The following is a 57,671-nucleotide window of genomic DNA, read 5'->3' as shown; positions in this document are numbered from 1 at the left end:
TATCTTCAATCAATGCCTTGCCTAAAGGCGTTTATAATTCCAGCTGAAACCTGCATCTTCAAGAGGAACGGGTATAAAGCCGATTGTCATAATGAATTTTTCATAAGTCCTTAATAGTTGAATCCAATTTTATAATAGGGTCTTATCCCATTTGTCTTAATTTAGTGATCAAAATTCAATGCGGATAAATTTTCCAGTTCAAGGCGCGTGATTGAGCAATTGGGAGTATTGAGATTGAGCGCAACGCAGAAAATGTAGATTAAGACCATTTGAAGATGGGCAATTAATGACTACAATTGGTATTATGTATTTAGACACGCTTTTTTAGAAAGATGAGCGGCTATTGATTCCCATTCAATTAAAACGCTAAACTAACTGCTATACTCAAACAAAACACCTATTCATCAGCAAGGGTAAGTAAAGCTATTATGGTTACAGATACTGACGGTTACATTCAAATTATTGAGTACCTTACTGAACACCTTAGTTTATTTGAAAACTCAACAGCGCCAGCACAAGCTAGCGAAACCGTAATGTCAGCAATTGAAGTAGAACTGTGTGAACAAATAATAAGCGTTTGCAGCCAAAATGAAGACCTAACGTTTAATCAACGTAATGCCATTATTCGTGAAGTTGATGCCATTGTATATGATTTAGAAGAGATCCTTTCTGGCGTTATCAATAATCCGGTTAATCCCGCCCAACTAGCCTTTATTCGTGAATTTGCCGGTTTAATCAAAAATCTCTTTGATAATGTTATTCATAAAGATTAGCTTCTTTTTAACATAGTTATTTCTCTCTCTTGTGTTGTAAATACCGCGTTACCTCCCCCGATAAACTCTATTACACATTACAACTGGTGGAGATGCTTCAATTTCGATAGAATCCCTACATATTTATGGGAAATTGAGTCGATTATGAAAGCACAAGTAAAATGGTTAGGCGAAGAGTTATTCATGGGCACCTCAGAAAGTGGTCACACCCTGGTTTTAGATGCAAATGGTGGCAACTTAGCACCAAGCCCTATGGAAGCTGTGCTAATTTCTCTGGGAGGATGTTCTTCAGTAGATGTGGTTAGTATATTAAAAAAAGCGCGACAAAATGTTATCGGTTGTCATGTCGAAATTGATGGTACTCGTGTTGATAGCGTGCCAGCATTGTTTGAAAAAATTCACCTTCATTTTGTTATCACTGGCACTGATGTTGCTGCTAAGCACGTTGAGCGCGCAGTAAGCTTATCTGCAGACAAATATTGTTCAGTCGCCTTAATGTTAAATGCCAAAGTGAACATTACTCACGATTTTGAAATTGTTGCTCAGTAACGTTATTTAACTTGATGCACACTAACAATAAAATCCCCCTGTATGGCTTTAATAATTTAACGAAAAGTTTAAGCTTTTCGTTATACAGGGTGCATTACATACCTTTAGACATACCTTTAGACTTATCTTTAGACATACTTTCTAGCCAAACTATTGCAAGCTACAACGCTTACATCAATGAAACTTATAGCAGTAAGCGCCTTGAAGTGCTGCTTACTAAAGTTTGTCACGCTATCGGTGGTAATGTACTTAATATCGCAAGCCAAGATTACACTCCTCAAGGAGCGAGTGTGACCTTAATGATTTCAGAAGAAGCAAAGCCAGAATCTTTAGTGGCTCATCTAGATAAAAGCCACTTATGTATTCACACCTACCCTGAAGAAACGCCTCAAGATGGCATCGCCATTTTTAGAGTCGATATTGAATTATCGACCTGTGGTGTTATTTCTCCCTTAAAAGTCTTAGATTATGTCATTGAGGCTTTCTCGGCGGATGTTATCGATATAGATTATCGCATTCGCGGCATGACTCGCGATCAACGTGGTAAAAAATACTTTAGTGATAATGACATTACTCAGATTAGTGATCATTTAACTAAAGCGACCCTTGACAAATATCGGGTTAAAAACATCGTTATGGCAACGCATAACTTGTTTCATTGTAAGTTGGCAAGACAGACTATTGATTTGAAGCAGCATGTATTCAATGTTGGCTCTTGCATCGATAGGCATCAACTATCAGCTATTGATGAACAAAAAACAAAAGTGCGCTTAACTACTGAGTTAAATGAACTATTTATCGGTAAATAACGAGTCAATTTCAATCGAACAATATGACGAACTCAACGAGAGCTAAGTAGCAATTAAAGGACTTGTGGAATAGCGTTAGGGAAGCTTCAATTGTCGGGGGAAATGATAATAAAGAAAATGTTCTGTAAGGTTGAAATTTTTTAACTCTTTTATCAGATACTTCCGTTTAGACAATAAAAAGCACTTAGATACGCTAGTTATCTAAGTGTTTAGCTCCTCATCTTACCGAATAGCATTTGCTAATTAACTCGGTAAAAAATCGATTGCCCAAATAGTCACCACGGTGCCCACACTTTCCGTACTAAACTTAATAGCACGTAAAATACTGGTAAGCTGTAGCTCTAACTTGGCGTTATTTAATTCACTTGATTTAATCGTTACTTTATTTACTTTTCCAGATGGTAAAATTTCTATCTCAAACAATACCTTACCCTTTAAAAAAGGGTCTTTACGTAGCGCGCGATTATACCGGGCATAAAGCCGAGACTTGTTCGCCTCTAGTGTTCGTCTTAATGCTACTTCAGAGCGTTGTCCTGACTTTTGCGCTGCCAATGACTCGGCAACTGCGGTATCAGTGCTCGCTAGTACTTCCTCTGCAGATAATCGTACTTGTTGAGTGTTTCTAGTACTCAACTCATCACTTGCCACGGTTTGAGTGGTATTAGCTGCAGATAATGTTGAACTCTGCGTGTTAGCGGCACTGGCCAATAACTTACGTTGAACTTTTACCTCAGCTGCGTTCGTTTTATTTAATTTTGTGGTGCTCGCTGGCTTTACCTCAAAGGCTTCACGCATCGCAAAAAGTTCATCTTTCATAGCTGCTAAACCCGACGATTGTGCTTTTTGTTTTGCCGCTTGTCTTTTGGTCTTTGGTGGCTCAACTTTTTTCTCTGGTTTGTCTTTTAGTTCTTCTGGTTTTTTCTCTTCTATCGGCTTTTCCTTTGGTTTATCCGGTATCGGTAATTTTTTTTCTTTCAGCATAATTTTTGCTAGCTGTACCGGTACCTTTTCTTTTATTTCCCGTGATACTTCAACTTGTTCAATAAACGGCACTACCACCGCTATAAGTAAATAAAGCCCAATCAGACTTTGTAGAATACGCGAGAATTTTTTATCCTGAGTCGTATCCTGAAATACGTTACTTAAATCATCACTTTTCTTAGCTGATAAATTCGATGCTAAAGTGGCTGATGTCATCATTAGCCCCCTTTTATCTTACTTTTAGCTACCTGCTTAACAGCTAACGACATATTACGATAATCACTGTCAGCGCAAGCTGCCATGATCTGTTTTAACACTTGATAAGGTACGCTAGCATCGCCAATAATAGTAACCGCTCGGCCATTTTTCGTTTCATTGTCAGTTAATATAGGGCGCTTAGTCGACAGATAACTTAATTCAGTTTTTATTGCCTTGATAAGGCCCAAATTAAGCGCGTCACTTACCTCGGTTATGGCATTTGTTTGCTGCCAAATGACGCGTTCTTGTATCATTATACTCAGTGGTAACACGGTAATTAATACATTTTCGGCCGGCATTTCTTCTGCAATAGAGACTGGGAGGTTTATTTCTTTAGTATTTTGCAGTACCCGCACTTCAGACTGATTAACAATAAGAAAGAAGACCAAAATAGTGAAGATATCCATTAACGAGACAAGGTTCAATTTAGAGCCAGCACTAAAGCGCTTATGATGTTTTGCTAGGCGTTTTGCTTTAAAAGACTGTTTCATGGCTTTCCTCCTAAGGGAGTCTCAGCTTTAACCGTTATAACTTCTGGCGCATCACCTAAAGAGATCTGTGGGAAAAGTTCTGCATCGACTAAGTTAGCCGCTACTACCGCTTTAAAAGATCGTACCGTGTCCATCGTTGACACTATCGTTTGATAATCAATATCTGGCGCTAGTAACAACACAATGTCACTTTTGTCCTGTTTATTTTGCTGAAAAGTTAATTTCAAATCTTGTAAATAAATCGACAGATTAGCAAACTGATAGCCTTTCGGTGTTTTATCAAATTTCTTCAACAAAATGCCCGCTGGATAATTCAAATCAAAGCCGGTTTGGCTTATCACTAACTCTAATACTTTAGGCTCATCATTAGGATCATTGGCAGCTTGTGCAGCAACAGGTAGCTGTAAGTTTAAAATGCGCACCTGAGAAAAGACCAAACTTAACAGTAATACCGGCACTAACACTATCATCAAGTTCATAAATGAAGTGATGTCGAGTTCGGCTTCGGGTGGATTAATGCGACGACGACGTCTCATTTTCTTAGCCTCTGTGTTCGTCAGACGACGGACCAAAAGAAAGCGAGTTTAGTAATTTGATGCCGGCCATTTCTAATGAGTCAGCTATAGCCGCGGTTTTACCCATTAAACTTGTGTGAAGTAATATGAGAGGAATAGCGGTGATCAAACCAAAAGCAGTGGTATTCATTGCCACTGAAATACTTGAAGACAGCAAGTTCGCTTTTTCAGCAGGATCGGCATTAGCAACCGCAGAGAAAGCCGCGATTAAGCCCATGATAGTACCAAGCAAACCTAGTAGTGTCGCAATGTTAGCTAAAACGGCTAAAAATGGCGTACGTTTTTCAAGACGTAACATATACTCCATCATGGTTTCTTCCATCGCATATTCGACATCTTCTCTGCGTTTTACTGACGATAAACGTGCGATGCCTGATTGTAAGACATCAAGTACTGGCGCTGAATTTTCATTTGCATATTTACTAATCGTCTCAATATCACCCTTTTTTAGTGAATCTTTTAGCAGGGCAAACGCTTTACGGTTGGTTCTTAATGCTGAACTTAAATAAATCCAACGTTCTATACTAATCGCTAAACCGACTACTAATACTAAGGCGATAGGGTAAATAAATGTTCCACCCGTTTGTAAAAATGTGATGATGCTGTCAAAAATACCCATGTTGCTTTCCTTTTATATTTTTATAATTTTTTGCGGTTAGTTTGGTTTTGTTTAATAATTTATTATTCTGTATTCTTTTCATCACTCTTATTATTTATCGTGCCTGTGCAGCACATGGCTAAATGACGTCATCCTCGTGGTGTATTAATCGAGGAACCAGTTTCTAAAGAGTGATGGAACAGGACAATATGCGTCTTGCATTGTCTACTAAGTAGCCTCCATGCTACGTTCCGATCAGAGACTTCGAAGATGACGTTTACAGGAAACTCCTGAGTTAACTTCATCAGCATGCTATTTAGTGTCCACTTTAGGTTTCACAGCTAATTGTTTATTAGCAAAAAAGCGTACTTGCTCTTTAAAGACCTTAGGATTAATCGGTTTAAAATGAGGTAATTTTATTGTTCGCGTTTTACCTTTCACTTCAATGACCTGATCAACACCTTGCCATGGCATGATATAAATAACATTCGGTTGCTCTTGCGAGCCTTTTACCTGGCTTTGAATAATTAGTGGTTCGACCTTGTTACTTTTAATATTACTGGTTTTATTCTGATTTATTAACGCAATAGTTTCAGTAGCCTTTACCGTTTGCGTCAGCAAAATAAGCGTAGTCAAAGTGAATGTTATATGTTGTAAAATCTTATCCATGTTCAGGCTCCTCAGCCTTATTGGTCGACTCTTGCTTCTCATCAACCATTTCTTCATCATCTGAGGGCAGCTCAACTGACGGCTTGATTATTGGTGGTTCGGTTTTTTCAACAATGGGCACGGTAAGTCCTGCACGTTTTATTTTTATTTCTAACCCAGCCTGCCAACGTTTAACTTCTTCATCATCACTGTTTAGCAAAAGATATGAACGATAATAGCCATGAGCATCCAATAAACGGCCTCGATAAAGCTCTAATAAAATAGCCATGCTGGCCTGAGCATCAGTAAAGTCAGGCCAAATAGCTAGCGCAGCTAAATAGCTGTGCTCAGCTTCATCAAATTTTCCTTGTAAACGATAGACTTGTCCCTGTAGGTGGTGAGCATACAAATTAAGCTTATTAGCGGCAATGGCCTTATTAAGTAACCCTTGCGCTTGAATAAGCTTGCCTTGCTGTTTGACAATGATCGCTTTATTGACATAACTGCCCGATAATTGCGGCTGAGCAAGGATCACTTGATCAAATAATAATTGCGCTTGCGGCCATTTTTTATCGTTCATTAAGCTAATTGCTTGTTGGTAATCTTTAAGCACCTTGGCAGGCACAGTTACGGGTGCATCAGCTTGTTGCTGTAAATACAGATTGATTGCGGGGATTTTCTTGCGTTGAGCTATCCCTTTTTCAGCTTCGCCTGCTTTCATTATGCTTTCTTGAGCAATGCTTTCATGAGTAACAAGCGGCGTTGTTAGTGCATTTTCTTGGCTTTTATCCTCTGTCGGCTTTGAACTACAAGCACCTAGCCATAATGACAACGTTATCGCTATAACAATTGTTTTAGTTGCTTGAAAAACGTGGTGGTCACCAGTAGCGTTAGTAAATTGCTTGAATAGCATGACTTGTCCGCTCCTGTTTATTATATTGCGCGGGATCTAATTCAGCCAAAGCGCTAAAGCTTTGCTCAACCCAATCGTCAAATACATCTTGCCAAGCTCGCTGCGCATTGTTGGTATGTATTTCGATAGCCTTGTCTTCAAAAGGGATAGCGATATCTTCCAGTAATAGCTCATATTCTTCTAATGCCAGTTCATCAAGATCATTAGGTCGCTCTGAAGACATAATGTCACTGGCCAATAGACCATACATGGTAGCTAAATTAAACGATGCTTGTGGTACAAATTCAGCCATTTGATACGACAACACTTTTTGATAATATTCAATCGCAGCCTTCATCGCTGCTTGTTTACGTTTCAAACTTTTATTGAGCGGTAATTTAAGCTTGGTCCAAGTAAAGGTTTGTTGATGTGCTTTTCCTAAACCTAATGCAGCATATGACGCTAAGTACTCTGTTCTTGCAGTAATACTACTCGCTGAATTTCTTAGCTTTATATCATGATATTTGACAATCTTGCGATACCAGAAATACTGCTTATTGGTATCCTTTTTCTGTTGATAAAACTCACTAAGTTTTAAGCGTACTTCCTGCGCAACGACAAAAGGCTTAGGGTATTTATGAGCATAAGTTCGGTAAGTGGCTAAGGCTTTGTCTGTATTACCCGCTTTTTGATAATATTCAGCAGCGGTATATTGTGCCTCTCGTTTTAATTCGTCAGAAAAGCCAACCGATTCAGGTCCATTAATCATAGTTAACAATTGCGCCGCGGCCAATTGCCACTGCTGGGTATGCTCATAAGCCTTGGCTAACTTTGCCGAAATTGATCGGCTATATTCGTGACTTGGATAGCGTTTTTTAAAATCAGATAAGACTTCAATACCCTGTCGCCATTTCTTCTGCGCCAGCAAAATATTACCGGCATCAAACTCCGCATTTAACCTATAGGAAGATTCAGGTACGACTCTACCCACGCGCAGATAATCTTGAACCGCTAACAATGGTTGTTCTTTTACTAAATCTTGCGCTTGAAAGTAGATACATGATGCCAATAACTCACGCATTTCTTTGCGCTTCTTCACTTGTATTTTATTGCTGTTAATTCCGTTGGTATTGGCTACATAGGCTAATGCTAATTGATAAGCCGCTTCTGCCTGAACATAATGCTTTTGTTGGTACAGACTATTCGCCTGTAATTGGCTGGCAATTTGTACTTGTTTCAAAGCGAGCTTATTTAATTTGGTTAACTTAATGGGCACATACGCTTTCTTTACTGAAGCCAGTGTCGATGCTTGAGAGTCACTAGGGATAACTAAATGACTTTGTAAAATGAAGTCACTGTAATAATTAACTGCTTGATGGTCTTTAGCACTATAGGCATATTGCGTAGCTTGTGTTGCTAACGTTAATACGCGACTATCTTTTGGATAACTCGCGACAAAGAGTTGATCTAATTGATTACGCGTTAATAACAGCACTTTTTGTTCATGATTCAAGCCGACTGTATGCAAAGAATCTGTCGCTTTCACTTTACCCACTTTTAGCATTGCTCGCGTAGTTAATGTTGCTGCATAAGCCGCTTCAAGGCGTAGCTTATCAAAAGGTTGATTCCTAACCGCCATACCACTCGCTGATGTTTGATTAAACGTTAATGGTGTTGATGCTTGGTTAGATGCACTACTCGCTGCGCTAGTAACGATGAGTTCTCTTTTATAGGCTATAAGCTGGTAAGCACTTAACGCCTGCTGATATTGCTCTGCCTCAAAATTAGCATCGGCAAAAAGAAGTTCATCTGCTAACAAGCTTTTACTTAATGTAGGTTTGTTTTTCTGGTAATTCGCTTGTGGAAGTTTCGCCAGTTCTAAATAGGTTGCCAGTGCAAGACTGGTATCTACAAAAGCTTTGCGTCGTTTATCTTTAGCGGTTAAGCGTTGCGCGTTAGCATAAAGTCGGCGGCTATGTTGATAACTAAAGCGTAACAAATTAGGCAATATTTCATCATTAATTTCATGCTGAGTTAAGCTTTCATTGCCTTTAGCTGCATGTGCCTTTTGCCAGAAAGTACTGTTGAAGCCGAATTTTTTAACATAGTTTTGCTTTAATGTTCGACTTGCGCTGTATTTCCCTTGTTGCTCAAGTAACGCCAACAAAGCCAATGAATATCGCGCCGCCCAAATGGTATTTGGCGCTATGGTTATATAGGCTTCATAGGCTAACTCGGCATCATATTTAAGCTCATTACTGATTAAGAAGTCAGCCAAATTCTTAAATAAAACATGACGATAAAGGTTTAAGTTAGTTAGCCCTTGTTGCTGTTTTGTTAGCGCAACCAATGATGCAGATTGTTGTTGCTGGCTCAATGAAATACTTAATACCCTTTGTACATCAGCCACTAAACTCGCGTAACGAGGGTCGAGCTTATCAAAGCTAAAGTCATCTTGATAACCTTGTATATTTTCTTGGTCGACTAAGTAATCAAGTAACGAGATAAATTCGATATCCGCTTGTGCTAAACGATTAAGCTTAAACAGTACCCAAGCTGACATATAGCGACTATTGACATAATAACTCTCATTATTAACGGCTGTACTTGCTGTATTAGTTACCGAGGAATATGCTTGCAGTGCCGCAGAATATTCCTGAAAATTATAATAAATATCACCGCGTCTAAAGTGTAATTCGGCGCTATATTGACTGTGCGGATATTTAGCGAGTAAAGCCTCCATTTGTCGTAAGCTTTCTTTAGACTTTCCTTGCAAATCAAGAGCCTTAGCCAATTGATATTGCATCCATTCATTATCGCTGCGCCCAGGGAATCGTGTAATTAAATCTTGATAAGATAATATCAAGGCATTCAGGGCTTCCTCGGATTTTTGCAAACCTTGAGCATCAGTTAATGCTTCATCATCGATTAACTCATAAGCTTGCGTATTCATTTGAACCACGCGGTATTCTATTTGTGCCCTCACTTCTAGATCAGGCTCTAAGGTAAGTATTTTTTGGTATAATTGTGCTAGTTTACTAGCCCTTTGAGAACGGCTTAAGGTAATACTATCAATTTCAATACTTGCTTGTTCATTGGCCAAGTCAGCTAAGGTCTTTCGCGTTGAATGCCCATTTTGTTCAGTACTTTGACAACCGACTAATACTATTGAAAAGACAGTAATGAGGGCTAACTTTAACCAATAGGATGCAATGCATAAATCTTGCTTAATTTTTTGATTAACCATTTTAAATAACATTAATGAGCACCCGCTATAGCCGATACTTTTTCAGGAACAGCTAACTTAGCTGATGGCGCTAATTTATTAGATAATCTTTTATCTTCTCTCGCCATCCGTTCTAAGACTTTCGCCATACCTTGACGAGTACTTAGCAAGTGTTCAGCTAAAACAGCGCCCTGCTCATCAATATAAAGCCTCACTTTTTCTCTTATTTTTACGCTCAGCTGTTCACGTAATTGAGACAATTGCGTTAATAGCAACTTAACCTGTTGCACACTTTGATCATGCTTTTTAATACTGAGTTCGAGAGAGTCTTGAGTATTTGAAATTTTTACAACCTGTTGTTGCTGAGTAATAACGCCAGCAATGGCATGATCTAATTGCTGTAATTGTTTTTTATGCTGCCAAGCGCGCTGAGGATACTGCTCTGCTAGTTGCCATGATAATACACCTTTCACTCTTCCTAACCGTTGTTTGTATTCTTCCGTGTTTTTCTTATCACCAATATTAGTCAATGCGTTATTGCTACTTGCTATCCGATCAAGCCATTGACTCTCTTCTGCATTCGCAAATGCTGAACCTTGCTTATTCGCTAATTGTTGGCCAAGTAATTCAGCCAAACGGTCTCGTTCATCTTTAAGCTGTGCAAACACGTCTTGTTTCGCACGTGTTTCTTGCGCTGCAATAATATTTTTCTTTCGTTGTTGATTAAGCGTAATAATTTCAGCTAACCAAACTGTTTTATCGCTTAAAGCTTGTAATTGCTCGGTTTGCTCATCAATAGAGCTTAGCCCTTGGTATAAACTAGCCAATTCTGCGTCATATAATGCTTGCTGTAACCAAACGGACTGAGGAAGATAATCGCGTGTTTGCCCTGGAGTATGATGGCTCTGTTGAGTTAATTGATGTTCCGAACTTAACTGCTTCGATGGTGAAAAATCAAGTAGGTTGCTGCTGTAGTCAAAGGCTGTAGAGAATTGAGCGAGATCTTGCTGACGCTGTAGAAAGAAACTTTCCACGGTTTGATAAGCGCTAACACCTTGGGCAAGTGATAGCTGCTCGCTCACTTGCTGAGCCATTAACTCAGTAGACTGCCAACTAAGCTGAGAATAGGGATACTTTTTATAAAGTAAGTTTAATAAATTAAAGGCAATTTCGTATTGATCGACCTGCTGGCTAGCAAAGGCGAATAAAAATAGCGCTGACTCAGCGTAGGGACTTTGCTCAGGAAACACTTTTAACTCACTAAAAGCTAAGTCATAACGCTCTTGGCTGATGTATATTTGTGCCAGTAGCAACTGCGCATAATCTTGAATCGCTTGCCCTTGCAATACGGCCATTTCTTTTTCATCACTTCGGGAAGAAAAGCTAGCCTCATCCAAAAATAAACGCTTCCAAAAGTTATCTTGCTCTTGATGCCATGTTGTTATTTTAATGGTTGTTAATGCGGTAATAGCTAAATCATACTCTGACAATTCAATTAGCCTTAATGCCTCATTTAACTGAATATACGGAGAACTTGCATTAGCTTGTGCTGCCGGTTTAGCTATTAATACACTGCTGTTATCAGGCCAATAAGCCAGTTGATTGAGCACATGGTATTCTTGGTAATAAGTCGATGAAACAGACTCAATTCTTGCTAAGGTATCCCTTGCTTGGCTAGTGTCTCCGTGCGAGAGATATTGATTGCTTAATGAAAGTAAAGCGATGAGTCGTAACTCACCCGCTTTCGCTGATTGCTCGCTACGCTTGCCAGACTGTTTTTCAGTCGTTAGTAGACTATCAAAATTAACTAATGTTGTTTTCGCTTGTTGTAATAAACCCACCGAAAGTTGTAAACCCGCTTCGAATAGCGCGGAACGACTATCTAGGGTAGTTAATTTCGCCTTACTTTGCTCTACTTGAGATAGTGCCTGACTCTGATCATCTTGAAAGTAAAAATACAGTGCTTGGCGGTAATGCTTATCTTGTAGATCTGTTTTGATAACGACTTTACTTTCATCACTTTGACCGATTTTTTCACTTTCATCATTGAGGTCATTTTGGCTATAGGCTGGGGTTACTTGACTGGATAAGAGCAGCAGCAACAATGTAACCAATACAGTAAAGTTTTCTTTAATGCGCATAGTAAATTATAAAACCCACTCTTCAACAACAACTTGGCTTCTATACGTTTTAGTATTATCAACGACTTTAAGTTCAATCATCAACGCTTCATCATCTTTTTCAAACTGGTACTCAGCAGCTCTTTTTACCATGCGCCCCTCTGAGTCAACACCGGTAAAGATTGCGGTTAATTGATACTGCCCTATTTTCAAATTACCCAAATAAAGCTTTTGAATGCCCCCCTGCTCTAATGCTTCACGTTGTCGTTTGGTATATAAAAATCCGGCAACGTCTTTATCGTTAATTTTTACTTCAACACTATCAATGGCAAAAAATTGGCCCGTATCGACAGAAACAAACAGTGCAACTTGAGTACTCGCAGGAAACAGTAAATCTTCCTCCAAGATAAATAGCTCTCGATTAAGTTGCAGTACTTGTGATTTTAATTGTTCAAGTTGCTGTGCTAAGTCACTACTAGAGCCTACGGCTTGCTTTTCTTCAGCAAATACATTGCTACTAAACGCCAAGGAAAACGCCATTGTGATGATTATTTTAAACACGTTACATAATTTCATATACATTCAATACCTAAGGGGAACCTTAAAATGTCCTTAAAAACCTTTAAAAATAAAGGCTATAAAAAATCCTAATAACATTCGCTGAAAAACCATAAAGAGGCTCTGTGCCTATAACTTCGCCAGCAGTGGGATCTCTAAAATTCTTATAATCGAATTTAATATAATCCCATTGCAATGAAGCTTCAGAGCGTAAATCACCAAAAGAATACTTTTGCGGCACTAGATAGGTCAAACCTAAGCCAAAGGTAAGATCTTCAAATTCACTCAGCTCTTTATCTCTGGCCAAATAATTCTGTGCATCACGATAAGCAAAAAGATCACTATAAAAACTTGCTTGGCTTTGTTGGTAATGTCTTACTTTCAGTTCGATTTCAAAAACTTCCGCTATGGGGTGCCGATAAGAAAACTCAACATCTGTGGCATCTATTTGCCAGCTATCACTAAAATAGCGGTAATGAACAAAAAGTGCGGCTCTATAGGGAAGGTAATAACTGGCTGAAATTTTACTCGCAAAAGAATTACGCGTATTAGGGTAAACCTCACTTTGATAACCAACACCTGAGGGCTGAGTATTATCAACATAACGGACACTGCGATAAGGGTTATTTAAATACCCTTCATCGGCAACCGCTTCAAAGTTTACGTTCATTGATAAGTTGCGCGTTAATATTTGACTGATGCCAGCTCTTAAACGATATTGCTGACTTTGCTCAGCAAAAAACTCATCGCCATTACGTTTTATTTCATTATCGCTATAAGCAAGCCCTAAGCTTAAGTTGGTTAAATCACCAAAGGTATCTTGTGAAATATTGAGGTTTACTGATTTAGCTAAATAGTCACTTTCATCACTTTGCCTAACGCTGATATCCATCAAGGTTTTTTCATGCAAATACTCAAGGCCTAACTGTGCTTCTTTACGCTTTTCAGTATAAGGACTTGCCGTACTCATAACATCGACAGAGGCCGACGATATGCTATCGACATAGTAATAAGCCGAAACAGCCAATGTTTCACTGGTCTTTTTACGCAGTAATATTGCCGGACCATCGATTTTCATGCCGCCGCCATCGTAGCTATGATAAAGCACATCAACACGGTCAGCTTGTAAAACAGCCGCTAGCGTTTGTTTACTTGTGATGCCCATAACCAGTAAGCTGACAATAAAGCACAGTAATACCGAACGCATACTAATTACACCCACAACCGCCTCCACCAGTACCTTCAGCACCTCTTGAAGATTCTCTTGCTTCATACACATGAGCAATGTGCATATTGGCAATAGGATGGCGATTATTGCTCATAATAGGATCCGCTAAGTTTTGTCGCTCATAAGGTTTGACCCAAGGTTCAATGTTAATACTTGCACAGCCCGCTACACTGAATACGCTGCAGCAAAGTAAAGTGCGGAGTAATGTGAGTTTTATCATCTTGCACATCATTTATTCTCTGATCAGCTTTTTAATCGCTTTTGCATATTTTTTTTCATAACCGGGTTTGTAGCCTTTAAAAGCATATCTAACCAAACCATCTCTATCGACAATGATAGTCGTTGGCATAGCTTCAACTTGGTACATTGCCGAGATAGTATTACTGGCATCAAAAAGTATCGGGAAGCTTAGGTTCAAGTCAGCTAAGAAATCTCGTCCGGCTTGATTTTCTTGTTCAACATTAACACCCCAAACAGAAACGCCTAAATCTTGGTATTTGTCATAAAATTTTTGTAACACAGGCATTTCTGTACGGCATGGTCCACACCAAGAAGCCCAGAAATTGATGACTATTATTTTACCACGCTGCTCGGTTAACTTAAGGTTAGCGCCTGCCATACTTTTTAAGGTAAAGTCTGGCGCTGGCTGTCCTATTTCTAAGGCGTTAACACTAGTGGCGATAAACAAAAAACTCACCAGTAAACTTTTCGTTAGCAGCGTTTTAATTTGAGGTTTCATCTTAGAGAATGTAATCATTAAACTTATCCTTAAAAGTTAATTAACGGCCTTTACTTAACTAAATGGCACTAGAAGTAAAAAGCAAAGCCCGTGGTGAAATTCAAATTATGACTGGTCTTACTTTCACCGGTAATAGTCGTATCAAAAATATAGTCACTCATACCAATATCCCAAGTGAGCCAATCAGTTAGAAATACCCGATAATTAGCACCAAGGTTAACGGTGAATTTTTCATCGCCGGCAAACTCCGTTGTACCACCACCTAATTCAATAGAAAAAACACTGTTAAGCGCAAAGTCTCTACCAAGGAAAACTTCACCTGGCATTAAATTGTAACCAATACTCAAACCATAATAACTTAGCTTTCTTTGTTCATCAGTGAGTAACGGCGGTACGTTAACGAGCTTTTCAAAACTCGTTTGACCCGCCTCTGATTGTCCATAACGTGCTTTAGCATAGAAGAATTCAGTGATATGATAAGCGAAGTGAGCACTTACCCAAGCGTTAGTTTCAAAATCTTCAATCGACATAACGCCTACTTGCACGCCCAGCTCAAAATTCTCATTATCGAGGATATCTTCCAGTACCGTTCGTCTTTCAACATCGACATCAACATTACTATTAATGACAGAAGCATCACTTGTTGAGTCTTCACTGAACAGAACAAGCCCTACAGACTCATTAGCTTTTGTTGGTGCAACCAAAAAAACACTTACCAGTAAACCTAATAGTGTTACTAAAAGAATACGCTGAAACCTAATTTCCATACTTTAATCTCTTCATTGTCATCTCTATCCGTTAAGACTAACGAATACTTGTATTCTGCTCGTAATAAGAAGTTTCGCGCTAAGTGATATTTCAAGCCAAAGGCTGCACTCATTAAGGTATCTTGACGCTTTTCACTATCCGCTAAGACACTATGCGGCTTAGTTTTAATAACCCCCCCGCCAATACCAATGTAAGGGGAAATAAATAATTCGGGCATTGGCTGACTAATCAACATAGCTTCATATAAATCGCTATCTGAAATAGTGCCTAATGCTTTACCTACCGAAACCTCACCACTAAAGACTGAGGTAAAAAGATAGGCGAATTGAGCATTATAAAAGTGTGCACCAGCAAAGTCGCCATACATAACGCCAGCTTCATAATGTCTGTCTTGAAAATCACGCCATGATATTTCAGCACTGGTTAGCTTTTCACCTTGCTGTGTCGTTAAGCCCAATAACTCATCTTGATGAAGCCAACCGGTATTGTTACGTTTGTCAGTAACTTTAAGCCAACTCGTGCGTTTTACTTGTACCGTTAAATACTCCCCTTTTTCAACCACATGCAAAACTGGATAACCAACACCCGGACCTGAATGCAACTCAACAAAGGCAACCTCAATTAATAAGGCGTTTGTATCGACCTCTTCAGCCAACACTTTACCGCAGAAAAAGCAGACAAGTAGGCACAATAACGTTTGAGCTATTTGCGATAAAGAGCGATTTTTAGGTTTATTTAAATATAAGAAGGTCATTTATTCACTTAATCTTGGCTATAAAAAGGCGTGTTATAATACTGACCGCCGATATCAAGCCACTCACTAAGTAGCTTTAACTCATGGCCAGACAACATCCCCTCATGCCTTCCTTCGAGAAATAACTGAAAAAAACGACGACTTTGCAGTGCACCATTAGTTGATAAAATAGCGGGAATAGTAACATTGGTTAGTACCGGAATAGGATTCCCCTGTGTATCAAGAATTAACTCTCCTTGCGCATCAACCTCAAATACAATATTGCCATTATCATCGAGTACTTCAATTAACTTATCAACCACTATGCCTTCAATGACTTCTTGTTCTGAATCGTTAAATAATAATTCACGGTAAGCCGTTAAATGATCCACCTCATCGACAGAAACACTATCACTGAGATCTAACTGACCTGCAGGAACTTGTGCTAAGTTATCGCTATCAAGCGGACCGTGACAACTTGAGCAGGTATTATCACTGAGTAATTCTGCTGTTTGTTCATCAAAGACTTGTCGAGTTAGCTGCCATAAAGGTTGGATGTTATCGACATAGTTAATTTGTAATCGACAGTAGGCGTTCCAATTAGTAAAACAGTCAGCTCCTGCTGGCGCTTGTGTTAATAATTCTTGATAACTGTAGTTTATTTCAGGGTTTAGCGTAGAAACATCAGGATTACTCCACTTATCAAGATAATGAATATCTGCTGAAAGTTGAGCTAAACCATTAAGCATTTCATCGGCTTCAGCCATAGTTTGTGCTAGCAAAGGAATAATGTCTGGGGTGGCATTGGTAAAAGCAACACCGCCGGGATTAGCGCCAGCATTAATGCTAGCAGGTTGAGCCTCGAGTCTACCGTGTGGTAATTCACTTTGTTGGCTATGACAGCCATGACACTCTAACGTTTCCCCTGCATTAACACTTATCCATTGCCTGTGTCTGCCACCAATGCGCTGTCCATTAGCATCAAGAATACTGATAGCAAGTGGTACATTAGCTGGAATTTTCACCTTAACTGAACCGTCTGGCTGAATGGGTGTATAACCAACGATTTCTCGCATCAGTTGATTTCGACTTCGGCCAAAATCAGTATTACTTATCTGTTTAACTTCTCTTGGCGGTAGCGGCACGCCGCGAACAATACGTAAAAATCGTGCAGGCAAATCTTCCGCTTTAGTTAATGAGGGGTCTTTTAACGTAAGAATACCTTGCGGATTGCTCGGTTGTATTGATGAATCAACACCATCCATATCATAAACACTGCGAATATGAATCGCAGCTGCTTGCTCATTAGCTAATTCAGCGATTAGCCCAGCGCCAAAAGATTTATCAGCAATAAAAGCTGCAGGGTTATCGGTTGCTTGCATAACAATAGCTTCACTGAGCATATTCCCCTCAGTCGTTTTAGCAACAATTTGCTGAGTATTCGTTTTGCTATTATAAAGCCACAACTCATACCAAGGGGATGCTAATTCAAGTCCTTCTTGTGCTAACTGGTCTTTTGATAATTGCCCACAAGCTTTTATTTCACCCTCAACGATAACTCGACATAAATCCCAACTTAATAGGTAACGCTCGCTACTATCAGGCAAAGGATATAAATGGCTTAATCTGCCAGCCGTATTAATTTCCTCAGAGAAGTTAAAGTTATAGAGGCTATCGGTAAATAGATCTTTTTGTGCCGCTGATTGTACAGAGATGGCTGATGTTTCATTAGTCAACGCTTGTTGGTTATCGATAAATTGTTCAATATTTATCAATACCGGTCTTTTTTGATAAAGCTCATCATCTGTTGAAGCCAGTAACATCAGAATTTCGCCATTAGGCATTTGTTGAGGTTTAACGAATTCAATATCGTAGTTTTCATCATCCAACGTCAATTGATGTGAATGCCAGCCATAAATCAATTGATTATCAGTACCGTCTGGATTCATGCGGTATAAATTAATTTTATTAATGCCGCCCATATTATCCCAACGACTATATAAAATTCGACCATCTTGTAAAACTAAAGGATAGAAGTCGTGACTCATATTAAAACTAACTTGCTTAATATCGCTACCATCAGCTTGCATGATATGAATATTAAAGGCTGAATCTTGCCCTGTTTCATTCATTGCAGTGTATTGCGGCTTACCTTCATCTAATAATATAGCCCGAGATAAACGCTGTCGTGTTGAAGCAAAAATAATGCGACCATCGGGCAAAAAAGACGCCATAAGGTCATCGCCCTGCTCAGCAACTATCTCGCTGCTTATTATGGGTTGAAAGCTTTTATCACTTAGTTGATAGCGCCAGATATTCCACTTAGGTTGTTCATTTTCATCGGCATCAGCTATTTCTGGTGCTCTAATGGACACCAAAAATGACTGCCCGTCTGCCGATACGCTTAAATCCCGAATATCAATAGCTTGGCTTACGCCTTGTTCATCCGCAAATAAATCGGCAGTAAGTATGGTACTAGGAGAGTCAGCAAAAGCATTGTTTTTTACAATAAGTCGAGCACCTGCATTAAACTCGGCAGGATTACGCGCAGAAAATTCGACTGGAGTAGTATTGTCCTCAATCGCTTGATTGATACTGCGCTCAATATAAACAACAGGGTATTCGACTAAGACGGGATCGATTTGTTCATCTGTACTTATTGCCTGTTCATTACACCCAGTAAGTAAAAAAATAGCCAACGTGCAACCGAAAACCCATGACATAGGATTCATTGCAATATACCTAATAAACAGTTAATAAATAACAACATAACATTTAACTTCTTAATGATGAAATCTTCCTAGTCCCTTGATCTGTCTCATATTTGAGACACTACTAACAATAAATTTATTTGCTCGTTTAAACATCATTATATACACTGTTACACAATACTAACAATGTCGTTACTATATATCAAAGCAACAAAGTTGCAAACACCGCATCTTCAAGGAGGCTGTATGGAGATGTCACTCCCTAGCTATAAGACGAGTAATAATTGCCTGAACATTGGTACTATCAAATCATTTATTAACAATATCCTCACTTGTGTCTTAACTTTATTTTTAACTATTTCCTTAAATGTTAATGCTGCTAGCTTAGAACAAGCGAAACGACTTCATGACCGTATCACCGGTGTTCCCCCCTCAGTGATAACTCTTATCGAAATGAGTGATTTAATCGACCAAGGTAAAATTACCGAAGCGGCTTATGTTGCCATGCAATCACCTGAATTTTATACAACTACGTTAAAGGTCTTTGCTAGCCCTTGGACCAATAAAGACCAAGACATTTTTTTCCCGCTAAATGATTACAGCGCTACCATCATTGGTGCTGTTCGCGATGATCTAGACTTTAGAAAAATATTACAGGACGATATCACCTATGTAGGGAAAAGTGACCTTAACTTAACGCCCTATAGCAAAGTGAATAACACTCATTACGAGGAGTTAGAAAGTAACTTTATCAACTTAGCCGACGGTTTAGTGCAAGTTAGCCAATCAAGTTTGAATGGTTTGCCTAGTGAAGCAACTGCTGGGGTATTAACATCAAGAGCGGCAGCTAAAGCTTTCTTTTATTTAGGCACCAATAGAGCGATGTTGCGTTTTACTTTGATGAATCATCTATGTACCGATTTAGAACCACTAAAAGACAATACACTGCCACCCGATAGGATTCGCCAAGATGTAAGCCGTAGCCCAGGAGGTGATAGCCGCTTATTTATTAATAATTGCTCAGGTTGTCACACAGGAATGGACCCTTTAGCACAAGCGTTTGCCTATTATGATTACCAGTTTGATACAGAAACTGATCCGCAAGCAGATAACGGCGAGATAAGTTACAACCAGTCATCTGATATCGATAGCACTACAGGCACACGGGTAAAATCTAAATATCATAACAATGCCACCAGTTTTCCTTTTGGCTTCGTCACTAAAAATGACGATTGGCAAAATTACTGGCGTGAAGGCATTAATCAAAAACTGGGTTGGGATGCGACGCTTGCAGGTAAAGGTAGTGGTATGAAGTCCTTAGGGCAAGAGTTAGCCAACAGTGAGGCTTTTGCTCAATGCCAAGTACAAAAGGTCTTTAAGGCTGTTTGCTTACGGGATGCTGAAAATTCGGCAGATTTAACACAAATACAATCATCAACAACCTCCTTTCAACAACATTCATATCAACTTAAGCAAGTATTTGCTGAAGTTGGTGCCTATTGCATGGGAGAGTAATGATGTATTTCCCTTCACTTTTTAGCGTATTTAAAAATCTATCTGTCGTTAGCGTACTTTTACTAGTCAATGCTTGTGGAGACTCTACCGTTGAAGAACAGCCGCCTTTAACTCAAGATAACAGTAACGTTGAATATACGGGGCCGGCACCGGCAACCGAAGATATTCAAAAGTATAAAACCTCACTTTGGGATAACATTTCTGCGACCGACCGTTGCGGCTCATGTCATACCGAAGGTAATCAAGCACCCTATTTTGCCAGTAGAGAAAACGTTAACGATGCCTATGCAGCAACCAACCCTTTAGTTAGCTTAAGTAAGCCAGAAGAGTCACGACTGGTACAAAAAGTTGCAGGGGGACATAACTGTTGGCTCGACAGCGATTCAGCTTGTGGCGAAACAATGCAACAATGGGTCAAACTTTGGGCTGATGACCGAGTAAGCACAGCTAATGCCATTGTATTAAAGGCGCCGGTTATTAAGGAGCCTGGAACCAGTAAAAACTTCCCTAGTGAAAATACGTTATTCAGTACTCATGTCTACCCTATTGTCAGCCAATATTGCGCAGGCTGTCATAATGAAGCATCAAGCACAGCTCAATCACCCTTTTTTGCCAGTGATAATATTGATAAAGCCTATGAAGCAGCTAGACAAGTCATTAACTTAGAAGAGCCAAATAAATCACGCTTAGTCATTCGCTTACGCAATGAATTTCATAATTGCTGGAGCGATTGCCAAGCAAATAGCACTGAGATGGAAGCTGGTATTCAAGCACTAAGTGATGAGATTACTGTTGACGTTATATCAGCTGAGATGGTGGTATCGAAATCGCTATTATTAACTGACGGCCTTGTTGCCTCAAGTGGTGGTCGATTTGAATCTGACATTATTGCTTTATACCAATTTAAAACTGGCAATGGTAATACTGCTTACGATACATCAGGTATTTCCCCTGCGGCGAACTTAACACTTACGGGCAACGTAGAATGGCTTGGTAGTTGGGGGTTGTCTTTTACTAACGGTAAGGCACAAGCAAGTACTGCAAACAGCAAGAAAATACATGATTTGATCACATCCACCAATGAATTCGCCATTGAAGCTTGGATCACGCCAAATAATGTCGTGCAAGAAGGTCCCGCTAGAATAATCAGCTACTCTGCTGGCGATAATGATAGAAACTTTACTCTAGGCCAAAGCCAATATAATTATGACTTTATGCTGCAAACTGCGAGTAGTAGCAGTAATGGCGAGCCAGCGTTCAGTACGCCAGATGATGATGAAGTATTACAAGCAACATTACAGCATGTAGTGCTGACCTATTCAGCTACAGAGGGTCGCCGTATTTATGTAAATGGCAAGCTAGTAGATATGTTGGATGAAGCGATATCACCACTGGCATCATGGGATGATAGTTTTGCGTTAATACTGGGTAGAGAAGCGTCAAATAACCACGTATGGCAAGGGAATATACGTTTACTTGCCATTTATAATCGTACGTTATCGCAAGAACAAATATCACAAAATTATGATGTTGGTGTTGGTGAAAAGTTCTTCTTATTATTTTCAATAAGTGAATTAGTCGATTTAGCAAATACTTATGTTCTATTTGAAGTAAGCCAGTATGATAATTACAGCTATCTATTCACCAACCCAAGTTTGGTTAATCTTGATGGTAAGACCTTACCAAAAAGCACCATACTGAATAAAATGCGTATCGGCGTTAATGGTAAAGAGAGTGCTCAAGGTCAAGCCTATGCTAATCTCAGTCGAAGTTTTACCAGTGACGATTCGATTACAGAGCCTCTATCTCTTTCGCCTTTAGGAACGATTATAGCGCTAGAAAAAGGCGCCAGTAATGATGAGTTTTTCTTAACCTTTGAGCAGCTAGGTGAGCATAACAATGTAGTTTTACCAGCAACCTTTATCTCACCTGATGCCACTTTCATTGATAATGACAGTGCAAAAATAGGTCTGCGTAATTTTGCACAAATTCATGCCAGCATGAGTGTTTTAACGGGTGTAAGTAAAGAGTCTACTAAGGTGGCGACTACCTACCAGCTTGTTAGGCAGCAATTACCCACATTAACCAATATAGAAACCTTTATTTCTGCACAGCAAATGGGCATCACACAATTAGCTATAGCTTACTGTGATACTGCCCTTGAAAACGAGAACTTGCGCATTACTTGGTTTCCCAATGTCAATTTCAGCAATACACCTGACATTTCGTTAGATGTAACAGGCAGAGCAAACTTGCTTAATCCGTTATTAGATCAGTTAATGCCTTCAACACTGAGCACTCAACCTGATAAGGCAGCGGTTTATTCTGAACTCGATAAGCTTATTAGCAGACTCGCAGTTTGCGGTAGTAGCTGTGACATTAATAGAACTAAAAATATTGCTAAGGCAAGCTGCGCTGCAGTATTAGGCAGTGCAGTCATGCTTGTTCAATAATCTTCAGGTAATAAGTACTCAGCAAGTGTTTTGCTTCACTGAGTACGAGATAGTGACTGAAAAGCAGATAAGTTATAGAGCATAGGAAATCACATGAGAAAAACTAAACACTTACATCCAGATAGTCCTTTATTATTTGGCGATCACAAAGCGCCAATGACCCGTCGCGACTTTATTTCTGCTGGCCTTAAAACAGGTGGTCATGCGGTTGCTGGATTATCACTCTATAGTCTCTTAGCAAATCCAAACAAAGCTAACGCAGCGCTTTCAAGTGATATGGAAGCGTTAAGAGACAGTTGCGGCATCAGTGCACAAGGTGCGGGTAAAATACCTTTTATCAGTTTTGATTTAGCAGGTGGTGCCAATATTTCTGGATCAAATGTTTTAGTGGGTGGCCTAGGTGGTCAGCAGGATTTTCTCTCGACAGCAGGTTACAGCAAACTCGGTATACCGGGAGATATGGCACCCAACATTGCTAATCCTGACACTATGCAATCAGACTTTATTAATACCGACCTAGGACTCGCTTTTCATTCAGATTCCGCTTTTTTACGAGGCATATTAGAAAAAGTATCACCTGAAACAGCTGCCAATATAAATGGCGCGGTAATTCCAAGCCGTTCTGACAATGATACCTCTAACAACCCACATAACCCTATGTATGCCATTGCCGCTGCAGGTGCAAACGGCTCTTTAATGCCACTTATTGGTTCTCGTAATACCGACTCTGGCGGAAACTCAATGGCTCCAGCAAGTTTTATTGATTTAAGCTTACGACCCACTAAAATCGATCGCCCTAGTGATGTTACTGGTTTAGTCGATGTAGGCGATTTATTTGAAATTTTCAGTAAAGATGATGCTGTAGCTGTGATGGAAAGCATACAACGTGTTAGCGCTCAAAAAATGACACAGGTGAATAGCCAGGTTACCCGCGATGATGTTATTAAAGATATGGTTAATTGCGGTTATGTTAAAAGTGCCGATCTTACCGATCGCTTTGGTGACCCATCGACGTTAGATCCTAGTTCCGATGTAGATATTGTTGGTGATGGAGCCATATTTACCAATGATGAGTATAATAATGAAAACGAATTTCAAAAAACTGCTTCTATTATGAAATTAGTTGTCAATGGCTTCTCTGGTGCCGGCACTATTACAATGGGTGGTTTTGATTATCATACAGGTGACCGAAGTACTGGCGAATTACGTGATTTACGTGCTGGACGTTGCATGGGAGCTTGCCTTGAATATGCCGCAAGACGTAATCAACCACTGATGATGTATGTATTTAGTGATGGCAGTGTCGCGAGTAACGGCCGAATAGACGAATCCGCAGATGGACGTGGTAAGGGTGAGTGGACGGGCGATAATTCATCAACGGGTGCATCGTTTTTCTTAGTGTATAACCCTGGGGGTAAACCACAATTGATGGGAGCAACCGCAGAACAGAATGCTATGCAGCAACAAATAGGTTTTATGAGACCTGATGCTTCGGTTGAAACAGCTTCTGCACCGTCGGCAAATAATGTCAATCTACTGGTTCAAACCGTATTATTAAACTATATGGCACTTCATGGTGAACAAAATCAATTTTCTACTCTAGTACCTAGCCAAGGTCTTGGTAATAGCACTATGTTAGATTCGTTAACAGCATTTCAACCAATATTCACAGGCTAACTTCGCCGCAGAAAATGGTTCAACTAAGGGGTTACTGCTGTAATCCCTTAGAAAAGTGCAACCTTTGTTCATTATCGATAATGATTGCTTCATATTCAGGTAGTTTGTTTATAATCGCCATGCCTTCTTTAAGGCCCTTAACAAAGAGAGTGGTAGATAAGGCATCAACAACGGTAGCATCTTTACCGATGACCGAAACGCTGACCACCTTTCGAGCCGAGTCCCCTGTTTTAGGATTAATGATATGATGATAACGCTTACCGTCTTCAATAAAGTAACGTTCATAGTCGCCTGAGGTAGAGATCGCTTCATTACTCAACGGAATATGTACGGCATTTTTGTCTTCTGCTCGGGGATGTTTTATACCGACCAACCAAGGTCTGCCATTACGATCACCAAGTAAAGCGGTATCGCCACCGGCACTCATTAATGCATAATTAATTCCCGCAGATCTTAGAATGCTAATACATCGCTTAATAGCATAACCTTTTGCTATGCCGCCTAAATCAATTTTAATAGCGCTATTAGCAAATTTTACCGTATTATTTTTTTTATCTAAAGTAATTGCTTGGTAATTTATCGAAGGTAATGCGTTAGTGATTACTGATTGCGCTGGACGTATTTTTTCTCGGTAATCGTATTGATAACCTATGGAAGCATAGGTTATATCAAAAGCACCTTCGCTCATCACTGAAATATCATGGGCGGTAACTAATAAAGAAATAAGTTCTGGTGAAACAACGATCTCTCTATTACCCGCGTCCCGGTTAAGTAAACTGAGCTCGCTACTTTTTATATAAGGACTCATCGACTTATCCAGCCGATCCATCTCAGCCATTATGTCGCTAATTAGCTTTTCTGCGTGACTAGCCTTGGCACTTTCTTCATCTAGCCAAAATTCAATATGTGCGCGGGTGCCCATAGTATCAAAGGTATGCTGATACCATTTAGCACTCGAGTGAAAAGAAATTGATAGCAATATAAAGACAATAACGGGTATTAAATATTTCAAAGGCATTGTTCACACAGATATAGAGTTATTGAAATGAACACTACAAGTCGCTCATCCAGTCTAGTTGCTTATTTGCCTGAGTTTTTCGGTCAATTAAGTCGCGTATAAGTGGCGTTAAAATTAACTCCATCGCCAAGCCCATTTTTCCGCCTGGGACTACCAGTGTATTAATTCGTGACATGAATGAGCCATCAATCATACGAAGATAATATTGAAAATCAACATTCTTAACTTCTCTAAAGCGAATAACAACAAAACTCTCATCTAAACTAGGGATAGCCTTAGCACTAAATGGGTTAGAGGTATCCACGGTAGGCACACGTTGAAAATTGATATGGGTACGTGAAAACTGTGGTGTGATGAAAGAGATATAATCTTCCATACTTCGGACAATGCTGGCAGTAACGGCTTCTCGCGAATGTCCACGCTTATTGGTATCGCGAATAATCTTTTGGATCCACTCTAAATTAACAATCGGTACCATGCCAATGAGTAAGTCTACATGCTTAGCTACATCATTGTCTTTAGTTACTACGCCTCCATGAAGACCTTCATAATATAACAAATCTGTATCTTCACCAAAGTCTTCCCACGGAGTAAAAGTACCTGGCATTTGATTGTATGGAACCGCTTCATCAAAAGTATGCAGGTAACGTCTAATTTTCCCTTTACCTGTTTCGCTATAATCACGAAATTGCTTTTCTAGCGCGGTAAAGTCATTAGCAAGATCACCAAAATAACTGATATTGTTGCCTACTTCTTTAGCTTTACGCTTTTCCATATCCATTTCTTGGCGAGAAAATCGATGAAAACTATCACCTTCAACGTTAACAGAGGATATACCAAGCGTTCTAAATATGTGTTCAAAAGAAGCGGTAGTAGTTGAGGTACCTGCTCCCGAAGAGCCGGTTACAGCTATAATGGGGTTTCGTGACGACATAATGGCTCAAAGAGTAAACTAAAGTGCATACATATTTTATACGGTGAATTAACGTATAGGTCAAGGAAGAAAGCCCCAATTTCACCAATGAAAACTACATAGTCACTATATGCATTACCAATCTATTTATCAAATTTAAGATATAAAAAAACCGAGCCTAAGCTCGGTTTTTTAAATGAAACTTAAACTTTCGTTTAAGCTTCTACTGCTTCTTCAACTACTTCAGGAGCATCTTCTACTACTGGGCGGTCTACTAATTCAATATAAGCCATAGGCGCTTTATCACCAGTACGGAAACCACATTTTAAAATGCGAGTATAACCACCTGGACGTTCTTGGTAACGAGCACCAAGTTCGTTGAATAAAATACCTACTACTTCTTTATCTTGTGTACGAGCAAACGCTAAACGGCGATTTGCAACACTGTCAGTTTTAGCCAATGTAATCAATGGCTCTACTACCATACGTAGTTCTTTAGCTTTTGCTACAGTCGTTTTAATTAGACCGTGCTTAACTAAAGAGCTTGCCATATTGCGGAACATCGCTTGACGATGACTGCTATTACGGTTTAACTGGCGACCGCTTTGACGATGACGCATAAGTTAATCCTTCTCTCAAACTATTAAAAAAATGATGATCGAACTAGTCGTTGTCAACAATGCTTTCAGGTGGCCAGTTTTCTAAGCGCATGCCTAGAGACAAACCACGCGACGCTAACACGTCTTTGATTTCAGTTAGAGACTTCTTACCTAAATTAGGCGTTTTAAGAAGTTCAACTTCAGCACGTTGTACTAAATCACCAATGTATTGAATTGCTTCTGCTTTAAGACAGTTAGCTGAGCGAACAGTTAATTCTAGATCATCAACCGGACGAAGTAAGATTGGGTCGAACAATGGTTTTTCTTCCACTTGCTCTACTTCTTTAATATCACGAAGTTCAACAAACGCATCAAGCTGTTCAGCAAGAATAGTTGAAGCACGACGGATAGCTTCTTCCGGATCCAATGTACCATTGGTTTCCATATCTAAAACTAATTTGTCCAAATCTGTACGTTGTTCAACACGTGCAGAATCAACAGCATAAGCAATTCTAACTACTGGGCTGAATGAAGCATCAACCAACAAACGACCAATAGCACGATCTTCTTCCTCGGCATCACGGCGCGCAGAAGCGGGAACGTAACCACGTCCCATTTCAATCTTAATGCGCATGCTGATAGAACCTTCACCTGTTAAAGTGCAGATAACATGTTCTGGGTTTGCAATAGTTACATCGCCATCATGTTGTATATCAGCTGCCGTTACAGGGCCTTCACCAGACTTAGTTAAAGTTAGAACGGCTTCATTTTTGCCTTCTAATATAACTGCAAGTCCTTTAAGGTTTAACAATATTTCGATGATGTCTTCTTGAACACCTTCTTTACTACTGTACTCATGTAAAACACCGTCAATCTCTACTTCAGTTACAGCACAACCTGGCATTGAAGATAAAAGAATGCGGCGTAACGCATTACCTAAAGTGTGACCAAAACCACGTTCTAGTGGCTCTAAAGTTACTTTAGCGCGACGAGGGCTGATATTTTCAATACCAACCATGCGTGGTCTAAGAAATTCGGTTACAGAACCCTGCATATATGTCCTCTCTTAAAGTGCAACTTTACTATTTAGAGTAAAGTTCAACAATCAACTGTTCATTAATTTCGGCAGATAAGTCAGAACGATCTGGAACACGTTTGAAAACGCCTTCAAGCTTCTTAGTATCAACTTCAACCCAAAGTGGTTTCTCACGTTGATCAGCTAATTCTAAAGCAGCGATAATACGCGCTTGAGTTTTAGACTTCTCACGAACAGAAACAGTATCTTCAGCTTTAACAGTGAAAGATGGAATATTAACTACAACGCCATTTACCACGATAGCCTTATGGCTAACTAATTGACGGGCTTCAGCACGAGTGCTTGCATAACCCATACGGTAAACTACGTTATCTAAACGAGTCTCTAAAAGCTGTAACAAGTTTTCACCTGTGTTGCCTTTTTGACGTGCCGCTTCTTTGTAGTAATTACTGAATTGTTTTTCTAGCACGCCAAAAATACGACGAACTTTTTGTTTTTCACGAAGTTGAACACCGTAATCAGACAAACGACCGCGACGGGCGCCGTGTTGACCTGGTATTGTTTCGATTTTACATTTAGTGTCAATTGCTCTAACACCGCTTTTAAGGAACAAATCTGTACCTTCGCGGCGACTAAGTTTTAACTTAGGACCTAAATATCTAGCCATTTTCTTTCTCCAACTATCCTAAAAAAAAGCGCTTAAACGCGACGTTTCTTCGGAGGACGACAACCATTATGAGGAATAGGTGTTACGTCAGTAATGTTGGTGATTTTAAAACCAGCAGCATTTAAGGCACGGATAGCAGATTCACGACCTGGACCTGGACCTTTTACGAACACTTCAATATTCTTCAAGCCAAACTCTTTTGCAACAGCGCCTGCGCGATCTGCAGCTACTTGCGCAGCGAACGGAGTTGATTTACGTGAACCACGGAAACCTGAACCACCGGCAGTCGCCCAAGATAACGCATTACCTTGACGGTCTGTAAGAGTCACGATTGTGTTGTTGAAAGAAGCATGGATATGAGCCATGCCATCAGCAACTTGTTTTTTTACGCGTTTACGCGTACGAACTGGTGTTTTAGCCATTGTCTAGTTCCTCTTACTTCTTAATTGGCTTACGAGGACCTTTACGGGTACGCGCATTTGTTTTAGTGCGTTGACCACGTAGAGGAAGACTGCGACGATGGCGAATGCCACGGTAACAACCTAAATCCATAAGACGTTTAATGTTCATTGAAACTTCACGGCGTAAATCACCTTCAACGGTAAATTTATCCACTTCAGCGCGTAGCAAATCTATCTTTGCTTCGTCTAATTCACTGATCTTCGTTGATTCAGCAATACCAGTAGCTGCACAAATTGCTTTCGCACGTGTAGCTCCGATACCGTAAATCGCAGTAATGGCGATTACTGCATGCTTACGATCAGGGATGTTAATGCCAGCGATACGGGCCACTAATCACATCTCCTATTTATAATTAAAATTACTTTGGTTGGAAAGCCCGTTAGGATACCCAACCATTCTCTTTTTCTGCAAATCAAAGCGGCATTATACAGACTAATCTACATAATGCCACTTCTAAAAGATTATAGATTAAAAGCTAAGCTTAACCTTGTCTTTGTTTGTGCTTTGGCTCTTCACAAAGGACGCGAATTACGCCTTTACGCTTAACCACTTTACAATTACGACAAATCTTTTTTACGGATGCACGTACTTTCATTTTATACTCCGTTAACTAAATTAGTTCGGTCTAACGACCATAACCTTTTAAGTTCGCTTTTTTAAGTACATTGTCATATTGATGAGACATCATATGCGTTTGTACTTGTGCCATAAAGTCCATAATCACAACCACGATAATCAATAAAGATGTCCCGCCGAAATAGAACTGTACGTCCCATGCCATGATCATAAACTGTGGAACCAAACAGACAAAGGTAATGTACGCAGCACCCGCTAGGGTTAAACGTGTCATGACTTTATCTATATATTTGGATGTTTGTTCACCCGGACGAATCCCTGGAATGAATGCACCTGACTTTTTCAAGTTATCTGCTGTTTCACGCGGATTGAAAACAAGAGCCGTGTAAAAGAAGCAGAAAAATATAATTGCTGCCGCTAACATCATTACATATAAAGGTTGTCCTGGAGACATAGCTCCTGAAACACCTTGTAAGAAATCAGCAACGGGGCCGTCACCTTGACCAAACCAGCTCGCAAGCGTGCCTGGAAACAAGATTAAACTTGAGGCAAAGATAGGCGGTATAACACCCGCCATATTCACTTTCAGAGGTAAATGTGTGCTTTGCGCTGCAAAAACCTTACGGCCTTGCTGACGTTTAGCGTAGTTAACAACAATACGTCGTTGACCACGTTCCACAAATACTACTAAGAAAGTTACTGCAAATACCACAACGCCTATAAGCAATAATACTAGTAGGTGTATTTCACCTTGACGCGCCATTTCAGCTGTTTGACCAACTGCTGATGGCATGCCAGCAACAATACCAGCAAAAATGATAATCGAAATACCATTACCAATACCACGTTCAGTAATCTGTTCACCTAACCACATTAAAAACATGGTGCCGGTAATCAAACTAATAACTGCGGTGAAATAGAATCCAAAGCCTGCGTTTATAACAAGACCTTGCATCATATCCGGTAAACTTCTGGCAATCGCTATCGCTTGTACTGTTGCTAGAACTAAAGTGCCGTAGCGTGTGTATTGACTGATTTTACGTCGTCCAGCTTCACCTTCTTTCTTAAGCTCTGCCATTGCGGGATGAACCACAGTAAGCAATTGCATAATAATCGAAGCTGAGATGTACGGCATAATACCAAGTGCCAATACTGAGGCTCGCTCAAGTGCACCACCGGAGAACATGTTAAACATCTCTACAATGGTGCCCTTTTGTTGTTCAAAGAACTGAGCTAATACAGCGGCGTCAATACCAGGGATTGGCACAAAAGACCCTAAACGAAGCACAACTAAGGCGACGAATACGAACCATAATCTTTGTTTTAGCTCAGACAAACCGCCTGCGCCTTTACTACCTTGTGAAGTAGCCGTTCCTGGTGTAGCCATTGTGTATTATTCCTCTATTTTGCCACCAGCAGCTTCAATAGCTGCTTGTGCGCCTTTAGTTACCGAAATTCCACGTAAAGTAATTGGACGAGTAATTTCGCCCGATAACATAACTTTAACAGCTATGATATTACGAGTAATAAGGCCAGCGTCTTTAAGTGCGTGAATATCAACAACATCACCTGTAACAAGATTCAATTCATGTAAACGAACTTCAGCGCGAACTAAAGATTTACGTGAAGTAAAACCAAATTTAGGTAAACGTTGTTTCAATGGCATCTGACCACCTTCAAAACCTGGACGTACACTACCGCCAGAACGAGACTTCTGACCTTTATGACCACGACCACCAGTTTTACCGATGCCTGAACCAATACCACGACCACAGCGTTTTCTAGCTTTGTGAGATCCCGGTGCAGGGGATAAAGTATTTAAATGCATAATTAATCCTCTACCTTAACCATATAGTAAACCTTGTTAATCATACCACGTACAGATGGAGTATCTTCTAACTCGACTGTATGATTGATACGACGTAGACCAAGGCCTCTTAATGTAGCTCTATGCTTCGGTAAACGACCGATAGAACTTTTTAGTTGAGTTACTTTAACTGTTTTAGACATTCTCAATTACCCCAAAATTTCTGCAACGGTTTTGCCACGTTTAGCTGCAACACCCTTTGGTGAATGCATATTCACTAAAGCTGAAACAGTAGCGCGAACTACGTTGATTGGGTTAGTAGAACCGTATGCTTTTGACAATACGTTCTGAACGCCTGCAACTTCAAGTACTGCACGCATAGCGCCACCGGCGATGATGCCTGTACCTTCAGAAGCTGGTTGCATGTAAACTTTAGAACCAGAGTGCTTGCCAGTGATGACATGCTGAAGAGTTGTACCCTTCAGGTCTACATTTACTATGTTACGGTGTGCTTTTTCCATTGCTTTTTGGATTGCAGCAGGCACTTCACGTGCTTTACCGTAGCCAAAACCAACACGACCGTTACCGTCACCAACTACTGTTAGTGCAGTAAAACTGAAAATACGACCACCTTTAACCACTTTTGAAACGCGGTTAACTGCGATTAGCTTTTCAGCCATATCACTTTGTTGTGAGTTTTCTTGATTATGATTAGCCATTATAAACCCTTAGAACTGAAGGCCAGCTTCACGAGCTGCTTCTGCTAACGCTTTTACGCGACCGTGGTAAAGGAAACCAGAGCGATCAAAAGCTATCTTAGTGATACCTTTTGCTACAGCACGTTCAGCTATTGCTTTACCTACTGCAGTTGCTGCTGCAACATTACCTGTTTTTTCAATATCAGCACTAAGCTCTTTTTCTAAAGTAGATGCAGATGCAATTACTTCAGATCCAGTAGGAGCGATCAATTGAGCGTAAATGTGACGAGGAGTACGGAATACAACTAAACGATTCGCACCCAACTCGCTAATTTTTGCACGAGCGCGTTTAGCGCGGCGCAAACGAGATGTTCTCTTATCCATAGTGTTACCCTACTTCTTCTTAGCTTCTTTACGACGAACGTATTCATCAACATAACGAACACCTTTACCTTTATAAGGCTCAGGTTTACGGTATGCACGAATGTTCGCAGCGGTTTGGCCAACTAAATGCTTATCACAACCTTTCAGTGTAATTTCAGTTTGGCTAGGAGTTTCACAAGTAATTCCTTCAGGAATTTCGTGTTTAATTGGGTGTGAAAAACCTAAAGATAAATCTAATGATTTACCCGCAGCTTTGGCACGGTAACCAACACCTTGTAAAACTAATTTCTTTTCGAAACCTTTACTAACACCTTCAACCATATTATTGATTAAAGCACGTGTAGTACCGGCTTGAGCCCAAGCGCCTTTAACATCAGCAACGATATTAGTAATGAGGTTGTTTTCTTCTTGAGAAACAACAACGTCACTATGGATCGTGCGAGATAATTCGCCTACTGGACCTTTAACTGTAATGTCTTGACCTGATAACGTAATGGTAACGCCAGCAGGAACAACGACAGGTGCTTTTGCAACACGAGACATATTATTCTCCTTACTCTACGAAACCAAGAACTTCACCGCCAATACCCGCATTGCGAGCGGCGCGATCCGTCATCAAACCTTTAGAAGTCGAAATGATCGCAATACCCATACCTGCAAGAACTTTAGGAAGTTCATCACAGCTTTTGTATATACGAAGACCAGGACGTGAAACACGTTTGATCTTTTCAATTACTTCTTTGCCTTCAAAATATTTTAAAGTAACAGCTAGTTCAGGTTTTACATCACCTGATACTGAAAACTCTGAAATATAACCTTCTTCTTTAAGTAAAGTAGCAATTGCAACTTTAACTTTTGAAGATGGCATTTGTACTGCAACTTTTGCTGCAGTTTGACCGTTGCGGATGCGTGTAAACATGTCCGCGATAGGATCAGTCATCATAACCATTTACTCCCGTGAATTACCAACTAGCTTTCTTCAGACCTGGAACTTCACCACGCATCATAGTTTCGCGTAATTTAATACGGCTCAAACCAAATTTGCGTAAGAAACCATGTGGACGTCCAGTAATGTTACAACGGTTACGTTGACGACTACTGCTCGAATCACGAGGTAAACTTTGAAGTTTCAATACAGCTTCCCAGCGAGCTTCTTCAGAAGAGTCTGCACTAGAAATGATTGCTTTTAATGCAGCACGCTTTTCAGCATATTGTGCTACTAACTTGGTTCTTTTAGCTTCACGAGCTTTCATTGACGTTTTAGCCATAACTCTACACCTTCTTCTTGAACGGGAATTCGAAGGCAGACAATAAAGCTAGTCCTTCTTCGTTATCTTTCGCGCTAGTAGTAATAGTGATATCTAATCCGCGAATCTTATCGATTTTATCGTATTCGATTTCAGGAAAGATGATTTGCTCACGAACGCCCATGCTGTAGTTACCACGACCATCGAATGACTTAGGATTTAAGCCACGGAAGTCACGGATACGAGGAATAGAGATAGAGATTAAACGCTCTAAAAATTCCCACATACGTTCGCCGCGTAGAGTTACTTTCGTACCAATAGGGTAGCCTTCACGAATTTTGAAGCCCGCAACTGATTTGCGTGCTACTGTCGTGATCGGCTTTTGCCCTGAGATTGCAGTAAGATCATTTGTGGCGTGTTCTAAAACTTTTTTATCAGAAATAGCTTCACCAACACCCATGTTAAGGGTGATCTTTTCAATCCGAGGGACTTGCATGACACTTTTATAACCAAATTGCTTTTGCAATTCAGCTACAACTGTATCTTTATATAAATCATGCAGTTTCGCCATCGTTTACTCCAATTAAATTAATTCGTTATTAGATTTGAAAAAACGTACTTTTTTGCCGTCTTCAATTCTAAAACCAACACGATCTGCTTTACCCGTTGCTGAGTTAAGTATCGCTACGTTGGAAACTTGTAAAGGTGCTTCTTTTTCAATAATCCCACCAGGCTGCTGTAACTGAGGTACAGGCTTAGTGTGTTTCTTGATTAGGTTAATACCTTCTACGAATACTTTGCCGTCTTCAACAAGCACTTTGGTAACTTTACCAGTTTTGCCCTTGTCTTTACCTGCAAGTATAATTACTTCATCATCACGACGAATTTTAGATGCCATTATCGTGACTCCTTATAGTACTTCTGGTGCTAATGATACGATCTTCATAAATTTTTCATTACGAAGTTCACGTGTCACAGGCCCGAAAATACGAGTACCAATTGGTTGTAAGTTAGCGTTTAACATTACAGCCGCGTTTTCGTCAAAACGGATAGCAGAACCATCTGTACGACGAACACCTTTCTTAGTGCGCACCACTACCGCAGTGTGAACATCACCTTTTTTTACTTTACCGCGAGGACTTGCTTCCTTTACGGCAACTTTGATGATATCACCAATGCGTGCATAGCGACGGTGCGAGCCACCAAGAACCTTTATACATTGAACACGCTTAGCGCCACTGTTATCAGCAACATTCAGCTGTGATTGCATTTGGATCATTGATTTTGCTCCATTGTTATCTTTTTTCTAAACCTTGCTAAACGCAAGATAAACAATAAGATAATATAAAATTTAAGGCCGAAAATTGACCCGTCACTGCCTTTTGAAAGACCCCCATCTTGTTTAGAATTTAGACTTTACAGTCTCAACTCAAACTTAATGGGCGCGAGATTATAACACCACTAAAGTAAAAGAGATAGTTTAATTAGCTAAAAAATAAACAGTCTCTTGCGGGTTAGATTGTTAAGGTAAAAGTAACGGGGCCATCGTTAATTAAAGCGACCTGCATGTCAGCACCAAACTCTCCTGTTGGTATTTCAAAACCTTTATCCCTTAATTGCCGAATAAAATACTGATATAAATGATTGCTAAATTCGGGTTTTGCCGCCGAGGTAAAGCTGGGGCGCATGCCGCTTGATGTGTCGGCAGCCAAAGTAAATTGTGAAATAACTAAAATTTCGCCACCCGCTTGTTTAACGTTTAAGTTCATCTTGTCATTTTCATCATTAAATATACGATAGCCTGCAACACGCTCAGCTAATCGCTTTGCTTTTTGTTCTGTATCTAAGGGCTCAATGGCAAGAAATACTAATAAGCCCTTGCCGATTTGGCCAATAATTTTTTCATCGACAGTGACACTTGCCTGGCTAACGCGTTGTATTAGTGCAATCATTGTGTTTGCTCATCTTTTTCTTGAGGTCTATTACACTCTTTTGTCTTTTGCTCTTTCAATATTGCATATTCTTGTAATGATACCGTTATTAATGCACCGGTAAGCACAATAAGCCAAGACACATAAACCCACAAAAATATAATAGGAATAGCAGCGAGTGCTCCATAGATCACTTGATAAGAAGGAAAAGCCGTTATATATAAGGCAAAAGCTTTTTTAGCCAGTTCAAATAAAACACCAGCAACAATGGCACCAGATAAGGCAAATTTGAACGGTACTGCTTTATTAGGTACTGCGATATAAAGAATAATAAAGGCAATAATAGAAGAAAGTAATGGCAGTAAACGTAAGAATATATCAAATAGGCCTAATACATCATACTCATCAACTGCAACAAGTGAAACGATATAGGAAGATAAGGCAATACTAGCACCTACTAATATAGGTCCAAGCGTTAATACCATCCAATACATAGCAAACGACGTAATACTCCGTCGCTTATCTGTTACCCGCCAAATTTTATTAAAGGTAGTATCAATAGATGAAATCAATAGCAGAGCCGCAACGAACAAAAATGAGATTGCGACTGCCGACATTTTAGAGGCATTATCAACAAAGCCGGTTAAATATTGCTGAAGAACATCCCCTGCTGAAGGTACAAAATTTTGATAAACAAATTGCTCGATACTATCCTGTAATTCCGAAAACAGAGGAAATGCTGTCATGACCGAGAACATAACAACAATCAATGGCACTAAAGACATTAAGCAAACATAGGATAAATAACCTGCGACAACTTGTATTTGTTCGCGTTTAACACGGCGAATAAAATAAAATAATAGCCCGTTATGTTCTTGCCATAATTTACTAATTAATGTTTCTTTGAATAAACTCATATTTGTTAACAATTTACTGATTTCGCTAAGATAGTACATATATTAAGATAGGGCACATTAATAAGCTAGCTTATGCTGGTGTTCATAAATTAAATTTGGAGTGACTAATGGCTAGTCAAGGTTCTGCAGGCAATGTAATTTCCGCTATATGTAATGTTTTTTTCCCTGGATTAGGGCAATTGGTACAAGGTAGGTTAATGGCAGCATTGATATTTGCTATTGTCTGCGTCGGGGGTTATGCATTGTGGTGGATGGTAATTCCAGCAATTATTGCTGGAATATTTCATTTATGGTCAATAATCGATGCGGCAACTTATCAAGATAATAGTTGATACAACTAAAGTTATAAACTGTTATTGAGGAAGTTAACAGCTTAGTGCAAACAGATTAATATCAACCAAAACGTGGTGCGGCAATAAAACTAACTGTCTCACTTTTTGCCGCTTGCTCCTCTTCATTATTAAGATTGATTTGTGCCAGCAAAGCAGAAAGCTGCTGAATTTGTTTTGGGTTCGCTTTACCTTGACTAAAAACCTGACTAAGCTCTTGAAGTTTTTTTAATTGTGCTGGTGACATAATACAATTCCTTTTGTTTGAAAAACAGCGGTACGTTACTTACTTCTTAATGTCACTAAGCGTAGTTACAAAAGCCTTTCCCTGCTTTGATATTTTTGCGTAACAAGTAACAAAATATTAATAAAAGCTTTAGACTTTGTTTTTTGATCAAGTAAACAGTTGCTTACCTTAACCCCAATAAAATTACAGTGATTAGACTCACGACAATTGCAGACATGTCTTACAAGCTAATTATGCTCTTTTTACAGTGTTTCTTTACTATCACTTAGTTACAGATACAAAAAAGCGCCGATTACTGACGTAATAGGCGCTTTTGAATTTCAACTCACAAAAGTGAGTTAATAATTATTTAACACCGCGACCTTCGCGTTTACGATCATTCTCTTTCAATGATTTTTTACGTATACGAATGCTTTCTGGTGTTACTTCAACTAATTCATCGTTATCAATGAACTCTAAAGCTTGCTCTAAAGACATAATAATTGGTGGCGTTAATGTTTGTGCTTCATCAGTACCTGATGAACGAACGTTAGTTAACTGCTTACCTTTAAGAGCGTTTACTGTTAAATCGTTATCACGGCTATGAATACCAATAATTTGACCTTCATAAATATCAATACCGTGACCAATTAACATACGACCACGAGATTGTAAGTTAAAGATAGCGTTAGTTAGTGCCTTACCAGTTGCATTAGCAACCATTACACCATTTTTACGCTGGCCAATTTCGCCACCCTTGTGAGGTCCGTATTCAAAGAATGTATGGTAAATCAAACCAGAACCTGACGTTAATGTCATAAATTCAGTTTGGAAACCAATTAAACCACGGCTAGGCATGATGAAATCCATACGAATACGACCCGTACCATCTGGTGCCATATCTGTTAATTCAGCTTTACGAACACCCATTTTTTCCATGATAGGGCCTTGATGTTGTTCTTCAACATCAATTGTTACGTTTTCATATGGTTCTTGTAGTTGACCATCAATTTCACGAATAATAACTTCTGGACGTGATACCGCTAATTCAAAACCTTCACGACGCATGTTTTCAATCAAAATGCCTAAGTGAAGTTCACCACGACCTGATACTTTAAATTTATCAGCATCTTGAAGTTGCTCAACACGTAAAGCAACGTTATGAATTAATTCTTTCTCTAAACGGTCTTTGATGTTACGTGAAGTAACGAACTTACCTTCTTTACCACAAAATGGTGAAGTGTTTACTTGGAAAGTCATGTTGATAGTTGGTTCATCAACAGATAATAAAGGTAAACCTTCAACTTCTGTTGGACAACAAACCGTATCAGATATTTTTAACTCACCTAAACCAGTAAGTGCGATTATATCGCCAGCAAAACCTTCAGCAATATCAAGTCGCTCTAGTCCTAAGTAACCGAATACTTTACCTACTTTAGCGTTATGTACGCCGCCGCTTGCTAGTTGTATAGTTACTTGTTGGTTTGGCTTAACAGAACCACGTGTAATACGACCAACACCAATAACGCCCAAGTATGAGCTGTAATCAAGCTGAGAGATTTGCATTTGGAATGCACCCTCTGGATCAGCATCTGGTTGAGGAACTTCTTTAAGAATAGTATCAAATAAAGGCGTCATGTCGGTACCAGTAACGCCCTCTTCTAGCGAAGCCCAACCATTGATTGCTGAAGCGTAGACAACTTTAAAGTCAAGCTGTTCATCAGTAGCACCAAGGTTATCAAACAATTCAAAAACTTGGTCCATAACCCAATCAGGACGAGAACCAGGCTTATCAACTTTGTTAATTACAAGAATTGGTTTTAAACCTTGAGCAAACGCTTTTTTCGTTACGAAACGCGTTTGTGGCATAGGGCCTTCTTGTGCATCAACAATGAGTAAAACTGAATCTACCATTGACATTACACGCTCAACTTCACCACCGAAATCAGCATGGCCAGGAGTATCTACGATATTTACACGGTAGCCATTCCAGTTAATAGCCGTGTTTTTAGCTAAGATTGTGATACCACGTTCTTTTTCGATATCGTTTGAGTCCATTGTACGTTCTTCTAGACCGCCTCGCGCATCTAGCGTACCTGACTGTTCTAATAACTTATCAACTAAAGTGGTTTTTCCGTGATCAACGTGAGCAATAATTGCCACATTTCTTAATTTATCTAACACAGGCGTTACTCGCTGTTACTATCGTTTATTGCTACTTTAAGTAGATTAACAATAGGGCTATAATTGGGCGCGCATTATACGGCTATTTAGCCTAAAAAGAAATCAATATATCAAAAATCTGTATTTATTTATGTTATATGAGACCGTATTTAGCAAAAAAGCTTACCCATAATATTGAGTAAGCTTTTTATTCACACAAAATAATTTAACTATAATCTATTAGTACTTAGCCGCTTGCCCCTTAGCTGGCAGGCTTTGCTTAATAAACTCCCGAATGTCTTGGTTAGCATCCCGCAAGTCTTCATGTCGTAAATACATCATATGACCACTTTCATAACCTTTAAATGATAAACGGTCTTTCATTAGCCCACTTGGGTCTAATTGCCACATAGTATATTTAGCATCAAAATAATTAGTCGCGCCATCAAAGTAACCCGATTGAATCATCACTTGTAGATATGGATTTTGTGCCATCGCGGAACGTAGTCCTTCACCGGTATTATTGCCTGTGCGATCCCAAGGGTGAACATTGCCAAACATATTATATTTAATGTCTGTTGTATAATTTAACTCTTCACGCAAGTAATAGTTAATCGCGGGGGTAAAGCTGTGTAACCATGAGCTTAATTCTGCATTGTAATCAGGACGTGAACCGGCAACTTTTTTATCAATCCCCAAATAACGAGAATCTAGTCGGCCAATAGTTTGCTTTCTGTCGCGTAATAATTCTTTCCAGAAAAATTGATTATCAACATCTAAATTATTATCAAGAACCGCTGTTACCGATAAACCGGCGTACTTGGCAACTTGCTCAGCAATGATTTGCTTCTCTTCAACTGAAATAAAACCACCTTTAGCTAAAGCGGGTAAGTACTCGCTTATAGTATAGGTTTCAACTTCTGCCAGTAACTCATTCAACGGTTTTTGTTGCAGTGCAGGTGTTAACGCTTTGTGATACCAAGCGGCAGCAGCAAAGTAAGGGAGTCTATTCGCGGCTTCTACGGGTCCATCTCGTTTGATACCAATATCCGTCGGTGACACTAAAATCACGCCATTAACATACATCCATTGACGTTCTTGTAACTCTTTCGCTAAACCGGCAACACGCGTAGTGCCATAGCTTTCACCAATTAAATATTTAGGTGAGCGCCAGCGGTTATTTCTACTGACAAAAGTATTAACCCATTCGGCTAAATATTTAACATCCGCATTTACACCAAAGAACATTTTCTTTTGTTGCTCTTTACTTGGCATTTTACCGTCTTTACCTGGTAAAACACGTGAATAGCCAGTATTTACAGGGTTAACAAAAACGATGTCTGCCACATCTAAAATTGAATAAGGGTTTGTTTTTACGCCATAAGGCTGTAATGGATAACCTTCATCATCTACATTCAGTACTCTAGGGCCAGTATAAGCCACATGCATCCACACAGAAGCAGATCCAGGCCCTCCATTGAAGGAAATAACTAATGGACGCTTAGCGGTATCTTTTACGTCGCTACGCTGATAATAAGTATAAAACAAACTTGCGGTTGGATTACCTTCTTCATCCCATACGGGTTGCGTTCCTGTCGTGGCGGTATATTTAAATTTTTGCCCATTAACGGTAGTGCTGTGTTTTGTGACATTTTTATCATCAATAACCAGCTTACGTTCATGTTTACTTTGCTGTTGATTAGGCTGGTTTTCAGCTAAAACGGGGCTAGATGATAAACTGAGCATCACCATAACAGGCACTAAAATTCTTAAGCCTTTATGTTTATTAATAAATGTTTGAACGGTTGAAGTAGAGATAATTAAATCCTCATCAGGGTTAAGTTTGCTTGAATTAGAGACATATACAAAATAACAGCAAGTATCGATAGGATAAAACTGTTTTCGGCAAAGTGATGATAAAATAGGATGAAACAAGGGGTAATGACAACGCGAAATTGTAGCCTTGTATTATCTAGACAGTGTAAGTAACCTGAACTCTGGATAATGAGTGCTTGATATTTAAGTAAATAGGCTGATTTATCTTATAAAACAAAGATATAACAGGGTCAAGGTTGCTATATCCACTATCAATGTTTCATTCTATTCTATTATCAAGGCAAAACGTTTATGAATAGCTGGCTATTTATCGACGTTTTAACGCTGAGAATGGGATAAAAGGGAATGTTGAGCAAGTGCTGCTTATCCAGAGCTCAGGTTAAGTAGATTGTATAGCTAAATTAAACAAAAAAAAAGCCGCGACCTTATTGGGCCGCGGCTTAATATTTTAGCTATTGATCATTACATCTTGCGAGTAATTAAGCCGTCGCTTTTTTTTCTGAAATGAAGAAGCTAGTTAAGTAAGCAATCAAACCGAATAGGAAGATCACCCCAGCAATTTCACGTAACCAATAGAAGATGGCTAATTTATCTTGAGTTGCCATAAAGCTTAATGCTTCACCAGACTCAGGTAAACGTTGTAACCATACTTGTAAGATACCAGCACCCGTTAAGAATAACGTGATAAAGACCATGGCCACTGTCATTAGCCAGAAGCCCCACATTTCAACAACTTGTGCTTTGTTACAGTTAGCTTCACCAATACCGCGTAGCTTAGGCATGGCATAAGAGATGATTGTCATAACAATCATTGCATATGCACCGTAGAAAGCCATGTGACCGTGAGCTGCTGTAATTTGTGAACCATGCGTATAGTAGTTAACAAATGATAGTGTATGTAAGAAACCCCATACACCAGCACCTAAGAATGCCATTACCGCAGTACCTAATGCCCATAATGTAGCAGCTTTGTTAGGATGTTCACGACGACGACGGTTAACCATATTAAATGCGTACAGTACCATTGCGAAGAAAGGAAGCGGTTCAAGTGCTGAGAAAATAGAACCAACCCACTGCCAATATTCAGGTGTCATTAACCAGTAGAAGTGATGACCAGTACCTAAGATACCTGAGATAAGCGCCATAGCGATAATCACATATAACCATTTTTCAATTACTTCACGGTCAACACCGGTAACTTTGATTAATACATAAGCTAAAATTGCGCCCATGATTAATTCCCAAACACCTTCTACCCATAAATGAACTACAAACCACCAGAAGTACTTGTCTAAAGCTAAGTTAGTTGGGTTATAAAAAGCGAATAAGAAGAATACAGCTAAACCAACTAAACCAGTCATCATCACCATGTTAATGGCAGTTTTACGACCTTTTAAGATAGTCATACCTAAGTTGAATAAGAAGCCTAAACAGACAACGACAATACCAATTTTAGTCAGTGTTGGTTGTTCTAGGAATTCACGGCCCATCGTTGGCCATAATTCATTAAAGGTAATATCAGCGAGTGTTGAATAAGGTACAAGCAAGTAACCTAAAATAGTTAATACGCCAGCTGCGGCAAATATCCAAAATAATATAATGGCTAATTTAGGACTATAGAGCTCAGTTTCTGCTTCTTCGGGCACCAGATAATAAGCCGCCCCCATAAAGCCAAACAGTAACCAAACAATTAATAGGTTGGTATGTACCATACGAGCAACGTTAAATGGAATTAATCCACCTAAGAAGTCACCAACAACATACTGCAGCCCCATAATAAGGCCGAATAATATTTGGCCTACGAACAAGATCATAGCAAAAATAAAATAAGGTTTTGCTACGGCTTGTGATTGATATTTTAAAGTATTCACGCCCTACCCCTCAATGTTTGGTGGCCAGTTATTGGCGTCTAGCTCTGATGTCCATTTAAGGAACTCAGCTAAATCATCAATTTCTTGGTCATTTAAGTGGAAGTTAGGCATTTGACGACGACCAGGAATGTTTAATGGCTGAGCATTCATCCAACCATTTAAGAAAGCTTTAAAAGCTTCTTCATTACCACCGCCGCGACGGTCATAAACGTTCATGAGTTCTGGAGCAAAATATGCGCCTTCACCGATAAGCGTATGACAACCAATACAGTTATTTTTTTCCCATAAGTGCTTACCGCGTTCAACCGCTTCGGTAATGTTTTGTCGATTATCCCGTTTGGGCATCTCTTTTACTGTGTGAAAAGTCAAAGCTAAGAATATTAAGAAGAAGAATATACTTCCACCGTAATAAATATTCCTTGCCATGCCTTTAGTAAAGCTCTCTGACATGGTGTTTCCTTAATGAAATAGTTCATGCGTGATACCAAGTCTAATAAGTTATTTCCCACTCAGTGAGAATTAAAAGGCTTAGGGGCAAGGCATTGATTGAAGAGAATGGTTGTTCAGGAGAATATGCTCCTGCATTCTCTAAGAAGCTACATCCATGTAGCGTCCTTCTCAAAATCAATAACGACGCAAATAAGCCTTTTAAACTCACCCTCCGGGCGCTAATGAGCAAACTGATAACATCGCAAAATTAATAAAACATAGATTAACTATGCTTAACCAATTTCGCTTGTTTCAAGCTCGCTCATAAAGTGCTGAGCTGTGAATGAACTTAATAGAGTTGGTATATTTTTATAAAGCAACTAGATAATAGCGGGGATGTCAGGTAGGTGACTTGATGGAAATCAAGTTTTCAAGGACTTGTAATAAATCGTTACATAATTAGAATTAACTTTGCGCTACATCAAACAAGCAGCATTTATTACTACGCATATCACTAAACAAAACGGCTATAACCTCATATTTATTAGGGTCATAGCCGCTTTTAACAATACTTATATCAATAATATTTTTAAGGTTATTGCCCTGCCTTTTTAACAATAACCGCGCCTTTCATCTTAGGATGAGGGCCACATTCATAAGCAAAGCTACCAAACTGTTCAAATTTACGTTGATAACTTTCATCAGGAAAAAAGTAATCGGGCTCTTCTTCACCTGAGCCTTTAAACCAAACATTGTGATATTGACGTTTCTCAAGATTTTTCCAAATGATGGTATCGCCAACGTCAATAATAACTTCGCTGGGAATAAACTGCTTTTTATATATTTCAACAATCACCTCTTTAGCGTGTACATGGCTTGTTGAAAAGATAAAACTGCACACGGTAATTAGCGTTAATAGCATTTTGTTCATTTATGAATCCTTTTTAAAGTAAGTAGTCATCTTCGAAGTGTCTGATCGAAGATCCATCTTGCACAAGCAACCACAGAGAATGGATCCCAGATTAATAGACCACCGGAATGACGAATTGCACAGCATGTACTCGTCTTATTTAATCTCTTTGATATCAATTTTATTATCATAATCATCAGCCGCTTTATATTTAGCAGCCGGTCTATCAACCTCAACCGCCTCATCGCCACTTACCCAACTTAACAAACCACCTTCGGGGTTATCTTTTTGTACTGCATTACATGCAGAAACACATTGCACACACTGAGTACAAGTAAATTTAGCCCGTTTCATATTCTGCGTTGGCAATCGCATCGGACACGCTTGGTCGCAAGGTTTGTGTTTATGGTAATGAATACAATCTCGACACGCTTTGGCGCGACTACGGTCAAATTTAATCACCATCGCTTTTTTATTTGCCATCCAAATAAGGCTTTGGAATAAACCCAACGCGCAGCCATATTTACAAAACACATGACGGGCAAAAATAAAGTCGATACTAAAAACAATGGTGCTCACGCTAATAAACAGACTAGCGCCAAAGCCTAACTCGAAATTAACTAAATCGTGTAATAAAGGTATCGGTGGCAACATGTAACTTGTCAGCGCAACAGCCCAAACAAATGCCATAGCAATGGCGGGTATTGCAACAATTAAACGCGGTAATAATTCTTTATTTTCAATACTTGCCCTTTCCCATACTGTGACTCGATTTAATTGCTTCATCATCAAATCGTTTACCAGCTCTACCACAGAAAAATGCGGACAAAGCCAACCACAATATATGCGACCAAACTTCCAAATCAGTACACCGGTAATCGCCACAAAAGCACCACCGGGGATAAGCACACGAGAGAATATTTTAATGGCTGCATCCACACTGTCACCACCGCCATGCAAGATAGAATCAATGCTGATGGTCCATGCCTGACCAAAAATAATAAAATGACCTAAGGTTAAGTCAAAACGAAAAATATTTAATAAAGGTGCAAAAATAAACAGGGCAAAAAAAGCCACTTTTGCACTCACCCTTGCTTGTTGTAATGACATCAGCATAGGTCGTCCTGCCATAATGAATAAAGCCTAATTTAATTTTACCTCGATACGAGTATTACTGACTTATTCCAGATCAGTCTTATGACGTTAAGCTCTATTGCAATTTTTTACACTTTTTATACAGAGTTGAGCTTGCTATCTATTCGTAACAAGATAAGCTACTAAAATGCTGAATATTCCGTCTAAAACATCAATAGTTATCATACTTTCCTTAGCGCTAAGTGCTTGTGCTGGCACTTCATTTGGTGACTTATTTAGTAACTACAATACACAAATGCAAGGGGTCAAAAATGCCCAGCAACAAGGAAATTTCGAGCAAGCGGTATCATTAATACCTGAACGTAATGAAAGTAATGGCAGTTACGGATTAAGTTTATTAGAAAAAGCCCGTTTAGAATTTCTTGCCAGTAATCACACACAAAGTCAGCAAGACTTTGCCCTGGTATACCGACAAGTTCAGCAAGCAGAGCAAGCAGCGAAAATTCAACTCAGCCGTGGCGTAGAAAATGTTACCGCGATAGTGAGTAACGACAATGCAACGCGATACGACATTCCCTATTACGAACAAAGCATGTTGCATTGTTACCAAGCACTAAATTATTTAAATCAAAACGATCTTTCGGGTGCCTTAGTTGAAATACGACGTGCTAATTTAGTACAAAACAAAGCCTTGCAAGCCAATCAAAAAGCACTTTTTGACAGCCAAAGTAGCATGGCAAAAAAGGGCGTCAGTCCTGAAAGCTTAGCCAGTAAATATCCATCAATGAATACCGCTATTGGTGAAGTAAAAAATGGTTTTCAAAATGCGTACACTTTTTACTTATCGGGCGTACTTTATGAAGCCGTAGGACAAGCCAATGATGCTTATATTGACTACAAAAAAGCGTTAGAAATTTATCCTCACAACATAACAGTGCAACAAGATGTTTGGCGATTAGCCAATAAGCTGGGTATGAGCAATGACATTCAGCTATTTAGTAAACGTTTTACTAACAACATCACCCAAGCTATTCCTCAAAAAAACAGTAATCAAAACAACTTAGCTAAAAGTGGTCAGCTGGTTGTGCTGGTAGAGCAAGGCATCATCCCGAGTAAACAGGAAGTATCTATTCACCTGCCTATTTTCACTAGCCATGATGATATGCGTTTTTATAGTGTCGCTTTACCGAGTTATCAAAATCGCCTAAACCAATATTCAGGACTTTCATTAAGCTACCAAGGGAAAACCTATCAATCGAATGAGATTGTTCGCTTGCAATCCCTTGCAGCCAAACAACTACAAGATGAAATGCCTGTCATTGTTACCAGACAAATAGTCCGTGTTATTGCCAAAGAAGAAATGAGACAACAAATGAGCCGAAAAGGTGGTGATGTCGGTAATATTTTAGCGGGCCTTTATAATATTGCCTCTGAAAAAGCTGATACCCGAAGTTGGAGTACCCTACCCGATAGCATTCATGTACTTCGACTCAACTTAGCGCCGGGTCAGCACGAAGTAGAATTAAACATTAACGGTAGTAATCGCACCATCACCGTTGAAATTAAAGAAGACAGACAAACCTTAGTAAAATTAACCTCTATTGGTAGTTATACTAATTACCAGAGTATCAACCTTTAAATTGCACAGTTGAATTTGAAACGTTAATTTGAAATATTAATTTGAAAATAGCCCCAGTTAACATATGGAGTACTAAAAATGAAAATAATGACATCTTTGGCAGCAGGTATTACGACAAAAAAAGCTACTATCACATCAAAACGTACTGCCCTGTTAATAGCAGCATTAACCACAACGTTATTAATCAGTGGTTGTAAAAATATTCCACCCGTTACCTCTGGTATGGGCACTGATCAAATAGCCCCAGGGCAAAAATTCAGTAAGCATTTACAGGTGCATAACCCAGAGTTAAGCAAAAGACTGCATATAAGTGACATCCGATCTCGAACCAGTAATGACCTGCTCGAAATTAATTTATCACTCACCAGCACCTATAAAAAAACACTCAAACTACAATATCAATTTACTTGGTTTGATAAAGATGGCTTTGTTATTGAGGCAGGTAAAAGTCCTTGGCAACCGCTTGATTTACATGGCATGCAAACAGAAACGGTACCAGGGTTAGCACCAACAACTAACATAGCCTCGTTTAGTCTCTATGTACGTGAAGTGCCAGAAAAGTTTTTTAAGTTTTAGCGACTAAATAAAAAATTTAGTCATACAAATTAACATTACCAATATTAAAGGAACACCCAATGAAAAAACTGATTCTGATTACCAGTGTTGCACTAACACTTACCCTTGTTGCCGGCTGTACCAATAAGTCTGCCGTACGTTATGGCGATGCAAACGAAGTAGAAACAACCGATATTAGCTTTGGCTCTACTGACTTACAAAAAGTTGCCGGTCAAATGACTGACTCTTTATTAGTGTCCCCTGTTATTGGTACCTTAACAGCAAACACTCGCCCAATTATGTTTGTAGAAAGCATCAAAAACAAAACCAGTGAGCACATTGATACCGAATCAATTACTGACTCTATCTCGACCAAGTTACTTCGTTCTGGTAAATTCAGATTCGTAGATATGGGCCGAGTGGAAGCTGCTCGTAAACAACTTGATTATCAACAAAATAGCGGCATGGTTGACTCAGCTAAAGCGATGCAATTTGGTAAGCAAGTGGGTGCCCAATACATGCTTTATGGCAACCTAGCGAGCATAGTTAAGTCGAATAAAGATCAGTCAGATGTTTATTACAAATTTACCCTACGTTTAATGGATTTAGAAAGTGGCCTAGTCGAATGGGCTGATGAAACTGAAATCCGTAAAACCAAAGGCAAAGAATTCGTTAGCTGGTAACTGATAGCTGGAGATATAACGATGAAATCACTATTAGTATGTTTAACACTGGTCATTTTATGCTTCAGTTACTCAGCTAATGCAGACTACGACAGAAACAAGGCTGTACCCGTTGAAAAGGTACTCTTTGGCTCAGTCATTTCTGCCAGAAACATTAGTCAAGAAGAACTGGTTCAAGATAAAAACAGTGGTTGGAAAACCTTTGGTGGCGCACTCATTGGCGGCGCCATAGGTAATCAATTTGGTGGCGGTAGCGGCCGAGACATCGCAACCGTATTAGGTGCTGTTATTGGCGGGAGAATGGCCAATAATCGTAGCCAAGATAAAACGGTAACGATTCGTTTAGTCGAGTTAATGATAGAACTAGACTGCGCTGAACAACAATGCCAGCAATTTATGGTGATTCAAGATTACGATCAACAAATGGTCTTTCATCACCAAGATGCGGTAAGAATGGTTTACCTTGCCAACGGTAATGTAAGAATAGATAAACAATTCTAAGATCTATGTAAAATCATTTATCACTAGGTTAATTTTCAATTAAGTTAGTGGTAAATGAATTTCCACTTGCAAGCCACCTTCAGGATGGTTGTTCAAAGTGATTTTACCTTGATGACCATCACTGATTTCTCGACAAATACTTAAACCAATACCACTACCATCAGTTTTCGTTGAATAGTAAGGTAGGAAGGCTTTCGTTAATACCTCTACTGGCATACCGGGGCCAAAATCCCTCACGATAATAGCTAAATGGCCTTGCTGACTTTCAACACTCACGTCAGTTGCTTGATCGGCGCAGGCTTGTTGAGCATTTTTAAGTAAGTTTATTAACAATTGTTCAATCTGGCTCTCATCACCTGAGATCATCAAACTTGTTTGCTGGCAATTCAGGGTAAATTGATACAACTCTTGTAATTGCTTCAAGGTTTTTATTAAATCAAAGGGCTGTTTTTGTGGTTTGGATAATCGCGCCAACTGGCTGTAACTCTGAATAAATTCTGCCAGTTTATTTATGCGTTTAGAAATTGTTGCGAACACTCGAATTAGTTGTGGTTCATCTAAACGTTCTGCCAGTATGTTACCGCTATGACACATAGAACTGATAGGGGCAATAGAGTTATTAAGCTCGTGATTAATAACTCGTATTACTTTTTTCCATGTTTGTAACTCTTGTTGATGCATGGCTTGAGTAATGGGTTTAAGTAACGTGAGTTGATGACGGGTGCCATGCAACTTCAATTGATGCCGAGATAAGTGCCAACTCTGTTCTGTTTTAGGGCTATCTTTTACGTCTGCATCACTATTTCCATAACTAGTGTCTGCTAACAGTAATTGAATGATGGCATTATCTTTATCTTGATGCTGAATAAGTTCAGGTAAGTTCTCATCTAATAGCGTTGCCCAAGACATACCCAACATGCTCTTTTGATTAAAAAAGTACTCGGCTGCTCTATTGGCAAAAATAATAGTATCTCTGTGGTTAACTAACACAGTAACCACATCAGAGGCATTAACGACCTTATCTAACAATAACTCTCGTTGATAGAGTGATTGCTTTTCTTGCCTTAGTTTATCAGTCACTTGATTAAAGAGTGCTAACACTTCGGATTGGCTCTGATTTTTATTCGTACTGTTATCTGCCAAACTAATTGAAAAGTCACCGTCTTGTAAGTTGCGTAAACCATGTAATAAAGTCTGCAATATTTGATGCGTTTGTCTATGGTGATATTGATAACGCATAACAGCTAAAAAAATTAGCAATATTGTACTTATGCCGAATAACCAAGGTAAATTAGGCAATAACAAAGTGAAGCTAACAATAAAAGCAATATTGATTAGGATTAATTGGACGATTAACATAGCTACTCTACTAACCTAACAAATTTATTCGTCATTCCCGAAGTGTCTTATCGAGAATCAAATAACTTAAAAACTGGATCTTCGACAAGTACACTCGAAGATGACGGATTACCTTACCGTGGTTCAACTAACTTAGCCGCTAACATAGTGACTCTACCTCTATCTGATATTTTTCTATACGACGGTATAACGCTTGTCGACTTAATCCCAGCTCTGTGGCGGTATGTTTGATAACGCCATTATGCTTAATCAATACTTGCTCAATATGTGCTTTTTCATTTAACGCGGGGTCAGCTTGACTTGAAGCCAATTGAAAATCACTTGGCGCTAAGATGTTAGCATTAGCAAACACTAAGGCGCGCTTACAGGCATTCTCAAGTTCACGGACATTGCCCGGCCATGGATGCTCAGTTAACACTTGTATTGTTTCATCACTTAATGAGTGACCACTGCCAATAAAATATTGCGTTAATGGCACAATATCGGCTTTTCTCTGCGCTAAATCAGGTAAATTTAACTCTATAACATTTAATCGATAATATAAATCTTCCCTAAATGTGCCTTGCTGCACTGCTAAACGTAAATCAGCATTGGTTGCGCTCAATACTCGCACATCAACTTTAATGGTGGTATTGGCGCCTAAACGTTCAAATTCTCCCGTTTGTAACACACGCAGTAATTTCATTTGGCCAGAGAGAGGTAAATTGGCTATTTCATCTAAAAATAAAGTGCCGCTATCAGCGGCTTCAAAACGACCAATGCGGGCTTGATTAGCCCCCGTGAAAGCACCTTTTTCTGCACCAAAGAGCTCAGCTTCCATCAACTCATGCGGTAAGGCGCCCATATTTACTTTTATAAAAGCATGATTATGACGGGGCGATTGTTGATGAATATAATCGGCAAGTTTTTCTTTACCTGCACCATTCGCCCCTGTGATTAAAACATTAACGTTGGCACCTGCCACTTTGCTTGCTTGAGCAATGAGAGCGTGCATTTCTTGGCTTTGATAGATGAAATCTTTCGGTGGCTTTTGATTGTTCTCGTTTTGACGGCTCTTACCTTTAGTGCTCAGGCTGTTTTGACTATATTGATCAACTAAAGCGAGCAGTTTTACATCGTCCCAAGGTTTTTGCAGATAATCAGTCGCTCCGCCTTTTACTAAAGCAATAGCCGTTTCTAGTTGAGTCCACGCTGTTATTAATATGATAGGTAAATCACTGTTCAGTGCTTTTAAAGCATTAAATAGCGATTTCCCTTCTTTTCCAGAGGTGATACCTTCTGCGAAATTCATATCTTGAATAACTAAATCAACTCGTTGGTGAGCTACCGCTAATAACGCTTGTTTCTCATTTTCCGCTGTTAACACGCTGTAACCGTGCAAGCTTAATAATAACTCAAGGGCTTCAAGTATATCGGGGTTATCATCAACGACTAATATTTGGGGCATAGCTTGTTTTTTTCACTTTTATTTAGCATTATTCTGCATTTATTTTTACTGTTGTGATTGAGATAATGTTAGCCATCAGTATGGCTCAATTAAATTGATGAGCCACACTATTACCTCTCTTGTTATACAGTGCGAGTAGCAATGACAGGCGAAATATTACTGGTATGGTACGCAGGAAACCAAGTTGCAATAGTACCTGAAATAAATATTACCGCTGTAGCCAATACGAACAACATCATATCAGGTTTACTTAAGCTAATATGCTGGCTGAGCAAAATATTAAAACCAATGGCGACTAATATCCCCAACAAACAACCAATACTATAAACCAACCAGTTTTCAGTTAACACGTAGAGTAATATATCTTTTTTACGCGCACCTAAAGCACGACGAATACCTATAAATTTCTTTTGTCGTGAGATATGAAACTGAGAATAAGCATAACTACTTATAGCAGTAACAAATAGCATTAAACCACATAATAGTAAGAATAAGTCTGATAGACCTTGGTCATCACGATAAAAGTTTTTTAAGTGCTCAGACATAGTAAACACATCAAAAATATCACGCTCAGCTTGTACTGCTAAAATAGTATCACTCACTTGATTACGTACATTTGCCATTTGACCCGGTTCAACATTGAGTACGTAGAATCGACCGATAAAAATATATTTCATCATAGTATTCATAAATAAGCCGTATTGCTTATCTCGCGGTAGTGTTGGATCAAGCATGATATCTTTAATCACGCCAACAATAATACCATTATTAGTTTCACGTCCTACAGCAGACTCGTCACCATAAAGACCTTTCTTTAGTGACTCAGTAATGACAATATTACTTTTAGCTTCACTATCAAAATCAAGCTCATCACTTTCATTTAAAAAGCGCCCTTCTACTATTGTAAACCCCATGGCTTCCGCTAAATGTTCTTCTGCTAAAGTATATTTTACATTTTGCAAATATTTATCAGTTTTCTCCTGTTCAGGGTTATCTATATCATGTGTGTTACTCAACATGCCTCGTCCTCTGATTGGTAATTGGTTTGTTATAGAAACACTATTCACCCCAGGTAATTGATTTAATTTAGCTAAATCTTCATTTACTATAGAACGATAATAGTCTAAATCGCGATAACTACCTGACGTCGGGTGAGTAGAGACGATTAAAATATTTTCATCATCTAACCCCGTTGGTTGCGCCATTTTTTCGCGCGTATCAAAGGCTAAAATAGCACTATTCACCAATAATCCGAGTGTGATAGCCAGTTGTAGTATCAGCAACCCTGTGGTGAATTTACGTAATAATAAGGACTTAATTAATCCTTTTATATTCAATGTAGTAAAATTCATGCGTATTCCTTATTTTAATTCGGCTGAAATAGTGTAACGATTCGCACGATATAACGGATATAACGCACTAAAAATCGCAGTAACTAACGCTAATAACACACCTAATAAGAGTAACTTAGGTTCTAAAACCGCTAAGTTTTCTAGGTCAGGTAAAAACTTGGTTGATAGTTTCAAGAACAACCAACTAAGTAATAAAGATAACAGCCCAGCAATAACACCTAACAATGCACTTTCTGTGATCCCTTGCACCAGTATATGCTTATTACTAGCGCCAATAGCACGGCGTAAACCCACTTCAAATTTTGCCGAATGAAAACGTGACAACAACAAACTGCTGGCATTGAATACGCATACACAAAGGAATAATACTGACGCTAAAGTGAAAGCTAGCACTTTTTGGTCAACAATATTTTGTTCTAACAGCCACGCATTCACATCACGTAATTCATTACGAATAGCTAAAGGATGTTCACCTACATCTTTTAACGATTGGCTGTAATTATTTAAGTAGTATTGAAAGGCTTGTTTTTGTGCCGAGTTTTCTAACTCGACCCAAGCTTGTAAATAGAAAACATCGCGATCACGAGTAAACTTTACACCTTTGTAACTCACTGTCGAAGAACTACGTGCATGAATTGACCAACCTAAATCTATAGATGTTTCTAAAGGAGCATAAATATCATCGGTTAAGTTAAAGGCGCGCCCTTCGGTAGCGTGGTAAAATAAAGGACGTAAATTCCATGGTTTTAATACACCAACAATAGTTAACAATTCACCATCTAGCTCTAACACTTTACCAACACTGTTTTCACCGGAAAAAATCTTTTGGTTTAATTCATGACCAATCACTACTTCCATACCTGAGCTTTTTATAAAACCGCTACCGTAAGCAAAAGGAGCATTGGTTAAGGCAAAAAATCCTGGGGTGGTAGCACGGACACTTGAATCAAAACGTTTCAAGCTTAGTGAAGCAGAATCTCGTGCATAAACACCTGATGCATAAAAAACGGCACTATTTTTGGGAATATCAGAAGTCACTATTTTCATCGCCTCACGATAACGCAATATATGAAAAGGTTCAGCTTGGGGATCATCATTAGGCCATGTGTTCATACTTACATGAAACAGTTGTTCGCTTTTTTCAGGAATAGGATCACTTGCCATTGAATTTACCAAGGCTAAGTTAGCACAAAGCAAACCAACACCAATCGACAAAGTTAAAACTACTAAAAAGTATAACGAAGGAGCACGCTTAAAGCTCTGCATAGCCAACGCTAAATTATAAGTAAACATGCTGTTGCTACGCATCGGCCATCTCCTCATTTACCGCAGCAGAGATAGTTTTACCTGAGCTTTCAGCCACTCTATCTAGCGGAGCATAAATTTTAAAGTCTGCGAGTTGGCCATCAATAACTTGCACATTACGGTTCACTTCACGTGCTTGGTCAGGATCATGAGTTACCATAATAATAGTCGCGCCACCTTTGTTAAGGTCATGCAGTATTTCCATCACTTGACGCGCCATTAATGAATCAAGGTTACCTGTAGGCTCATCCGCTAATAATATTTTCGGTTCACCGGCAAGTGCTCTAGCAATAGCTACACGCTGCTGTTGTCCACCAGATAACTGACTTGGTAGGTATTTAAACCTTGATGCTAAACCGACTTTTTCTAGCGCTTCTTCAACACGACGTTTGCGTTCACTGGCACTAAAGCCACGGTACCGTAGTGGCATGTCGACATTGTCAAAAATACTGTAATCAGGAATAAGGTTATAGTTTTGGAAGATAAAGCCTATTTTTTCATTTCGTAAACGTGATAGTTCATCATCTTTGAGCCCTTGCACGCTAACACCGTCTAATTCATATTGGCCACGATCGAAGTTATCTAATAATCCTGCGACATTCAGAAAAGTAGATTTTCCTGATCCAGAAGGTCCAGTTACCGCCACAAACTCTCCAGCTTTCACATTTAAAGAGAAGTCTCGTAGTGCGTGAGTTTGAATGGTATCACTTTGATATATTCTAGAAATGTTGTTCATATTAAGCATGGTACTTTCCTTTTGTATTAAGCTCTATTTGAAGTGTCACTCACTGAGTGCAAGCTCCATTAATTTATTTAATTACACTAATTTATTTTGCTGATATTGGTGAATGCGATGCTTGCTAGCCACCTAGGTAAACTTGTTCTGCTTTGTTAAAGTATTCGTAATCTGAGGTTATAACTTGCTGGCCAACCTCAAGACCCGAGGTGATTTCAATATATTCAACGCTGCTTATTCCGGTTGTAATCGCTATTTTATTTGCATAGTTGTCTTCAACAAGTTTGAAGATGAACTTGCCACCTAACGACCCCATAAATGCACCGCGTTTAACCATAAGTACATCTTCTTTTTTCTCAAATTCTATTCGAGCATTAATTCGTTGGTTCTGTCTTAACTGAATATTCGCAGAATTACTGATTTTAGCCCTTACGGTTACTTGGTTACCCTTTACTTCTGGTGAAATAGCAATTATTTCTCCTCGTATTGGAACCCCTGAAATTTTCATTGAAACTTCAAGACCAATACCTAAGTCATCGGCGTAAAACTCTGGCACACTCAACTCAGCTTCATACTCAGACAAATCGACAATGGTCATAATCGCGGTGTTGGCAGCAATAGTATTTTTTTGTGCGACCAACCAATTACCGACAACACCATTTACTGGTGCTTTAACAGCGAGTGCATCATGACGACGTGACAATTCTTCGAGAATAAGCTTTTCTTTTTGAACTAAAAATTCTCTATGCTTTTTTTCAAAGCGTAATCGCTCTATCGCAAACGCTACTCTTTTTTTAGCATGGTCAAATAAACGATTTGCATCCGCTACCGCATCTTGGCTTTTTAACCAATCGACTTCACTGATGATTTGCTTACCGAAAGAAATTTCTGCACGTTGATATTCGCGTTTCGCTACATTTAAACTTGATTGCGCCATATTCATATTACTTTCAAGGTCAAGCTGCGCCTCTTTATCCGCTAATACCCCACGGTTTGCATTAATACTTAACTGTTCTAATGTAGATTGTTGCAACTTAATGAGAGCATCTAATTCTGGGCTAACTAACCGAGCCACTATTTGATTTTTCTCCACCGCCTCACCGGGTTTGGCTAGCAGTGTTATTTTGCCTATTTCAGTGTTGTAAAGTTGTGGCGCATTTGCCGCAACCGCTTTACCGGACACAACAACATCGCGAATGAGGTCTCCTCTGATCACGGTATCGACTTGAATAGTTTTGCTATCAACGCTGGGGATTGAAGAATACCACTGAGATAACGTTGGCAAAGCAACGTAAGACAGGCCACATAGTAGTGTTATGCTCAGCAATATTTTGTTTACTGCTATTTTTTTAGGATTTGCTACCACCTCATCCTGTCCACTTGTTCCTTCAATCATACAATTCTTCTTATTTATCTACTGATAGCCTAGTGTTGCAGATTCGATGCCAAATAATATACCCATTTAAATAACTGTATTTAAAGGGGTTATTAATCGGTTGATATAACTAAGTGTCCGAACGGACACAGGATATGTCCGTGACTGTCCGTATAAACGATAGCGGACACTTAAAGTTATTATCGATGGATGTCATAGAAACTGAAAGGATGGACTAATAGAGATAAGTAACAGTAGTAAAGTGATAAGAATTAACAGTGATTAAAATGAGAAAGCTAAGTTGTATATGAGTAGGGAATAAAGTAAGCATAAAAGAAAATATAAGCTAACGAATAAATTAGCTTATATAGGCTCTATATAGTTGTGAGTTACCAATTTTGCCTGTTGGTGAATTCTCTAGCTTTATCATTTGGGTGCGTTTGGTTATAAGTTTTGATGGCTCTGTTCTTACCTAGTAGAATTTTAACTTGATAGTAAGACTCTCTAGCAAGTGCAAATCCTGGTTTACTCCACCAACTTTTATTATAAAGTTTTTTTGTCGCGGCGATTGAATCGGGTGACTGCTGACAAATAGTTTCTGCCAGTTTTAATGCTCTTTCGTAAGGCTCTGCATCTATATGGGTAACTAAGCCATATTTAAGTGCTTTGTCCCCGTTAACAACGTCACCTGTCATAGCAAGTTCTTTAGCTATATCTAAACGAAGTAATTCCTTTAACGCGAGCGTTCCACCCATATCAGGTATTAAACCCCAACGAGATTCCATAATAGAAATTGAAGCTTCAGGCGTAGCGATGCGAAAGTCTCCGCCCAGCGCAATTTGCAAACCTCCTCCCCAACAACGACCATGAATAGCCATAATCACTGGTGCAGGGATGCATCTCCAGCCAGTTGAGACATATTGTGCTAGATTAGCTTGCCAAGGTAACCATTTAAAAAGTAACGCAAGTGGAGCTTTTGCAGAGGCCATTACCGATTTAATGTCTAAACCAGAACAAAAGTCTTCACCGTTGCCAGTCACAATCACAGCCCTTATTGTTCGATCGATTTTCAAACGCTTAATGATTTTTTTAATAGCGATGAACATCGCCATATCAAGAGCATTACATTTATCAGGCCTATTCAAACGAACCAAAGCAATACCATTATTTATTTCAAGATTTACTCTTTCTTCAATATTATCGTTAAGCATGACCGGAATTCTATATTATAGTGGTATGACCACCAACCTAACGTATATTTTCCAATAAGTCGATTGAAAAACATCCAGCTATCATTACTATT

61 protein-coding genes are annotated in these 57,671 nt (G+C 39.3%); 11 read left to right on the top strand and 50 right to left on the bottom strand.

The features are described from left to right. Positions 1–428 precede the first annotated feature (428 nt). The 3 genes from CXF71_RS14640 (at position 429) to CXF71_RS14630 (ending at position 2,131) form a co-directional block, all read left to right on the top strand. Positions 429–773, top strand: coding sequence for a DUF3802 family protein (locus tag CXF71_RS14640; protein ID WP_101233694.1), 345 nt, complete (start codon positions 429–431; stop codon positions 771–773). A 144-nt stretch (positions 774–917) separates the two neighbouring features. After that, positions 918–1,322, top strand: coding sequence for an OsmC family protein (locus tag CXF71_RS14635; RefSeq protein WP_101233693.1), 405 nt, complete (start codon positions 918–920; stop codon positions 1,320–1,322). Between the two features lie 89 nt (positions 1,323–1,411). Next, on the top strand, positions 1,412–2,131 hold the full coding sequence (locus tag CXF71_RS14630; RefSeq protein WP_232771499.1) for an S-adenosylmethionine decarboxylase: 720 nt from the start codon (positions 1,412–1,414) through the stop codon (positions 2,129–2,131). Between the two features lie 243 nt (positions 2,132–2,374). On the opposite strand, the gene CXF71_RS14625 is transcribed toward CXF71_RS14630, so the two are convergent. From CXF71_RS14625 to CXF71_RS14555, 15 genes are all read right to left on the bottom strand, one after another. Then, positions 2,375–3,331: an AgmX/PglI C-terminal domain-containing protein gene (locus CXF71_RS14625; protein WP_157826771.1), complete on the bottom strand. Its 957-nt coding sequence runs from the start codon at positions 3,329–3,331 to the stop codon at positions 2,375–2,377. Beyond that, complete coding sequence (locus CXF71_RS14620) at positions 3,331–3,861, bottom strand: ExbD/TolR family protein (RefSeq protein ID WP_101233690.1); 531 nt, start codon at positions 3,859–3,861, stop codon at positions 3,331–3,333. The genes CXF71_RS14625 and CXF71_RS14620 overlap by 1 nt, the downstream gene beginning before the upstream one ends. Further along, on the bottom strand, positions 3,858–4,397 hold the full coding sequence (locus CXF71_RS14615) for a biopolymer transporter ExbD (protein WP_101233689.1): 540 nt from the start codon (positions 4,395–4,397) through the stop codon (positions 3,858–3,860). The genes CXF71_RS14620 and CXF71_RS14615 overlap by 4 nt, the downstream gene beginning before the upstream one ends. A gap of 4 nt (positions 4,398–4,401) precedes the next feature. Then, on the bottom strand, positions 4,402–5,055 hold the full coding sequence (locus tag CXF71_RS14610) for a MotA/TolQ/ExbB proton channel family protein (protein ID WP_101233688.1): 654 nt from the start codon (positions 5,053–5,055) through the stop codon (positions 4,402–4,404). Between the two features lie 291 nt (positions 5,056–5,346). After that, positions 5,347–5,703 carry a hypothetical protein gene (locus CXF71_RS14605; RefSeq protein WP_101233687.1) on the bottom strand — a complete coding sequence of 119 codons (357 nt, stop codon included), beginning with the start codon at positions 5,701–5,703 and terminating at the stop codon, positions 5,347–5,349. Beyond that, positions 5,696–6,595 carry a tetratricopeptide repeat protein gene (locus CXF71_RS14600; protein ID WP_101233686.1) on the bottom strand — a complete coding sequence of 300 codons (900 nt, stop codon included), beginning with the start codon at positions 6,593–6,595 and terminating at the stop codon, positions 5,696–5,698. The genes CXF71_RS14605 and CXF71_RS14600 overlap by 8 nt, the downstream gene beginning before the upstream one ends. Further along, entirely contained in the window at positions 6,573–9,833 is a 3,261-nt protein-coding gene (locus tag CXF71_RS14595; RefSeq protein WP_101233685.1) for a tetratricopeptide repeat protein, read from the bottom strand. The genes CXF71_RS14600 and CXF71_RS14595 overlap by 23 nt, the downstream gene beginning before the upstream one ends. Next, on the bottom strand, positions 9,833–11,941 hold the full coding sequence (locus CXF71_RS14590; RefSeq protein WP_101233684.1) for a tetratricopeptide repeat protein: 2,109 nt from the start codon (positions 11,939–11,941) through the stop codon (positions 9,833–9,835). Before CXF71_RS14590 ends, CXF71_RS14595 begins: the two co-directional genes overlap by 1 nt. A gap of 6 nt (positions 11,942–11,947) precedes the next feature. Further along, entirely contained in the window at positions 11,948–12,496 is a 549-nt protein-coding gene (locus tag CXF71_RS14585) for an AraC family transcriptional regulator (RefSeq protein WP_101234202.1), read from the bottom strand. Positions 12,497–12,542: 46 nt separating this feature from the next. Then, positions 12,543–13,700, bottom strand: a complete 1,158-nt coding sequence (locus tag CXF71_RS14580; RefSeq protein WP_232771498.1) for a DUF3570 domain-containing protein — start codon at positions 13,698–13,700, stop codon at positions 12,543–12,545. Further along, a complete protein-coding gene (locus CXF71_RS14575; protein ID WP_101234201.1) occupies positions 13,687–13,926 on the bottom strand; it encodes a DUF4266 domain-containing protein in 240 nt (79 codons plus the stop codon). The genes CXF71_RS14580 and CXF71_RS14575 overlap by 14 nt, the downstream gene beginning before the upstream one ends. 12 nt (positions 13,927–13,938) lie before the next feature. Next, positions 13,939–14,463, bottom strand: a complete 525-nt coding sequence (locus CXF71_RS14570; RefSeq protein WP_232771497.1) for a TlpA family protein disulfide reductase — start codon at positions 14,461–14,463, stop codon at positions 13,939–13,941. A gap of 50 nt (positions 14,464–14,513) precedes the next feature. Beyond that, positions 14,514–15,212: an outer membrane beta-barrel domain-containing protein gene (locus tag CXF71_RS14565; RefSeq protein WP_101233682.1), complete on the bottom strand. Its 699-nt coding sequence runs from the start codon at positions 15,210–15,212 to the stop codon at positions 14,514–14,516. Beyond that, a complete protein-coding gene (locus CXF71_RS14560) occupies positions 15,182–15,967 on the bottom strand; it encodes an SH3 domain-containing protein (protein WP_101233681.1) in 786 nt (261 codons plus the stop codon). The genes CXF71_RS14565 and CXF71_RS14560 overlap by 31 nt, the downstream gene beginning before the upstream one ends. An 8-nt stretch (positions 15,968–15,975) precedes the next feature. Further along, the gene (locus CXF71_RS14555) at positions 15,976–18,678 is read right to left on the bottom strand and encodes a hypothetical protein (protein ID WP_101233680.1); all 2,703 of its coding nucleotides are present in this window, start codon (positions 18,676–18,678) and stop codon (positions 15,976–15,978) included. A gap of 225 nt (positions 18,679–18,903) precedes the next feature. On the opposite strand from CXF71_RS14555, the gene CXF71_RS14550 reads away from it, so the two are divergent. The 3 genes from CXF71_RS14550 (at position 18,904) to CXF71_RS14540 (ending at position 24,302) form a co-directional block, all read left to right on the top strand. Further along, the gene (locus tag CXF71_RS14550; RefSeq protein ID WP_232771496.1) at positions 18,904–20,172 is read left to right on the top strand and encodes a hypothetical protein; all 1,269 of its coding nucleotides are present in this window, start codon (positions 18,904–18,906) and stop codon (positions 20,170–20,172) included. Beyond that, a complete protein-coding gene (locus CXF71_RS14545) occupies positions 20,172–22,625 on the top strand; it encodes a LamG domain-containing protein (RefSeq protein ID WP_232771495.1) in 2,454 nt (817 codons plus the stop codon). Before CXF71_RS14550 ends, CXF71_RS14545 begins: the two co-directional genes overlap by 1 nt. A 93-nt stretch (positions 22,626–22,718) precedes the next feature. Beyond that, entirely contained in the window at positions 22,719–24,302 is a 1,584-nt protein-coding gene (locus CXF71_RS14540; RefSeq protein ID WP_101233678.1) for a general secretion pathway protein GspF, read from the top strand. 31 nt (positions 24,303–24,333) lie between these two features. On the opposite strand, the gene CXF71_RS14535 is transcribed toward CXF71_RS14540, so the two are convergent. The 21 genes from CXF71_RS14535 to CXF71_RS14435 all read right to left on the bottom strand — a co-directional run bounded on the left by CXF71_RS14535 (position 24,334) and on the right by CXF71_RS14435 (position 36,557). Then, complete coding sequence (locus CXF71_RS14535; RefSeq protein ID WP_101233677.1) at positions 24,334–25,320, bottom strand: FAD:protein FMN transferase; 987 nt, start codon at positions 25,318–25,320, stop codon at positions 24,334–24,336. A gap of 34 nt (positions 25,321–25,354) precedes the next feature. Continuing rightward, the gene (locus CXF71_RS14530) at positions 25,355–26,254 is read right to left on the bottom strand and encodes a phosphoribulokinase (RefSeq protein WP_101233676.1); all 900 of its coding nucleotides are present in this window, start codon (positions 26,252–26,254) and stop codon (positions 25,355–25,357) included. 194 nt (positions 26,255–26,448) lie between these two features. Next, positions 26,449–26,853, bottom strand: coding sequence for a 50S ribosomal protein L17 (rplQ, locus tag CXF71_RS14525; protein WP_101233675.1), 405 nt, complete (start codon positions 26,851–26,853; stop codon positions 26,449–26,451). A 43-nt stretch (positions 26,854–26,896) separates the two neighbouring features. Next, positions 26,897–27,886, bottom strand: coding sequence for a DNA-directed RNA polymerase subunit alpha (locus CXF71_RS14520; protein ID WP_101233674.1), 990 nt, complete (start codon positions 27,884–27,886; stop codon positions 26,897–26,899). A 28-nt stretch (positions 27,887–27,914) separates the two neighbouring features. Continuing rightward, complete coding sequence (gene rpsD / locus CXF71_RS14515) at positions 27,915–28,535, bottom strand: 30S ribosomal protein S4 (protein ID WP_101233673.1); 621 nt, start codon at positions 28,533–28,535, stop codon at positions 27,915–27,917. 32 nt (positions 28,536–28,567) lie between these two features. Continuing rightward, positions 28,568–28,957, bottom strand: coding sequence for a 30S ribosomal protein S11 (gene rpsK, locus CXF71_RS14510; protein WP_011041474.1), 390 nt, complete (start codon positions 28,955–28,957; stop codon positions 28,568–28,570). A gap of 13 nt (positions 28,958–28,970) precedes the next feature. After that, on the bottom strand, positions 28,971–29,327 hold the full coding sequence (rpsM, locus tag CXF71_RS14505) for a 30S ribosomal protein S13 (protein ID WP_011041473.1): 357 nt from the start codon (positions 29,325–29,327) through the stop codon (positions 28,971–28,973). A gap of 151 nt (positions 29,328–29,478) precedes the next feature. Then, positions 29,479–29,592, bottom strand: coding sequence for a 50S ribosomal protein L36 (gene rpmJ / locus CXF71_RS14500; RefSeq protein ID WP_101233672.1), 114 nt, complete (start codon positions 29,590–29,592; stop codon positions 29,479–29,481). Between the two features lie 30 nt (positions 29,593–29,622). Beyond that, positions 29,623–30,960 (bottom strand): preprotein translocase subunit SecY, encoded by a 1,338-nt coding sequence (gene secY / locus CXF71_RS14495; protein ID WP_101233671.1) that lies wholly within the window; start codon positions 30,958–30,960, stop codon positions 29,623–29,625. A gap of 6 nt (positions 30,961–30,966) precedes the next feature. Then, the gene (rplO, locus tag CXF71_RS14490; protein ID WP_101233670.1) at positions 30,967–31,401 is read right to left on the bottom strand and encodes a 50S ribosomal protein L15; all 435 of its coding nucleotides are present in this window, start codon (positions 31,399–31,401) and stop codon (positions 30,967–30,969) included. A gap of 2 nt (positions 31,402–31,403) precedes the next feature. Next, positions 31,404–31,583, bottom strand: coding sequence for a 50S ribosomal protein L30 (gene rpmD, locus CXF71_RS14485; RefSeq protein ID WP_033094751.1), 180 nt, complete (start codon positions 31,581–31,583; stop codon positions 31,404–31,406). 6 nt (positions 31,584–31,589) lie between these two features. Beyond that, the gene (gene rpsE, locus CXF71_RS14480; protein WP_101233669.1) at positions 31,590–32,099 is read right to left on the bottom strand and encodes a 30S ribosomal protein S5; all 510 of its coding nucleotides are present in this window, start codon (positions 32,097–32,099) and stop codon (positions 31,590–31,592) included. 9 nt (positions 32,100–32,108) lie between these two features. Next, positions 32,109–32,462, bottom strand: a complete 354-nt coding sequence (gene rplR, locus CXF71_RS14475) for a 50S ribosomal protein L18 (protein WP_101233668.1) — start codon at positions 32,460–32,462, stop codon at positions 32,109–32,111. Positions 32,463–32,471: 9 nt separating this feature from the next. Next, the gene (rplF, locus tag CXF71_RS14470; RefSeq protein ID WP_101233667.1) at positions 32,472–33,005 is read right to left on the bottom strand and encodes a 50S ribosomal protein L6; all 534 of its coding nucleotides are present in this window, start codon (positions 33,003–33,005) and stop codon (positions 32,472–32,474) included. Positions 33,006–33,015: 10 nt separating this feature from the next. Then, on the bottom strand, positions 33,016–33,405 hold the full coding sequence (rpsH, locus tag CXF71_RS14465; RefSeq protein ID WP_442871934.1) for a 30S ribosomal protein S8: 390 nt from the start codon (positions 33,403–33,405) through the stop codon (positions 33,016–33,018). Between the two features lie 19 nt (positions 33,406–33,424). After that, positions 33,425–33,730 carry a 30S ribosomal protein S14 gene (gene rpsN / locus CXF71_RS14460; protein ID WP_101233665.1) on the bottom strand — a complete coding sequence of 102 codons (306 nt, stop codon included), beginning with the start codon at positions 33,728–33,730 and terminating at the stop codon, positions 33,425–33,427. Positions 33,731–33,734: 4 nt separating this feature from the next. After that, positions 33,735–34,280: a 50S ribosomal protein L5 gene (gene rplE / locus CXF71_RS14455; protein WP_101229279.1), complete on the bottom strand. Its 546-nt coding sequence runs from the start codon at positions 34,278–34,280 to the stop codon at positions 33,735–33,737. Positions 34,281–34,292: 12 nt separating this feature from the next. After that, positions 34,293–34,607 (bottom strand): 50S ribosomal protein L24, encoded by a 315-nt coding sequence (gene rplX, locus CXF71_RS14450; protein ID WP_101233664.1) that lies wholly within the window; start codon positions 34,605–34,607, stop codon positions 34,293–34,295. Positions 34,608–34,619: 12 nt separating this feature from the next. Continuing rightward, the gene (gene rplN, locus CXF71_RS14445) at positions 34,620–34,988 is read right to left on the bottom strand and encodes a 50S ribosomal protein L14 (RefSeq protein ID WP_011041461.1); all 369 of its coding nucleotides are present in this window, start codon (positions 34,986–34,988) and stop codon (positions 34,620–34,622) included. A 235-nt stretch (positions 34,989–35,223) separates the two neighbouring features. Continuing rightward, the gene (gene dtd / locus CXF71_RS14440) at positions 35,224–35,661 is read right to left on the bottom strand and encodes a D-aminoacyl-tRNA deacylase (RefSeq protein WP_101233663.1); all 438 of its coding nucleotides are present in this window, start codon (positions 35,659–35,661) and stop codon (positions 35,224–35,226) included. Then, entirely contained in the window at positions 35,658–36,557 is a 900-nt protein-coding gene (locus CXF71_RS14435; RefSeq protein ID WP_232771494.1) for a virulence factor BrkB family protein, read from the bottom strand. The genes dtd and CXF71_RS14435 overlap by 4 nt, the downstream gene beginning before the upstream one ends. Before the next feature lie 107 nt (positions 36,558–36,664). Between CXF71_RS14435 and CXF71_RS14430 the strand changes: the two genes are divergently transcribed. Further along, positions 36,665–36,889 (top strand): hypothetical protein, encoded by a 225-nt coding sequence (locus CXF71_RS14430; protein ID WP_101233662.1) that lies wholly within the window; start codon positions 36,665–36,667, stop codon positions 36,887–36,889. Between the two features lie 61 nt (positions 36,890–36,950). Here the strand turns inward: CXF71_RS14430 and CXF71_RS14425 are convergent, their stop codons facing one another. From CXF71_RS14425 to CXF71_RS14395, 7 genes are all read right to left on the bottom strand, one after another. Next, positions 36,951–37,133, bottom strand: coding sequence for a hypothetical protein (locus tag CXF71_RS14425; protein ID WP_101233661.1), 183 nt, complete (start codon positions 37,131–37,133; stop codon positions 36,951–36,953). A gap of 345 nt (positions 37,134–37,478) precedes the next feature. Next, entirely contained in the window at positions 37,479–39,296 is a 1,818-nt protein-coding gene (typA, locus tag CXF71_RS14420) for a translational GTPase TypA (protein WP_101233660.1), read from the bottom strand. Positions 39,297–39,515: 219 nt separating this feature from the next. Beyond that, positions 39,516–41,027, bottom strand: coding sequence for a S10 family peptidase (locus CXF71_RS14415; RefSeq protein WP_101234197.1), 1,512 nt, complete (start codon positions 41,025–41,027; stop codon positions 39,516–39,518). A 563-nt stretch (positions 41,028–41,590) separates the two neighbouring features. Continuing rightward, a complete protein-coding gene (locus CXF71_RS14410) occupies positions 41,591–42,982 on the bottom strand; it encodes a cbb3-type cytochrome c oxidase subunit I (protein WP_101233659.1) in 1,392 nt (463 codons plus the stop codon). 3 nt (positions 42,983–42,985) lie between these two features. Continuing rightward, on the bottom strand, positions 42,986–43,432 hold the full coding sequence (locus tag CXF71_RS14405) for a c-type cytochrome (protein WP_101233658.1): 447 nt from the start codon (positions 43,430–43,432) through the stop codon (positions 42,986–42,988). 574 nt (positions 43,433–44,006) lie between these two features. Then, positions 44,007–44,342 carry a cupredoxin domain-containing protein gene (locus tag CXF71_RS14400; RefSeq protein WP_101233657.1) on the bottom strand — a complete coding sequence of 112 codons (336 nt, stop codon included), beginning with the start codon at positions 44,340–44,342 and terminating at the stop codon, positions 44,007–44,009. A gap of 135 nt (positions 44,343–44,477) precedes the next feature. Next, positions 44,478–45,437 carry a 4Fe-4S binding protein gene (locus tag CXF71_RS14395; RefSeq protein WP_157826770.1) on the bottom strand — a complete coding sequence of 320 codons (960 nt, stop codon included), beginning with the start codon at positions 45,435–45,437 and terminating at the stop codon, positions 44,478–44,480. A gap of 166 nt (positions 45,438–45,603) precedes the next feature. Here CXF71_RS14395 and CXF71_RS14390 point away from each other — a divergent pair, with 166 nt between their 5' ends. The 4 genes from CXF71_RS14390 (at position 45,604) to CXF71_RS14375 (ending at position 48,794) form a co-directional block, all read left to right on the top strand. After that, positions 45,604–47,055, top strand: coding sequence for a COG3014 family protein (locus CXF71_RS14390; protein ID WP_101233655.1), 1,452 nt, complete (start codon positions 45,604–45,606; stop codon positions 47,053–47,055). A 78-nt stretch (positions 47,056–47,133) separates the two neighbouring features. Beyond that, positions 47,134–47,631 (top strand): YcfL family protein, encoded by a 498-nt coding sequence (locus CXF71_RS14385; protein ID WP_232771493.1) that lies wholly within the window; start codon positions 47,134–47,136, stop codon positions 47,629–47,631. Positions 47,632–47,690: 59 nt separating this feature from the next. Next, on the top strand, positions 47,691–48,293 hold the full coding sequence (gene lpoB / locus CXF71_RS14380) for a penicillin-binding protein activator LpoB (RefSeq protein WP_101233654.1): 603 nt from the start codon (positions 47,691–47,693) through the stop codon (positions 48,291–48,293). 21 nt (positions 48,294–48,314) lie between these two features. Continuing rightward, positions 48,315–48,794: a glycine zipper 2TM domain-containing protein gene (locus tag CXF71_RS14375; protein WP_101233653.1), complete on the top strand. Its 480-nt coding sequence runs from the start codon at positions 48,315–48,317 to the stop codon at positions 48,792–48,794. 39 nt (positions 48,795–48,833) lie between these two features. On the opposite strand, the gene CXF71_RS14370 is transcribed toward CXF71_RS14375, so the two are convergent. The 7 genes from CXF71_RS14370 to CXF71_RS14340 all read right to left on the bottom strand — a co-directional run bounded on the left by CXF71_RS14370 (position 48,834) and on the right by CXF71_RS14340 (position 57,579). Beyond that, positions 48,834–50,153 (bottom strand): sensor histidine kinase, encoded by a 1,320-nt coding sequence (locus CXF71_RS14370; RefSeq protein ID WP_101233652.1) that lies wholly within the window; start codon positions 50,151–50,153, stop codon positions 48,834–48,836. Positions 50,154–50,292: 139 nt separating this feature from the next. Next, positions 50,293–51,600 (bottom strand): sigma-54-dependent transcriptional regulator, encoded by a 1,308-nt coding sequence (locus CXF71_RS14365; RefSeq protein ID WP_101233651.1) that lies wholly within the window; start codon positions 51,598–51,600, stop codon positions 50,293–50,295. A 122-nt stretch (positions 51,601–51,722) separates the two neighbouring features. Next, a complete protein-coding gene (locus CXF71_RS14360) occupies positions 51,723–52,952 on the bottom strand; it encodes an ABC transporter permease (RefSeq protein ID WP_101233650.1) in 1,230 nt (409 codons plus the stop codon). Between the two features lie 9 nt (positions 52,953–52,961). After that, positions 52,962–54,260 (bottom strand): ABC transporter permease, encoded by a 1,299-nt coding sequence (locus CXF71_RS14355; protein WP_101233649.1) that lies wholly within the window; start codon positions 54,258–54,260, stop codon positions 52,962–52,964. Then, the gene (locus CXF71_RS14350) at positions 54,253–55,002 is read right to left on the bottom strand and encodes an ABC transporter ATP-binding protein (protein ID WP_101233648.1); all 750 of its coding nucleotides are present in this window, start codon (positions 55,000–55,002) and stop codon (positions 54,253–54,255) included. Before CXF71_RS14350 ends, CXF71_RS14355 begins: the two co-directional genes overlap by 8 nt. 115 nt (positions 55,003–55,117) lie before the next feature. After that, positions 55,118–56,389, bottom strand: coding sequence for an efflux RND transporter periplasmic adaptor subunit (locus CXF71_RS14345; protein WP_101233647.1), 1,272 nt, complete (start codon positions 56,387–56,389; stop codon positions 55,118–55,120). A 368-nt stretch (positions 56,390–56,757) separates the two neighbouring features. Continuing rightward, positions 56,758–57,579: a crotonase/enoyl-CoA hydratase family protein gene (locus CXF71_RS14340; RefSeq protein ID WP_101233646.1), complete on the bottom strand. Its 822-nt coding sequence runs from the start codon at positions 57,577–57,579 to the stop codon at positions 56,758–56,760. Between the last annotated feature and the right edge of the window lie 92 nt (positions 57,580–57,671).

This window comes from Colwellia sp. 12G3 (assembly GCF_002836775.1).
Classification (GTDB): domain Bacteria; phylum Pseudomonadota; class Gammaproteobacteria; order Enterobacterales; family Alteromonadaceae; genus Colwellia.
The sequence above is the reverse complement of the archived record's forward strand: the minus strand, read 5'-3'. Positions and strand labels throughout refer to the sequence as shown.

Excerpts from the sequence above, each read along its gene's own strand:
- CXF71_RS14415 (WP_101234197.1), bottom strand. The coding sequence starts at position 41,027 with ATGGTGATGCTCAGTTTATCATCTAGCCCCGTTTTAGCTGAAAACCAG.
- CXF71_RS14640 (WP_101233694.1), top strand. The coding sequence starts at position 429 with ATGGTTACAGATACTGACGGTTACATTCAAATTATTGAGTACCTTACT.
- CXF71_RS14560 (WP_101233681.1), bottom strand. The coding sequence starts at position 15,967 with ATGACCTTCTTATATTTAAATAAACCTAAAAATCGCTCTTTATCGCAA.
- CXF71_RS14365 (WP_101233651.1), bottom strand. The coding sequence starts at position 51,600 with ATGCCCCAAATATTAGTCGTTGATGATAACCCCGATATACTTGAAGCC.
- CXF71_RS14600 (WP_101233686.1), bottom strand. The coding sequence starts at position 6,595 with ATGCTATTCAAGCAATTTACTAACGCTACTGGTGACCACCACGTTTTT.
- CXF71_RS14340 (WP_101233646.1), bottom strand. The coding sequence starts at position 57,579 with ATGCTTAACGATAATATTGAAGAAAGAGTAAATCTTGAAATAAATAAT.
- rplN (WP_011041461.1), bottom strand. The coding sequence starts at position 34,988 with ATGATCCAAATGCAATCACAGCTGAATGTTGCTGATAACAGTGGCGCT.
- CXF71_RS14435 (WP_232771494.1), bottom strand. The coding sequence starts at position 36,557 with ATGAGTTTATTCAAAGAAACATTAATTAGTAAATTATGGCAAGAACAT.
- CXF71_RS14610 (WP_101233688.1), bottom strand. The coding sequence starts at position 5,055 with ATGGGTATTTTTGACAGCATCATCACATTTTTACAAACGGGTGGAACA.
- CXF71_RS14430 (WP_101233662.1), top strand. The coding sequence starts at position 36,665 with ATGGCTAGTCAAGGTTCTGCAGGCAATGTAATTTCCGCTATATGTAAT.
- lpoB (WP_101233654.1), top strand. The coding sequence starts at position 47,691 with ATGAAAAAACTGATTCTGATTACCAGTGTTGCACTAACACTTACCCTT.
- CXF71_RS14570 (WP_232771497.1), bottom strand. The coding sequence starts at position 14,463 with ATGATTACATTCTCTAAGATGAAACCTCAAATTAAAACGCTGCTAACG.
- CXF71_RS14405 (WP_101233658.1), bottom strand. The coding sequence starts at position 43,432 with ATGTCAGAGAGCTTTACTAAAGGCATGGCAAGGAATATTTATTACGGT.
- CXF71_RS14360 (WP_101233650.1), bottom strand. The coding sequence starts at position 52,952 with ATGAATTTTACTACATTGAATATAAAAGGATTAATTAAGTCCTTATTA.
- CXF71_RS14540 (WP_101233678.1), top strand. The coding sequence starts at position 22,719 with ATGAGAAAAACTAAACACTTACATCCAGATAGTCCTTTATTATTTGGC.
- CXF71_RS14390 (WP_101233655.1), top strand. The coding sequence starts at position 45,604 with ATGCTGAATATTCCGTCTAAAACATCAATAGTTATCATACTTTCCTTA.
- rpsD (WP_101233673.1), bottom strand. The coding sequence starts at position 28,535 with ATGGCTAGATATTTAGGTCCTAAGTTAAAACTTAGTCGCCGCGAAGGT.
- CXF71_RS14585 (WP_101234202.1), bottom strand. The coding sequence starts at position 12,496 with ATGAAATTATGTAACGTGTTTAAAATAATCATCACAATGGCGTTTTCC.
- rplO (WP_101233670.1), bottom strand. The coding sequence starts at position 31,401 with ATGCATTTAAATACTTTATCCCCTGCACCGGGATCTCACAAAGCTAGA.
- CXF71_RS14590 (WP_101233684.1), bottom strand. The coding sequence starts at position 11,941 with ATGCGCATTAAAGAAAACTTTACTGTATTGGTTACATTGTTGCTGCTG.
- CXF71_RS14575 (WP_101234201.1), bottom strand. The coding sequence starts at position 13,926 with ATGATAAAACTCACATTACTCCGCACTTTACTTTGCTGCAGCGTATTC.
- CXF71_RS14345 (WP_101233647.1), bottom strand. The coding sequence starts at position 56,389 with ATGATTGAAGGAACAAGTGGACAGGATGAGGTGGTAGCAAATCCTAAA.
- CXF71_RS14385 (WP_232771493.1), top strand. The coding sequence starts at position 47,134 with ATGAAAATAATGACATCTTTGGCAGCAGGTATTACGACAAAAAAAGCT.
- CXF71_RS14530 (WP_101233676.1), bottom strand. The coding sequence starts at position 26,254 with ATGTCGTCACGAAACCCCATTATAGCTGTAACCGGCTCTTCGGGAGCA.
- secY (WP_101233671.1), bottom strand. The coding sequence starts at position 30,960 with ATGGCTACACCAGGAACGGCTACTTCACAAGGTAGTAAAGGCGCAGGC.
- rplX (WP_101233664.1), bottom strand. The coding sequence starts at position 34,607 with ATGGCATCTAAAATTCGTCGTGATGATGAAGTAATTATACTTGCAGGT.
- CXF71_RS14615 (WP_101233689.1), bottom strand. The coding sequence starts at position 4,397 with ATGAGACGTCGTCGTCGCATTAATCCACCCGAAGCCGAACTCGACATC.
- CXF71_RS14425 (WP_101233661.1), bottom strand. The coding sequence starts at position 37,133 with ATGTCACCAGCACAATTAAAAAAACTTCAAGAGCTTAGTCAGGTTTTT.
- CXF71_RS14395 (WP_157826770.1), bottom strand. The coding sequence starts at position 45,437 with ATGCTGATGTCATTACAACAAGCAAGGGTGAGTGCAAAAGTGGCTTTT.
- rpsE (WP_101233669.1), bottom strand. The coding sequence starts at position 32,099 with ATGGCTAATCATAATCAAGAAAACTCACAACAAAGTGATATGGCTGAA.
- rpsN (WP_101233665.1), bottom strand. The coding sequence starts at position 33,730 with ATGGCTAAAACGTCAATGAAAGCTCGTGAAGCTAAAAGAACCAAGTTA.
- rplQ (WP_101233675.1), bottom strand. The coding sequence starts at position 26,853 with ATGCGTCATCGTCAAAGCGGTCGCCAGTTAAACCGTAATAGCAGTCAT.
- rplF (WP_101233667.1), bottom strand. The coding sequence starts at position 33,005 with ATGTCTCGTGTTGCAAAAGCACCTGTCGTTGTTCCTGCTGGCGTTACC.
- CXF71_RS14595 (WP_101233685.1), bottom strand. The coding sequence starts at position 9,833 with ATGTTATTTAAAATGGTTAATCAAAAAATTAAGCAAGATTTATGCATT.
- CXF71_RS14625 (WP_157826771.1), bottom strand. The coding sequence starts at position 3,331 with ATGATGACATCAGCCACTTTAGCATCGAATTTATCAGCTAAGAAAAGT.
- CXF71_RS14400 (WP_101233657.1), bottom strand. The coding sequence starts at position 44,342 with ATGAACAAAATGCTATTAACGCTAATTACCGTGTGCAGTTTTATCTTT.
- CXF71_RS14375 (WP_101233653.1), top strand. The coding sequence starts at position 48,315 with ATGAAATCACTATTAGTATGTTTAACACTGGTCATTTTATGCTTCAGT.
- rpsK (WP_011041474.1), bottom strand. The coding sequence starts at position 28,957 with ATGGCTAAAACACCAGTTCGTACGCGTAAACGCGTAAAAAAACAAGTT.
- CXF71_RS14355 (WP_101233649.1), bottom strand. The coding sequence starts at position 54,260 with ATGCGTAGCAACAGCATGTTTACTTATAATTTAGCGTTGGCTATGCAG.
- CXF71_RS14520 (WP_101233674.1), bottom strand. The coding sequence starts at position 27,886 with ATGCAGGGTTCTGTAACCGAATTTCTTAGACCACGCATGGTTGGTATT.
- CXF71_RS14635 (WP_101233693.1), top strand. The coding sequence starts at position 918 with ATGAAAGCACAAGTAAAATGGTTAGGCGAAGAGTTATTCATGGGCACC.
- rpmJ (WP_101233672.1), bottom strand. The coding sequence starts at position 29,592 with ATGAAAGTACGTGCATCCGTAAAAAAGATTTGTCGTAATTGTAAAGTG.
- CXF71_RS14545 (WP_232771495.1), top strand. The coding sequence starts at position 20,172 with ATGATGTATTTCCCTTCACTTTTTAGCGTATTTAAAAATCTATCTGTC.
- rplE (WP_101229279.1), bottom strand. The coding sequence starts at position 34,280 with ATGGCGAAACTGCATGATTTATATAAAGATACAGTTGTAGCTGAATTG.
- CXF71_RS14350 (WP_101233648.1), bottom strand. The coding sequence starts at position 55,002 with ATGCTTAATATGAACAACATTTCTAGAATATATCAAAGTGATACCATT.
- CXF71_RS14565 (WP_101233682.1), bottom strand. The coding sequence starts at position 15,212 with ATGGAAATTAGGTTTCAGCGTATTCTTTTAGTAACACTATTAGGTTTA.
- CXF71_RS14535 (WP_101233677.1), bottom strand. The coding sequence starts at position 25,320 with ATGCCTTTGAAATATTTAATACCCGTTATTGTCTTTATATTGCTATCA.
- CXF71_RS14620 (WP_101233690.1), bottom strand. The coding sequence starts at position 3,861 with ATGAAACAGTCTTTTAAAGCAAAACGCCTAGCAAAACATCATAAGCGC.
- rpmD (WP_033094751.1), bottom strand. The coding sequence starts at position 31,583 with ATGTCTAAAACAGTTAAAGTAACTCAACTAAAAAGTTCTATCGGTCGT.
- CXF71_RS14370 (WP_101233652.1), bottom strand. The coding sequence starts at position 50,153 with ATGTTAATCGTCCAATTAATCCTAATCAATATTGCTTTTATTGTTAGC.
- CXF71_RS14605 (WP_101233687.1), bottom strand. The coding sequence starts at position 5,703 with ATGGATAAGATTTTACAACATATAACATTCACTTTGACTACGCTTATT.
- CXF71_RS14550 (WP_232771496.1), top strand. The coding sequence starts at position 18,904 with ATGGAGATGTCACTCCCTAGCTATAAGACGAGTAATAATTGCCTGAAC.
- CXF71_RS14555 (WP_101233680.1), bottom strand. The coding sequence starts at position 18,678 with ATGAATCCTATGTCATGGGTTTTCGGTTGCACGTTGGCTATTTTTTTA.
- rpsH (WP_442871934.1), bottom strand. The coding sequence starts at position 33,405 with ATGATGACTGATCCTATCGCGGACATGTTTACACGCATCCGCAACGGT.
- dtd (WP_101233663.1), bottom strand. The coding sequence starts at position 35,661 with ATGATTGCACTAATACAACGCGTTAGCCAGGCAAGTGTCACTGTCGAT.
- rplR (WP_101233668.1), bottom strand. The coding sequence starts at position 32,462 with ATGGATAAGAGAACATCTCGTTTGCGCCGCGCTAAACGCGCTCGTGCA.